Origin of the sequence: Mesorhizobium ventifaucium, assembly GCF_935822925.1 — a bacterium.
Lineage (GTDB): Bacteria > Pseudomonadota > Alphaproteobacteria > Rhizobiales > Rhizobiaceae > Mesorhizobium > Mesorhizobium ventifaucium.
Genome location: NZ_CAKXZS010000037.1, coordinates 1 through 56,865, shown reverse-complemented (window position 1 = coordinate 56,865; position 56,865 = coordinate 1). Strand labels below are relative to the sequence as shown.

The window sequence follows — 56,865 nt, the reverse complement described above, 5'->3', positions numbered from 1 at the left end:
ATCGCCAGGCTGAGATCGTTTTTCAGCGTCAGGAACAGCGGCGTCTCCGGCCGGGGAGCCGGCGTTGCGGTCGAGCCCGGCAGGTCGACATTGACGTCCACCGTCGCCAGCGGCGCCGCGACCATGAAGATGATCAGCAGGACCAGGATCACATCGATGAACGGCGTGACGTTGATCTCGTGATTTTCCTCGAGATCGTCGTCGATGTTCTCTCGAATTCTAGCCGCCATGGCGTCGGTCCGTGTTCATTCCGCGGCCATCTGCTTTGCCGGCGCGACCGTGCGGAAATCCAGATCCCGGCTGACCAGCCGCTCGACCCCTGCCGACGCGTCGGCGAGGATCTGCCTGTAGCCGGCTATTGATCGCGCAAAGACGTTGTAGATGACCACCGCCGGGATCGCCGCGACAAGCCCCATCGCGGTGGCCAGCAAGGCTTCCGCAATGCCCGGGGCAACGACGGCGAGATTGGTGGTCTGCGCCTGCGAGATGCCGATGAAGGCGTTCATGATGCCCCAGACGGTGCCGAAAAGGCCGACGAAGGGCGCGGTCGAGCCGATCGTCGCCAAGACGCCGGTGCCGCGCGACATGCGCCGCGCCGCCGCCGCCTCGATGCGCGACAGGCGCGAGGTGACCCGTTCTTTCAGCCCGTCGCCGGACACATGGTCGAGCGAGCCGGCCGAAAGCGCGGTCTCTTCTTCGGCTGCCCGCACCAGCAGGGCGCCAGGACCGCTATTGTGGCCAAGCGCGCGCCCGGCCTGGTTCAGCGTGGCGGCATTGCCGATCGCTTGTGCCGCGCGGCGGGCGCGCAGCTTGCCGCCGAGGATCTCCAGCGATTTGGCCAGCCATATCGTCCAGGTGACGAAGGACGCAAAAGCAAGCCCGATCATCACCGCTTTCACGACGATGTCGGCCGCCATGAACATGCCCCATGGCGACAGATCATGCGGCAGGGTCAGGGACGTCGCCGTCGAAGGACCGGTCTCGATAGGCGTGGTTTCGGTAGGCGTGATCTCGGCGGGCGTTGTCTCGCCGGGCTGCATCGCAGGTGGCACGACCGCGTCCGGCGCAGCCTCTGCCGGCGCGGGAGCCGGCGCCGCGATCGCCGGAGCCGCGCCCGGTTGCTCCTGGGCGGCAGTGCCGCCGGCCGACAGGACGACGGATGCGAGCAACGCCGCGATCAAACCATGTCTGGACAAGGGCTTCTCCCTAATTCCCACAGCGACCTCATTGCACATAGCCGATGGGCTGGCCGGTGACGGGGTGCGCAAACACGCCAATCTCGACGCCGAAAATTCCTTTGAGCACGTCGCCAACGCCCGGTTGACTATGAAACATGAGTTTACTAGTCAACAATTAAAACGGCTGTTTGAGTCAACAAAAAGTCGTGACGCCGGATTCGCGTCGAAATTCGAGACGAAATGACTGCGCGCCAAACCTGCTGATCGCGGCAATGTCGCTGCCTGTGCTGCTTGGCGGCCACGCGTCGCGCAGGAGGCGATCACCCCTCTCGATCCGATCAACATTCGGGAACGCGTCGGAAGCGCTTTGGGACGGTCGACGGCGATGTCGCCACCCAGGGCTCTACCGCCCGACCGAGGAGAACCTCCGCGACGTCGACCTCAGCGCCGGAAGCTTCAACCGCTATGAGGAAAGTTCGACTTCAGCGGGGCTGTCACGCCGCCAAAGTCGCTGCTGTTCAGCCGGCGCGTGCTTCCCGGATCGCGCGGGACGCAAACGCCCCCGGCTGAAGGACATCGGCCTCGCGGCGCGCCAGAGTGTTGCGCAGCAACGCGATCGTTTCACGGCCCGCCGTTGCGATCTCGCGCGGCCTGTCGATGCCGACGATCATGAATTCCTCGATTCCCAGGGCCGCATAAGGGAGCAGCGACAACGCGACCTGTGCCGGCGGCCCAGCAATTTCGACCGCCTTCTGGCAACAGGCACTGTTCTCCGAACGGATCCGGACGGGAAGCGCGAAGCGCAGCTTGCCGGCCCGGCCGTGTTCGGCGGCGGCATTGCGCACCCGCTCCATCAATTGCCGGATCTCGTCGAGCGAACCCGGCGTCAGCTCGAAGACATCGGCATGCCGCCCGGCGACCTTGAGCGCCGTTCCGGACCGTCCGCCCATGCGGATGCTCACGCCGGCACTACCCGGCGCGTTGCACGGCACATAGCCGCCCCTGACGCTGTAGAAGGCGCCTTCATGATCGAACGGCCTGTCGTTCGACCACAACCGTTTCAGCAGCACCAGATATTCATCGACGCGCTGCCAGACGAGCGTGTGGCCGACCGGACGTGCCTCGGCATCGTCGTCGTTGAGCGGCTCGCTGAGCATCCTGAGCGACAGCCGACAGCCGCTTTTCGCGGCGAGCGCTGCCAATTGCCGTGCCGCCACCGTCGGCTCGATCACACCAGCCCAATGCGTGAGAACGATCTCGAGCGAAGAAGTGCGGTCCAGCGCCCGGGCCGCAATGTCCATATTGGTCAGCAGCCCGGCCGGATCGTCGACGACGATTTTCTGGAAACCGATGTCCTCGATCAGCGACAGCTTTGTCGCGGTTTCCACGAAATCGTAGAAAAACGGCGCGGTTGGGTCGGCCGGGTGAGTTTTACCGGGAACATGCGTGAACTCGATCGGCATTGCCATCTCCTCCATCACGTTGGGGCCAAGGGGCGCGCGAAAGCGCACCGGCATTCGGTTCATTCAACTCCGATATTGCGAAACGGCAGATCGCTACCCCTGTAAGTCAGGACCCGATGACTCGGGCTCCATAGTCAGGGAACAAAACCCAGAACGACTGCCCCGGTGAACACGAACGCAAGGGCAAAGACGAGATAGGCAAAGGCGCCCGCATAAGCCGGCCGCCAAGTCTGCTCAGAACCGAGCCTCTCGTCTTTGCGGGCAGTCCGAGCGTTCTGGAAATAGGACATGTCGACCTCCGTCTCGGCGATTAATCTATAAAATCAGTAGACTTTGTCGAGTGCTATTTTCCAGCGATTATTAGAATGTTTTTCTCCAATCAGACAACAATTTGGTTCGTTTGCTGCTTAGCGCGGCGCTTCCGAGGCCGATCGGCCCGATGGCAAAACGCCGGGTTCATGCAGGCGGAGGGCGGGAATGGGCCGCGGCCGCTTATTTGGCGGGCGGCCTGTAAGCTTCCAGACCCAACAGCATCAGCACGATCGACAGCAGGAAGAAGCCAACCGCCACGCCGAGCGCGATCTGGGCGTAGAGTTTATAAACGTCGCCCATGATGGTGCCGAACACCCGTCGCGCCGAGGCATCGGCTGGGCGCGATTTCTCGTCGAGGTAGAGCCAGACTTCGGTGTGCTTGGGATTCTTGCTGGCTGCGGTCGTGGCTTTCCACATCAGCGCCAGAACCATGGTCAGCGTGAGGAACGCGCCGGAGCGAAATGCAGACACCGGGTTGAAGGAGAAGCCGACCATGACACAGCCGATGGCAAGCGAGCCGAACATGACGGCGCGCCCGATGCACCCCACAGCAACCCGCCTGATCTCATCCATCAGCGCCTCGGCAGCAAACTCGCCGACAATGTGCGAGCGTTGCGACCGTATCAAATCACTTTAAGGCGAATGTGCCGCCAGGACGGATATACCTTCGGGATTCAGCATGGACGTGCAGGCGCGCAACTCCCCGGCGCAACTTTGCAAACGCAACAGCCTGAAATACGGCCATCGACGCGGCCCGCCGGCGCGCTCTATGTTGCAGGCCAAGCAGGATCGAACCTTTCCGGCATCGACAAGCGCTGTCTCAGACCGGCGCTGTCTCAGACCGGCGCTGTCTCGGCAAGACATCCGGCAGAGGAAGGCTATGGGCTATGCCGAAAGAGACGGAATTGAAGCCGGCGAGCGGCGCGACACCGCTGATAGCAATTGCGGCTGCCGCCGTCGACACCGAAACAACCGGACCCGACGCCACCAAGGCGCGCGTGGTTCAGATTGGCGCGATCGGTGTCGCGCATGGCAAGGTCGTCCGGCAATCTCAGCTCGATTTGCTCATCGATCCCGGTGAAGCAATCCCGTCCGAGGCTTCGCTCGTCCACGGCATCACCGATGCCGATGTTGACGGAGCCGGGAGTTTCCCGGATGCATGGGCGCAGTTCCAGGAGTTCGTCGGCGACCGCATCCTCGTCGGCCACTCGATCGGCTTCGACCTGGCGGTACTGGAGCGCGAATGCCGACGCGCCCGTTTGCCCTGGAAAAAGCCTCGGGCGCTGTGCGTCCGGCTTCTTGCAACCATAGCAAATCCCAATCTGGCAGACTATTCGCTGGAAACGATCGCCGCATGGCTTCGCCTGGAGATAGAAGGCCGGCATTCGGCTCTGGGCGATGCGATTGCGGCCGGAGACATCTTTGCCGCGTTGATTCCAGAGTTGCGCAAGCGCAACATCCGAACACTTGGAGAGGCCGAAGTCGCCTGCCTTGCCCTTTCGGACGCTCTCGAAGCCGGCCATCGCGCCGGCTGGGCCGAGCCGGTTTCGCGACCCCAGGCTCCCGCGTTTCAGCCGGTTGATCCCTATGCCTATCGCCATCGCGTCGGCAGCCTCATGAGTAGCCCGCCAGTCGTGGTGAAGTCGAGCAAACCGACAAGGCAGGTCATCGACCTCATGGTGAAGCGCAAGATCAGCTCGGTCCTCGTGTCCGAGCGCGGAACGCCGGATCAAGCGATCGAGGCGTATGGCATCGTTACCGAGCGTGACCTGCTGCGCCGCATATCGTCCGACGCCGAGCGGGCTTTTGACATGCCGGTCGCAAGCTTCGCAACGCGACCGCTGATAAGCATCCGCGCCGCCGCCTTCGCTTATCGGGCGATCGGCCGCATGGATCGGCTGAAAGTCCGCCACCTCGCCGTCCGCGACGACGGCGGCATGCTGGTCGGCGTGCTTTCGGCGCGTGACCTGCTGAGGCTTCGCGCCGCCGCTGCCATCGATCTCGACGACACAATCGAGCATGCCAGGGATGCCGCCGAACTGGCGGCCAGCTGGTCGATGCTGCCGGGCGTGGTACGTTCGCTCCTCGGCGAAGCGATCGACCCGCGCGTGGTGGCGGAAATCATCAGCGACGAACTTTGCTCGCTTACCCGCCGCGCCGCCGTGCTTGCCGAACAGCAGATGCAGATCGAAGGTCACGGCCCGCCGCCCTGCGCCTATGCCGTGCTCGTGCTCGGCTCCGGCGGCCGTGGCGAAAGCCTGATGGCCCCCGACCAGGACAACGCAATCGTCTTTGCAGATGGCGAACCGGCCGGGCCCGAAGACAGCTGGTTCAAAAATCTCGGCACTAAGCTCGCCGACATGCTCGACATATCAGGCGTGCCGTATTGCAAAGGCGGGGTAATGGCCGCGAACGCCGCATTCCGCGGAAGCCTGGACACCTGGAAGGGGCGCGTCGAGGATTGGGTTCGCCGGCTGCGGCCTCAGGACCTGCTCAACGTCGATATCGTCTACGATCTGAGGCCGGTGCATGGCGACACGACGCTGGCCGCGCAGTTCATCGAATATGCGTATGACCGTGCCCACGCCGAGCCTGTGTTCGCGAAGCTTCTCGGCGAGCAGATGACGACCGGTAATCCCTTCACTGTTTTTGGCGGCTTTCAGCTTGAAAATGGCCGGCTGGACATCAAGAAGCATGGCCTTTTTCCGATCGTCGCGACCGCACGCACGCTTGCTATTCGCCACCGCATCCGCGAGCGGAGCACCCGTGCCCGGCTCGAAAAACTGATCGCTCTGGATCTTGGCGGCGAGCGCGACATGAGAGCGATGCTGGCTGGCCATGCCATGCTGATCGGCTTGCTGCTCGGCCAGCAGACGCAGGACATCTACGCCGGTATACCGGTATCCAACCGCGTCGAGATCAATGCCCTGACGCGCGAGCAGCAGGCAGAGCTCAAGGGTCTCATCAAGCGCCTTCAGTCAGCACCCGACCTGGTGCGGGACCTGATGTTCGCATAGCCGGCGACGCTCGGACGGCGCGAGGCCGAAGGGGAAGCCTTGGAAATCGGCGCGGAACAAAACTCAGATGCGCGCCGCGCCCAGTAACTCGTCGACGAGGGCGCGGCGGTCAGCCTGGGCAAGGAAATCCTCATGCGCGCGCAGCAGATTCATTCTCAGGAAGTTGAAGATGTAGTCGTAGTCGTTGGTCAGGAGATTGGGGTGGATCGGGACCATCGCGAAAACCGTTCGCGCCAGCGGCTCGGGGATTTCGCGCACCGGCCGCGGCGGACCGATCTGCGTGGCGGCGAGGCGTTGACGTGTGAGCTCGGCGGCATCCTCCCAGAAAGTGGCGGGCGAGCCCTCCGGAACGGCATATTTGGAGAAGCTTGCCAGGGCCACTTTTTCCAGCGCCGCTGGCAAGCCCCGCTGGCGCATGCCGGCGGGTTCGCGCAGCGCACCCTCCACCATTTCCGCCATGATGGCGAAGCACGCAGGATAGGCGCGCCAGCGTGAATGGTTGAGCGCCGCCTGGAACTCCTTCTCACTGAACAGCTTCTGCCAGTAGACCCCTGCCCGGACGCGGCAGAACTCGACGATGCTTTTCTGGGCCAGGAAGGCGGCGCGCGAATCCATGAAGTCAGCCAGGTCGTCGACGCTGACGATCGGCTGCGGCTTGCGCAGGAACTCGGGCAACAGGTCGTTCAGCAGGCCCATGGCGCTCTCCCTTCGGTTTTGTTTCCAACCGATGTTGACCGTTTAGCCTCCGCGACGCCGCACCGCCAGTCCTCTTGCCGATCCAAGTCCTCTCATCGATACTTCAGTCCTCTCATCGATTCTAAAGTCGTATGAACAGCTGCGACAAAAAGTGATACTCCTACAAAGTTACGGTCGGCTGATTCTATACCTGGCCGCAACATATGCCGGAGGGCTTCCGCGTCAGCGGAAGAGGCAAGCTTTAAACGGCACCTTGTGGTCGAGACGGTTCGCAAGCTGCCACCAAGGGAGGGTTCAACGCTATGGCGACGCCAGACCGCATAAGTTATTGGAACAAGACCAAGGGCCTCATGTTCGTCATGCTAGGCCTGTGGGTGTTCTTCGGTTACGTCATCCACATGTTCGTGGAGCAACTCAACACCATCGTCATTTTTGGTTTTCCGCTCGGCTTCTACATGGCCGCCCAGGGTTCGCTCATCGCCTTCGTCGTCATGCTGTTCTGGTTCGCACGGCGCCAGAACGCGATCGACGAAGAGCATCATGTCAATGAAGATTGATCGGGGGGAACGTCAATGGCTAACACGACATCTACCACCGCAGGCGGAGGCGACTTCACCTCCAATCTCGGCCGCATCTACAGCCTCTACACCGGCGGCTTCATAGCGTTCATCATCCTGATGGCTATCTTGAGCGCCATAGGCGTCGAAAATGTTGTAATCGGCTACCTGTTCATGGGCTTTACCATCGTCATTTACGCGGTGATCGGCGTCCTGAGCCGCACCATGCACGTCGGCGAATATTACGTCGCCGGGCGTCGGGTACCGGCGCTCTACAACGGCATGGCGACCGGCGCCGACTGGATGTCGGCGGCTTCCTTCATCGGCATGGCCGGCTCGCTCTACCTGCTCGGCTATGACGGCCTCGGTTTCGTGCTCGGCTGGACCGGCGGCTACGTGCTCGTGGCCATCCTCGTTGCGCCCTATCTGCGCAAGTTCGGCGCCTACACGGTCCCCGACTTCCTGTCGGCGCGCTATGGCGGCAATCTCGCCCGCTTCATCGGCGTGATCGTTCTGTTCTCCTGCTCGTTCACCTATGTGGTCGCGCAGATTTTCGGCACCGGGCTGATCTCGGCTCGCTTCCTTGGCATCGACTTCAACGTAGCAGTCTATGTCGGCCTCGCCGGCATCCTGGTGTGCTCGATGCTAGGCGGCATGCGCGCCGTCACCTGGACGCAGGTCGCCCAGTACATCGTGCTGATCATCGCCTACCTGATCCCCGCCATCTGGATGTCCACGGTGAAGACAGGCATTCCTATCCCGCAATTGATGCAGGGCCAGGCGCTGGCGAACATCACCGCGCTTGAGACGGCGCAGGGCATCACGGTGCATCATATCACGCCATTCGTGCATGGCGGCTATGACGCCAAGAACTACTTCCTGCTCATTCTCTGCCTGATGGTCGGAACGGCGTCACTGCCGCACGTCCTGATGCGCTACTTCACCACCCCGTCGGTGCGGGAAGCGCGTGTCTCGGTCGCCTGGTCGCTGCTGTTCATCTTCATCCTCTACTTCACCGCGCCTGCCTATGCGGCGTTCGCCAAGTGGACGATGCTCGACCTGGTGGCGTCGGGCCTGACGCCTGAAAACATCGCCGAGAAAGCCGGATGGATGATGCGCTGGGCCGCGGCCGACAATACGCTCGTGCAGATCTGCGGCAAGGCGGCGACGGACACCGCGGCGATCGTCGCGGCCTGCGCCGAAAAGGGCGTAACGGCACTTTCGTTTGCCGACATCAACCTCAACGCCGATATGATCGTGCTGGCCACGCCGGAAATGGCCGGCATGCCTTACGTCATCTCGGGCCTGGTCGCCGCCGGCGGCCTTGCCGCCGCGCTGTCGACGGCGGACGGGCTGCTGCTGGCTATCGCCAACGCGCTCAGCCACGACATCTACTACAAGATGATCGACCAGAATGCGCCTACGTCGCGGCGTCTGATCGTGTCCCGCATCCTGCTGGTTATGGTCGCGGTGCTGGCCGCCTACGTCGCGTCGACCAAGCCGTCGGACATCCTGTCGATGGTGTCGTGGGCGTTCTCGCTTGCCGCCGGCGGGCTGTTCCCGGCGCTAGTGCTCGGCGTCTGGTGGAAGCGCGCCAACTCGACGGGCGCTGTCGCCGGCATGATCGCAGGCTTCGGCATCACCCTCTTCTATCTGGTGATGACCCAGTACGGCGCCGATTTCGACAAGGCGACGCCGAACATGGAATTGTGGTGGGGGGTGAAGAACATCTCGTCGGCGACTTTCGGACTGCCAGTGGGCTTCGCCGTGATGATCATTGTCAGCCTTCTCACCAAGGCACCATCCCGCGATATGCAGGATTTCATCGAGGAAATCCGCGTACCCCGCGGCAAGCAGATGATGGAAGAAAAGATTGCCTGATCGCGCATAGCGATCGGCGCATGAGGCGGGGTCCGGTGACGGACCCCGCTTTCATTTCGGGGACGTCGCTGGCATAACGCGGCGCCGCCGCTGCCTGGAAAATCCCACATGAACGATTCCTGGTCCTACTGGTATTTCCACATACCGAATTTCATCCTCGCCGCGGTGATGTACACGCTGATGGGGCGTCTCCTGCTCGGCCTCTTCGTCCCCGAAAGCTGGGACAACTACATCTGGCGCTTCTTCAAGACCGTCACGGACCCATTCCTGCGCATCGTGCGGACCATTACGCCGTCGATCCTGACCCAGCCGGTGGTGATCGTCTTCAGCGTGCTCTGGCTTATGGCCTTGCGCGTCGGCTATCTGATCTTGCTGATCAATTTCGGCATTGCGCCGATGGCTTCACAGGCGGGTTGAGGCAATGGACAGAGACGCTCTTGTGCCGGTCATGGCGGTCGCCATGGTCAACGGCATCTTTTCGCCGTGGGTGCTGATGGTGTTCCTGTTCTATCCGGTCTGGTATCCGGGCTGGGCGCCTCCCTTGAGCCAGATTGTTTACATGGCAAGTTCGCTTATCCTGTCGACGATGACCATCATGCTCGCCGGCGTGCCGGCCGCGCTCTATGAGCGCTGGTCGGCGCACCCCAGAAGCATCGTCGTCTCGTCCATCTGGCTTGCCGGCACGGTTTTGTTGACGCTGCCGGCGCTGCCGAACGTGATGCGGGCGCTAAGCGGCGGCTGAGCATTCCCTCCGGCTCGACCGCTGGGGCGGGCGACTTCCATCCCGCTATTTGAATGGGAAGCCGGATTCCGGCCGCGGCCATATTGCCGTGGTGTACAGTCCATGACCCTCTTGAAGGCCGTGCTGAAGGCGCTTTCTGACTCGTAGCCGAGCGACAAGGCGATAACGGAAATTGGATCGCTGGAATTTGCCAGCCTGTCGCCCGCCAGCAGCATTCGCCAGTTGGTCAGGTACTCCATCGGTGACGTCCCGACCATTTCTTTGAATTTCAGGGCAAAGGTCGATCGCGACATGCCGGCACGCTCCGCCAGCTCCTGCAATGTCCAGCGACGCGCCGGATCGTCGTGCATGGCATTGATCGCAGCTGCCATCTGTCTATCTGCGAGGGCGAAGAACCATCCAACGCCCTGTCCCAGCCCTTCCGCCAGATGCAGGCGCAGGGCCTGGACCAGCATCATGTGGGCGAGGTGTTGCGCAACCAGAAAACCGCCCGGCTGCGGCTCGTGCAGTTCCTGCATCATCCGCTCCACCGACCAGCGCAGCGCCGCCTGATCCGCTTCTTTGCGGATATGCACGATGGGCGGCAGCATCCCCAACAGGATGCCGGCATGATTGCCGCTGACGGCGAAGCGGCTGCCGACAAGAAAGAAATCACCGCCGCCGTTGTACGTCACGACGCCGCCAGCGCGCGCGGGAGGAAAAATCGTGCCGGCTTCGACAGGCGTCAAAGTCATGTCGCTTGCGAGGCGGAAAGGCCGCCCACTCGGCAGCACGAAGCAGTCCCCCTTCTCCAGGCGCACGGCGTCGGCAACGCCTTCCACGGAGAGCCAGCACCCGCCGGAAACCACAGCGTAGCATTTGATGCGTTCGTGCTGGTCGGAGAACTGGATCGACCAGTTTCCACCCGCATCGAAGCCGGCGGATACATGACTGCGTGGCTTCAGCAGCGACAGCACATCTGAGAGTGGATCCATGGCGTTCCGGACGATCGCGAAGATAATATGGACTTTACAGCATAGATCGCATTTCCTCAACCGGCTATTTAATAACAACGTCTTCCAGCGATGTGGAAATATCTGAAGTAATAATCAAAATTCCTAAATATCAAACATGCTATCTCCGTGGATAGCACAGAAGGTCTATGGAAACGCGGATAAAGTTGCCATCATCACTGAAATAAATCGGATGATTGCGCCAGTTAAGGAACAATAGCCATGACAGCGTTCACGATCAATGGACGGGCGGTGGATCTCGCCGCCGAGCCCGATACGCCGCTTCTATGGGTGATACGGGAGCATCTGAAACTCACCGGCACCAAATTCGGCTGCGGCATCGCGCAATGTGGCGCCTGCACCGTTCACGTTGACGGCGAGCCGACGCGCTCCTGCGTAACCCTGCTTCAGGACGTCGCCGGAATGGAGGTGACGACGATCGAAGGCCTGTCGCCGGACGCCAGCCATCCTCTGCAGCAGGCTTGGATCGCCGAGCAGGTGCCGCAATGCGGCTATTGCCAGTCCGGGCAGATCATGCAGGCGACGGCGCTCCTCAAGAGCAACCCCAACCCCACCCGCGACCAGATCGTCGAACACATGGACGGCAACATCTGCCGTTGCGGGACGTATGTGCGAATCATCAGCGCCATTCAGCGCGCCGCACGGGAGGCCTGAGCCATGACCAAGGGATTGCAGCTTCACACCAGAGCGCTCTCGCGGCGCAGTTTCCTCATCACCGTCGGCGCCACCGGCATCGCGGTTGCGTTCGGCGGCCTGCTCCAGGACGCCTCGGGCGCCAGCATGGCGCCGGCGGTCGAGGGCGGTTACCGGCCGAACGCCTGGCTGACCATCGCGGCCGACGGCACCGTGACCATCATGTCACCGGCGTCCGAGATGGGGCAGGGCATCATGACGACGCTGCCGCTGCTCATCGCCGAAGACATGGATGCCGATTGGCACAAGGTTCGCGTCGTCCAGGCTCCGTCGGACGCGGAGAAGTACGGCAACCCTGGCTTTTACGGCGTACAGCTCACCGGCGGCAGCGAATCCACGCGAGGTTATTACAAGATGCTGCGTCTGGTCGGCGCCCAGACCCGCAAGGTCATCCTGGCGAGTGCTGCCGCCATGCTGAATGTTCCGGTGAACGAACTCACCACCGAGCCCAACCGGGTCGTGCACGCGCGATCGGGCCGCTCGCTCGACTACGGCGAGGTCGCCGCGGCCGGCGCGCTTCCGGATCCGCTGCTGCAGGTGACCGACGCCGATCTGAAGCCGAGCGATCGGTGGCGCTATATCGGAAATCTGACGCTACCGCGTGTCGACATACCCTCGAAGGTCGACGGCACCGCAATCTTCGGCATCGACGTGCAGCTTCCGGACATGCTGTACGGAGCGGTGCTGCGGGCGCCCGTTCAGGGCGAGCAGCCGGAAACCATCGACGGTGCGGAAGCCAGGGCCGTGCCGGGCATCACCCACATCGTGCCGTTGTCCTACGGCGTCGGCATTATCGGCGAAACGGTCGAGGCGACGAAGCGGGCCAAGGATCTGCTCAAAATTGTGTGGACCACGTCATCGCGGATCCGTGGTTACACCAGCGATCGGCTGTTGGAAGAGTACCGCAGCGTTGGCCGCGACCTCGCCCAGGCCGGCGTCAGCGCTGCCACGGAAGGCGACGCACAGACCGCGATCTCGAAGGCCGGAACGGTCATCGAGGTCGATTACATGAGCGACCATGTCCACCATGCGACCATGGAGCCGATGAACGCCACGGCGCTGGTGACCGGCGATACGGTTGAAATCTGGGCGCCGACGCAAGGCCCAACGGGCACCCAGGGCTTTGCCGCCGAGGTGACCGGCACCACCCCTGACAAGGTCAAGGTGAACACCACCCTGCTCGGTGGCGGCTTTGGCCGCAAAGCCGAGGCCGACTTCATCATCGATGCGGTGTCGCTGGCCAAGGCGGTGCGAGGCCGCCCGGTCAAGGTCATCTGGAGCCGCGAAGACGACGTCCAGCATGGCAAGTACCGGCCGCTCGAAGCGCAACATGTGCAGGTGGGGCTCGACGGCGACGGAAACATCGTCGGCTGGCGGCACCGCATCGTGGCGGATTCCATTTTTGCCCGCACGATGCCTCAACTGTTCGAGAGCGAAGGCGGCCACGACAGTGTGGTGACGGAGGGCGCTCATTTCAACTATGCCGTCCCCGCGCATCAAATCGAGTATATCCGTAGGGATAACGGCCTTGATATAGGCTTCTGGTTCGGGGTCGGGGTTGGCTATACCAGGTTCGGCATCGAATGTGTCATCGACGAAATCGCCGCCGCCAAGGGCGTCGATCCTGTGGCGCTTCGGCTGGAGCTCCTGAAAGACCAGCCGCGGGCGCGCAAGGTCATCGAGACCGTCGCCCAGATGGCGGAATGGGACCGCCAACGCGACGGGCGGGCGCTGGGCGTCGCCTATTCCGATGCCTTTGGCTCCCATTGCGCTGAGATCGCCGAGGTCTCGCTTGACCGGGAAACCGGCGAGATCCGCGTGCACGCCGTGTGGTGCGCTGTCGATCCCGGGATAGCGGTACAGCCGCGCAACATCGAAGCGCTGATGATTACCGGGATCACAGGCGGTGCCAGCCATGCGTTGTTCGAGCAGATCAACATCGTCAATGGCGAGGTGCAGGAATCGAACTTCGACACCTATCGGGTGATGCGCATGTCCGAGGCGCCCGATATTAAGGTCACCGTGATTCCAACGCCCGAAGATCCGATCGGGGGCATCGGCCAGGTCGGCCTGCCGCCGATCGGTCCGGCGATCGCCAACGCGGTGGCGCGGCTCACCGGTGGCGTGCGGCTCCGGCACTATCCGTTCCTGCCGGAGCGGGTGCTGGCGGCGCTCAACGCCTGAAGGGCGCGCTGCCTCGTTGTGGCCATGGCGGTCGGCATTTCACTCCAGCCCGTCAGCGTTCCTCCCGGCGGAACGGCTTGAGCAGCGCCGAAGGCGCGACGGCGTTGCGCGACATCACCGCCATGGCGACGATGGTGAAGATGAAGGGCAGCATCAGGAACGCCTCATAGGGAATATGGCCGAGCCCGCTCGCCTGCATGCGCAGTTGCAAGGCATCAACGAAGGCGAACAGCAGGGCGGCCCCTGCCGAACGCCAGGGATCCCAGCGGCCGAAGACGACGAGCGCGATCGCTACCCAGCCACGGCCGGAGACAAGGCCGAAGGTGAAGGCGTTGAACTGCACCATCGATAGGAAAGCGCCGGCCAGCCCCATCAGCGCGCCGCCGAGGATCACCGCCTGGAAACGCGTGGCGATGACGCTGACGCCGGCCGAATCGGCGGCGCGCGGATTTTCGCCGACCATGCGCACCGACAGCCCCCACGGCGTCCGGTAGAGCACGAAGGCGGCCAGGGGGACGGCTGCCATCGCCATGTAAACCAGCGAAAACTGGTTGAACACCGCTGGTCCGAGCACCGGGATGTCGGAGAGAACAGGGATCGGTAGCGTTTCGAAACTCTTGATGCTGGGCGGCACCGATTGCTGGCCGAAGATCAGCCGGTAGAGGAAATAGGCGAGCCCCGACGAGAACAGCGTGACGCCGATGCCGCAGACATGCTGGCTGAGGCCGAGCGCCACCGTAAACAGCGCATGCACGGCACCCATCAGCGCACCGGTCAGCACCGCCGCAAGCACCCCGAGCCACAGGCTGCCGCTGAGGCTGGTCGCGGTGAAGCCGGTCATCGCCGACAACAGCATGATGCCTTCGATGCCGAGATTGAGCACGCCGGCCCGCTCGGAGAACATCTCGCCCAGTGTCGCGAAAGCCAAAGGGGTGGCGATGCGGATGATCGCGGCCAGGAAGCCGACCTGAAAAATCTGTTCGAGCACGACGCTCATGGTGCGGCTCCGACGCGGCGGATGCGATAGGCCGTGAACAGCAGCGCCACCAGCATGGCGAGCAGCGCGGTGCCCTGGATGACCTCGCTGAGAAAGGCCGGAACGCCGGTGGCCCGCGACATCGCCTCGGCGCCGGTCATGACGGCGGCGAGGAAGAGCGCCGCCGGCACCACGCCGAGCGGGTTGAGCCTCGCTAGCATGGCGACGACGATGCCGGAATAGCCATAGCCCGGCGAGATGTCGCTCATCACCTGGAAATGCACGCCGCCGACCTCGCCGACACCGGCAAGCCCGGCGAGCGCGCCGGACAGCAGCGCCGTCGAGATCAGCACCCGCTCGACATGGATGCCGCCATAGCGCGCGGCCTCGGGATTCTCGCCTATGACCCTGATCCTGAAGCCGAGCGTCGTGCGCGCGATCAGGAACCAGATGACCGGCGCGGCCACGAAAGCCGCCACGACGCCGAGATGCAGCCGCGTGCCTTCGAGCAGCACCGGGAAATTGGCTGAATCCTCGATTGGCGGCGAGATCGGGTAGCCGCTGAAACTGTCTTTCCACGGGCCTTCGATCAGCGCCATCAGCGCGTAGAAGATGACCGAGTTGAGCAGCAGTGAACTGACGACATCGTCGACTTTGAATTTCACCCGCAGCGTCGCCGGGAGCAGGGCGACCGCAGCACCGGCGGCGGCGCCGGCGAGCGCCATCAGCAGCATGGCGAGCGGCCCCGGCATCGCAATGGCGCCGACGGCGCAGCTCGCCACCGCACCGGCAAGCAACTGCCCCTCGGCGCCGATGTTCCAGAATTTGGCGCGGAAGGCGACCGCCACGGCAAGGCCGGTGAAGATCATCGGTGTTGCGCGCACCAGCGTTTCGGTGATCGCGTAGCTGTCGCCCAGGGACGCCGCGAACATCACGCCATAGGCCTCGATCACGCCGGCGCCGGCCAGCGCGATGAGGCCGCTGCACAGCACCAATGTCGCGCCGATCGCCAGCAACGGCAGAGCCAGGTTGAACCAGGCGGGCGTTGAGGTGCGGGCTTCGAGGCGGAACATCAGCCATGGCCCTCCGCCCCGGTCATCATCAGGCCGAGCCGCGCAACCGTGGCGGCGGCGCTGTCCAGCGTGCCGACAATGCGCCCCTCATACATCACCGCGATGCGGTCGCAGAGCATGAGCAACTCTTCGAGGTCCTCGCCGATGACGATGATGCCGCAGCCCCTGGCACGCATGTCGAGGAACTTTTCGTGGATGAAGCGCGCCGCACCGATATCGAGGCCGCGCGTCGGCTGCGACACGATCAGCACCTTTGGGTCGAAGGCGAGCTCGCGCGCCAGCAGCGCCTTTTGCAGATTGCCGCCGGACAGCGCCCCGGCCCGCGTCATCGGCCCGGGGCAGCGTATGTCATAGGCCTTGATCTGCGCTTCGGCGAAAGCGCGGATCGCATCTGGCCTGAGCAGGCCGTTGCGGCTGAACGCCGCTGTGCCGATGCGCGGCAGCACCATCGAATCCGCCAGCGGCAGATTGGTGACCACCCCGGTCGTCATGCGGTCTTCCGGGATGCGCCCGAGGCCGAGCGCCTGCACCCCGCGCGGCGAGAACCGCGAGACCATTTTGCCGGCTATCGTCATCCGCCCGGCATCGGGCGCGAGCACGCCGGAGATCACCTCGGCAAGCGCCCGCTGGCCATTGCCCGAGACACCGGCAATGCCGAGGATCTCGCCCGCACGCACGGAGAGCGACACGTCGCGCAGCGCCATGCCGGAATGGCGCGACGTCGAGATGCCGTCGAGGATCAGCACCGGGGCACCCGGCGTCGATGGTCCCCTGGCCGGCGGAACGATCTCGTGGCCGCACATCAGCCGCGCCATGTCAGAGGATGTCGTGCTTGCGGGGGTATCGACGCGTCCGGTCACGCGGCCATGCCGCAGCACGACGCAGCGATGGGTCAGCGCCCTGACCTCGTTGAGCTTGTGCGAGATGAAGATGATGCCGAGACCTTGGGCCGCCATCGATCGCAGCGCCGAAAACAGCCCGTCGACCTCGGTCGGCGCCAGCACCGCCGTCGGCTCGTCGAGGATCAGCAGCCTTGCACCGCGAAACAGCGCCTTGACGATTTCGAGCCGCTGCTGCTCGCCGATCGATAATGCCGAGACGGGAAGGTCCGGATCGAGCGTGAGCCCATGCTGGCGGCCGATCTCTCTCAGTCGCGCCAGCCCGCCGGCGCGGTCGATCCGGCCCGACTTTCCGGGAATGCCTATCAGCAGGTTTTCCAGCACAGAAAGCCGCGGTGCGAGATGAAAGTGCTGGTGCACCATGCCGATGCCGGCGGCGAGCGCATCGGCCGAGCTGTTGATCGTCACCGGCCTACCCTGGACCAGGATCTCGCCGGCGTCCGGCGCATAGGCGCCGAACAGCACGTTCATCAGCGTCGTCTTGCCGGCGCCGTTTTCACCGAGCAACCCGAGAATTTCGCCCGGCGCAACGCTGAGATCGACGGCTTCGTTCGCCACGACGGCGCCGAAGCTCTTGGAGATGCCGCGCATTTCGATGAGAGGGGCGGGCATTGACAAGGGTGCTCCTGGTGGGAGATGGCTTACGATCCCGGGGATGCGCTGCACCCCCCCTCTGGCCTGCCGGCCATCTCCCCCTCAAGGGGGGAGATCGGATGTCACTTCGGCTTTCGCAAATCGTCAACGCTGAAGAAGAGGCGCTGTCGGCGAAGCTGCCAATCTCCCCCCTTGAGGGGGAGATGGCCGGCAGGCCAGAGGGGGTGCAGCGCCAACCCCAAAAGACAGCATTCAATCCGAAACCGGTGTGTCCTCGTCGACGTTGACGCGGAAATTGCCGTCGAGGATCTCGGCCTTTTTCTTCTCGACCAGCTCCTTGACGTCGGCGGGCAGCGTCTTGTCGAACTTGTGATAGGGCGCCAGGAAGGAGCCGCCCTTGGCCATGCGCGAAAAATCGCCGTAATCCTGCGCGGTGAAGACGCCGGCCTTGACCAGCTTGATCGCGTGCTCGACCGTCGGATACATGTCCCACACCGGGCCGGTGATCACCGTGTCCGGCCCGAGGTTGGACTGGTCGGACATGTTGGAGATGGCGAGGATCTTCCTCTCGACCGCCGCTTCGATGACACCGAAACGTTCGGCATAGATCACGTCGACGCCAGCGTCGATCTGGGCGATAGCCGCTTCCTTGGCCTTCGGCGGGTCGAAGAAAGAGCCGATGAAAGCAACCTTCCTCTTGATGTTAGGATTGACCTCCCGGGCGCCGGCAAAGAAGGCATTGACCAGCCGGTTCACTTCCGGAATGCCCATCGCCGCAACGGCGCCGATCGTGCCTGATTTCGACATCTTTCCGGCGATCAGGCCGGAGAGATAAGCCGGCTCGTGGATCCAATTGTCGAAGACTGCGAAATTCGGCTCGGCCGGCCCGGCGCCCGAGCCGAACAGGAAGGCGACCTTCGGAAACTGCTTGGCGGTGCGGCGGGATTCCCGTTCGGCCGCGAAAGCATCGCCGAGAACCAGCTCATAACCGCCTTGCGCGTATTCGCGCATGACACGGCTGAAATCGGCCGTCTGCACCTTTTCCGACCATTTGTACTCGATGCCGAGTTCCTTCTCGGCCCTCTGCAGGGCGACATGGATCTGGTGGACCCATGGCTCCTCGGTCGGCGTGGCGAAGATCGCCGCCACCTTCAGCTTCTTGTCCTGCGCCAAGGCACTGCCCGGCAGCATGGCTGCAGCCAGGCCAAGCGCGCCCAGTTCCAGCAAACTGCGGCGCGAAAGTCCTTCGCGTTTCGATTGGATTTTGCTCTTCCCGTTTTCCATTGCATGCCCCTCTGATTCGCGCCGTGTCGAGCCGGCTGGTTCTTTGAACTATCAGCGAGGGAACTATGGATCGGCGTCCGACCTTTGTCCACATGGTCAAATTTGTCGGGAAGCTGCAGCCGGCCGCCCTCCGTCGCAAAACCACGGCGGCAGGGGATCGCTTTCGATCAATGCTTGATGCGGTCGCGCATGGCGTACCAGAGCATGCCGAGCACATAGAGCGGGCCGCGCAGGGCGGTACCGCCGGGAAACGGCATTGGCCTCAGCGTCGAAAACAGATCGAGCCGCGACGCATCGCCGGTAATCGCCTCGGCAAGCAGCTTTCCCGACAGCGTCGACAGGATCACGCCCTTGCCGGAATAGCCATGCGCAAAATAGACCTCGCCATAGTGGCCGACATCCGGCAGGCGCGATGTCGTCACTGAGACCAGCCCGCCCCAGGCATGCTCGATGCGGCGGCCGCGCAATTGCGGAAAGGTCTTTTCCATGTGCGGCCGCACGAAGCCGGCAATGTCCGCGGGCGGCGACGGCGTGTAGCGCTCGCCACCGCCAAACAGCAGGCGGCCGTCCGCCGACAGCCGGTAATAGTTGACCACGAAGCGTGTGTCGGAAACGGCGACATTGCTTGGGATGACGTCGCTGGTGTCGTCCAGCGGCTCGGTCGCGACGATGTAGTTGCCGACCGGCATGATGCGGCTGTTGACGCGCGGTTCGAGCCCCTGAAGCAGGGCGTCGCCGGCCAGCACGACATGCCTGGCCTGGACCGAGCCCTTGGCCGTGGAAACCCGGATGGAAGGTTCCCGCTCCAGCCGCAGCGCCACCGAATTCTCGTGGATGGTGACGCCTGCCGCTGCCGCGGCGCGAGCAAGACCCAGCGTGTAGTTCAGCGGATGCATATGGCCGCCAAGCTTCTCGTACATCGCCCCGTGATAGGGTGTGTTCACCATTTCACGCGCCTGCGCTGCCGACAGCATCTCGACGTCATGAAAGTTCATCACGCTGGCAAGGCACTCGACCTCGTCCTCCAGGTCGCGCAGGTCGGAGCCGTTGACCGCACCGGCCAGATGGCCGGTGAGCCTGAGGTCGCAATCGATGGCATGGCGCCCGATCAGGTAGAGCACCAGCCCGCGTGCCTCGAGGGCGAGATCGAAAAGCGCCCGCGCCCGTTCGGGCCCATAAAGCGTGACCAGGCCCTTGGCGCCCTTGCGCAGGCCGGGAATGATCTGTCCGCCATTGCGCCCCGACGCCCCCCAGCCGATCTTGCCGCCTTCGAGGAGAACCACCTTCAGCCCGCGCTCGGCGGCATGAAGGGCTGCGGACAGGCCGGTACAGCCGCCGCCGACCACCACCAGATCGGCGTCGACATCGCCCGGCAGCGCCGGATGATCAGGGGCCGGATTGGCTGTTGCGACATAATAGGATTTGCCGATATCGAGGCCGGAGTTGAACCCGCCGGAATTGAAGCCCATCATCAGACCTTGAGCAGCAGGTGGTCGCGTTCCCAGCTGGTGACGACGCTCTGGAACAGGTCGAGCTCGACGCTCTTGACGCGCAGATAGGTCTGGACGAAATCCTCGCCGAGCAAGTCCCGAACAGGACTGCAGGCGGCGAAACGGTCGAGCGCCTCCTCCATGGTTTTCGGCAGCGTGCTCTTGCTACGATAGGCGTTGCCCGATGCCTCGGGCGAACGCGAGAGTTTTTCCTCGATGCCGAGATAGCCGCAGAGCAGCGAGCCGGCCATCGCCAGATACGGGTTGGCGTCGGCGCCGGGCAGCCGGTTTTCCACCCGCCGCGCGGCCCGCCCGCCGGCCGGCACGCGCAGCCCGCAGGAGCGGTTGTCGTGCGACCACTCGATGTTGGCGGGCGCGCTGTGGTTGGGCCGGATGCGGCGGAACGAATTCACGTTCGGCGCAAACAGCGGCATCACCTCGGGAATGTATTTCTGCAGGCCGCCGATGAAATGCCCGAACATTTCGGTGTCGGCATCGTCGCGCCCGGCAAACAGCGTATCCCCCGCCTCGTCGACGACCGACATGTGGAGATGCATCGAACTGCCGGCTTGAGCAGCGACCGGCTTGGCCATGAAGGTCGCATGCATGCCATATTGCTGCGCGGCCTGGCGCGTCATCCGCTTGAACAGCAGCACCTTGTCGGCCAGCGGCAGCGCGTCGCTATGCAGGAAATTGATCTCCAGCTGCGCCGTGCCCGATTCATGGATCAAGGTGTCGAGCGGCAGCCCGGCCGTGGCTGCGTAATCATAAAGGCGCCGGATCACCGGCTCGAATTCCTCCAGCGCCGCCATGTCATAGGGGTGCTGCACGGTTTCTGAGCGGCCATTGCGGCCGACCGGCGCAATCAGCGGCCGATCGGGATCGGGATTGGGCGCGGTCAGATAGAATTCGAGCTCCGGCGCCACCACTGCCCGCCAGCCGCGCTGACGATAGAGATCGAGCACGGCGCTCAACACATGGCGCGGCGAGGCCATCCACGGCCGGTCATCCATATGAAACGCATCGGCGAAGACATAGGCTTTCCCCGCTCCGGCACCCGGCGCAAGGCACAGCGTCGCAACATCCGGCACCATCCGCATGTCGGGGTCCTGATAGACGAAGCCCTCGTCGTTGGAACCGGAATAGCGGCCGTCTATGCAGACCAGGAAGGCGCTGCTCGGCAGATAAAGCGCGCGGTCTTCGAGCGACTTCAGCAACTTGGCCGTCGGCAAGGCCTTGCCGCGCAACACGCCGTTCACATCCGGCACCAGGCACTCGACTTCCGTGATCCCCTGCTGCTCCAGCCATCGCTTCGCATCGTCCCTCGGGGTCATTTGCGGTGCATCCGTTGTCGTGGTGTTGAGCATCAGGTCACGTCCTTACGAGGGCGAGGATGGCTTCGGCGGCGGCGTCCGTTCCCGGCGCCCGTGCCATGGTGGCCGCATTCTCCTTGAGGCGAAAGCGCATTTCGCCATCGGCCATTAGGCCAAGGATAGCCAGTTCCAGTTCGTCGTCGCTCCAGCCATCGCGGCTGAGGTGGCGGCCGACGCCGGTTTCCTCGGCGCGTTGCGCATTGTCGTGCCCATCCCAGCAATAGGGCATGATCAGCGACGGCACACCGAAACGCAGCGCTTCGCAAAAGCTGTTGTTGCCGCCGTGATGGATGAAGAGATCGGATTTCGCGACAACCGACGGCTGCGGAAACCAGGCGTCGAGATAGACATTGTCAGGAACCGCGCGATAGCTGTCGCGCAGACCGCCGACATTGACGATGAAGCGGGCCGGAAGCCGGTCGAACACGGCGAGCATGCGCTCGATCAGGCCGACATCCATCGCGCCCAGGCTGCCGAAGCTGAGATAGACCAGCGGCCCGTCATTGCGTGGAAAGATCGGCACGTCGAACGGCCCTTCCGACCGGACGCAGCCTTCGAGATAAACGAAGCGGGCCGGGTCGAGCGGCTCGGCGCGCTGCCTGCGCACGATGGTTGGGGTCAGCAGCAGATTGAGATCGGGCGAAGCTTCGAGAAAAAGCCCCTTCGGCAAGGGCGCAAGACCGGCGTCGGTCCGAAGCCGGTTGAACCGGTCGTGGGCCGGAGCGACGGCTGCCAGGTAGCGCGCCTCGAAAGCCGCACGGCTCGGGTCGTCGGCGGCGAGCCCGGACAGATAGGGCGGTACATCGGCGTCGGGCAGCTCGGTCTCGGCGCAGGAGACGACGCGCGCCCAGGGGCAACCGGCGGCAGCAAGTGCTGGAAACATGATGACATTGTCGAGCACCACGGCATCTGGCTTCAGCCTGGCCAGCAACTGGCGCAGCGGCGCCTCGGCATTGACCGCGGTATCGACGATCGCTTCCCAGGTCGGGGCGACGTAGGTTTCGAGCTGGTCGATCGGGCTCAGCCTGAAATGCGGCAGATGCCGGCGCACGAAAGCCTGCCAATAGCTCTGGCGTTCGCTGTCGGTCAGCGGCTCGTCGGTCGGCAACTGGTATTCCTGAAACCCATAGTCGGCGAACACGCCGGAAAAGCCGGCGTGACAGATGAACACAGGCCGTGCGCCCCTTGCGCGCAAGGCCTGCGCGATGCCGACGCAATTGAGCGCGGCGCCGAAGCTCGCTTCGGGAAACAACGCGATGGTCGGGCTGGCTTTGCGCGTCACTGTTCTCGTGGTCCTCGTCAATCCGGCCGGCTGATCATGCCGAACAATGCGGGGGCGCCGCGACTGGCCGCCTGCGGTCGCTGGCTGCGGGACAATCGCAGATGGACGCGAAGCAGATCGGCTGCAACCTCGAACTGCCGGCTTTCCAGTTGGTCGAGTATGGTCAGGTGCTCGCGCAGCGATTGCTTCAGCCGGAAGACGTTGACGCCTGCATAGGTCCCCGGCAGCCGGCGCAGCCTGAGATGATCGGACAGCGCGTCGGTGACGAAGCGGTTGGCGGCGCCGTCGGCGACTAGGCCGTGAAAGTCGATGTCCAGCCGCTGGAACTCTCTGATATCGAACGCGGCGTCGGGCAGCGCCAGCAGCGCCTCCATGCCCTGGCGCAAGGCTGCCGCGCGGGTCCCGTCCAGCCGAAAGCCGGGCGCCAGAATGGCGGCGGGTTCCAGCATCAGGCGGAACTCATAGCTTTCCCCTTGTGCCTCTGGATCGTCAGGCGCGCGCCTGAACAGCCAGGCCTGTCCCGGTGCGCGGTCCAGAAGATTTTCATCTGTCAGTTTCTTTAGCGCTTTTAGTACCGTCTTTCGCTCAGCACCATAGCGCCGCACCAGCGCGCCGATGGTCACCGTCTGATCCAGCCGGCGCGCCGACCGATCGCGCAGGATCATCTCCGCGAGTTCGTCCTCCTCGGCGCTTGGCAGATCAGTGGCAGCGGACGCCTGGTTGGTGAGGTCAACGGCCAGCCGATAGCCGGATTCAGCTTCCCAGCGCACGACGCCTTTTTCGGTGAGCAGGCGTAGCGCGGCCCGCACCGGAGTCCGCGAAACGTTGCAGAGCGAGGCGATCTGCTGTTCGGGAAGATGGGCGCCGGCCCCGAAGCCGCGCTGCCGGGCCACATCGAGAATGCGCTGCGCGAGATCAAGATGATTGGTGCGCGGGCGTCTGGCAACGGCTTGCATGGCGTTTCTCGTGAACGGGCTCGACCGCTGCGGTTTGAACCGATTGCCCTTGCGGGCGCGATCGGCTGGATTTCGCGGCGATTTTCCAAATTATGGATTGACGTACTTTTTTCTGCAATAGTACTGTGTGTTCAATCGGCAATAAAAAGACCGGGGAACAGGATCGAAGCGCGTCGCAAGCGCTGGTCCGATGATTGAATTCGACGATCAACCAGAATGGGAGTCTGTCATGACCGCCACCACCCTGCGGCACCGTTCGTTAAAAACTTCCGCGATCGCTCTTGGCCTCGCCATCGCGCTGTCGGCGCCGGCGGCCGCCGCCGACCTCGTCATTTCCAACTGGGACGGCTACATGGCGCCGGATGCCATGGCCGCCTTCAAAGCAGCGACCGGCGTTTCCGGCGAGGTTGTCGTTCACGCCACCAACGAGGAGATCATGGGCAAGCTCGTCGCTTCGGGCGGCAAAGGCTATGACGTGGTCTTTGTCTCCTCGCCCTTCGCCGAAGTGCTGAACAAGCTCGGCCTGATCGAGACGATCGACCACGCCAAGGTCCCCAACCTCGCCAATCTTTATCCCGAGGCGGCCAAGCTGCCCCACGACGTCGGCAACAATTTTTCCGTGCCTTACACCTGGGGCACGACCGGCCTCTGCTACCGCTCGGACCTGGTCAAGACCGAGCCGGCCAGCTGGAACGATCTTCTCGCCCCGTCCGATGCGCTCAAGGGCAAGACCACAATGCTGGCAACCGACCGCTGGCTGCTTGCCGCCGGGCAGCTCGCCAAGGGCTATTCGGTCAACGAGACCGATCCGGCCAAGCTCGCCGAGGTCAAGGACCTGCTGATCTCGGCCAAGAAGACCTTGCTCGCCTATGACGACACCACCTTCTATTCGAAGCTTATCTCGGGCGAGGCGTTGATGGTGCAGGCATGGGATGGCTGGTGCAACTATGGCATCGCCGAGAATCCGCAGATTAAGTACACCATACCCAAGGAAGGCTCGGACCTGTGGGTCGACACGATGGTGGTGATGAAGGCATCGGCCAACAAGGACGCCGCCTTCCAGTTCATCAACTTCATGCTGGACGCCAAGAACCACGCCTGGGCGGCCCAGAACATCGACTACAAGGTGCCGAACAAGCCGGCTATGGAAAGCCTGCCTGCGGATTTCCTCGCCAAGTTCCCAAATATGAGCATGCCGGTGGCCGAACTGGTCAAGTTCGAGCAGTTGCGCGACGTCGGCGATGCCCAGCGCGACTATTCGAAGATCGTCAGCGAGATCAAGGCGGCGCAGTAACTGCGTGGCGTTTCGGTTCCGGGAAGCAAGCTTGCGTTCCTTCGCGCCCCCCTCTGGCCTGCCGGCCATCTCCCCCTCAAGGGGGGAGATTGGCTGGTTTTCAGCCTTTCGCCAATCGGCAACGTCTTGGGTTGACGTACAGCCAGCGAAGCTGCCGATCTCCCCCCTTGAGGGGGAGATGGCCGGCAAGCCAGAGGGGGGTACTCCTCAATGAGATCGTTCGTCCCCTCCCGCTCCTCCTTGCTGATGGCGCCGGCGCTGGCCTGGCTCACTGCCTTGATGGTGGTGCCATGCGCGCTGGTGCTGGCGCTCGCCTTCTTCCGGCGCGGCATTTATGGCGGCATCGAATACAGCTTTACGCTGGAGAATTTCGGGCTGGTGCTCGACCCGCTCTATGCCAGCATCTTCCTCAATTCGGCGCGCATCGCCGGCGCGGCAACGCTGATCGCGGTGGTGATCGGCTATGCCGCCGCCTATGCGATCGCGGCAGCACCCCGCCGGTGGCAGCCGGTGTTCCTGTTCTTCTCCGTCTTGCCTTTCTGGTCCAATTACCTGATCCGCACCTATGCATGGATCGTGCTGCTCAACCGCGAAGGCCTGATCACCCAGCTCTTGCGTTGGTTCGGCTACACCGGCGAGCCGCCATCGATGCTTTATACCGAAGGCGCCGTCATCGCCGGTCTGGTCTACAATTACCTGCCTTTCGTCATCCTCGCCTGCTACGCGCCGCTGTCGCGGCTCAATCCGGAGCTCGCCGAGGCCTCGCGCGATCTCGGCGCTTCGGCCATGACCACATTTCGCCGGGTTATTCTGCCGCTGACGGTGCCGGGCATCGCCGCCGGGGCAGTGTTCGTCTTCGTGCTGTCGATCGGCAATTTCGTCACGCCGGCACTGCTCGGCGGCGGCCGCTTCCAGATGATCGGCAATCTTGTCTACGACCAGTTCCTGACCGCCAATGACTGGCCCTTCGGCGCAGCACTTGCGATGGCGCTGATCGCCATCATGCTGCTCGTGCTGACGGCGCAGGCCTTGGCCGCCGATCGCGCCGCGGGCCGTGTCGCCGAAGCGAAAGGAGGCGCCGATGACTGAGCGCTCCCCTTTCTTTCCCTTCTCCCCGTTCACGGGGAGAAGGTGCCCCAAAGGGGCGGATGAGGGGCGGCGCAAGCGCCGGCAATGTTGGGCGCTGCCCCTCATCTGCCTGCCGGCATCTTCTCCCCGTGAACGGGGAGAAGGACGCTCGCCGCCCGCTTGCCTCCAGGCCATCGGACGTCAGCCATGACTTCATCTCCAGCCCGCATCTTCGGCCTGCGAACGACACTCGTCCTCGTCTTCGCCTTCCTCTACATTCCGATCGCCGTGGTGGTGGCGCTGTCCTTCAACCAAGGCGGGCTGCCGACCGTGTGGTCGGGCTTTTCGCTGAAATGGTATGCCTCGCTTGCCGGAAACGCCGCGATCCTTTCCGCCGCCCTCAACACGCTGATCGTGGCGCTGGTCTCGACAGCCATCGCCACGCTGCTTGGCACCTTGCTGGCGATCGGCGTCGAAATGCGCCGGCAGTATGGAAGCGGCCTTGAGGCTCTGATCTTTGCGCCGATGATCATTCCCGACATCGTGCTGGCGGTTGCGCTGCTCAGCTTCTTTTCCATGCTCGATTTCACCCTGGGCCTGCACACCATCATCCTCGCCCATGTCGTGTTCAACCTCGCCTTCGTCTGCTCGGTGGTGCGCGCGCGGCTGAAAAGCTTCGACTGGTCGATCGTCGAGGCCTCCGCCGATCTCGGCGCCTCGGCTGTGACCACATTCAGGCGGGTGACATTGCCGGTCATCCTGCCGGCGGTCGTCGCCGGCGCGCTGCTCGCCTTCACCCTTTCGGTCGACGAGTTCATCATCGCGTTCTTCACCGCCGGCGCCGGCCGCGCCTCGACCACGCTGCCGATGCAGATCTATTCGATGATCCGCTTCGGCATCACGCCGGAGATCAATGCATTGTCGACCATGGTCATGGCGGTCTCAATCACCGCGCTGACCCTGTCGCAGCGGCTCAACCGCGGAGTGATCGGCCAATGAGCGCACCCCGCACGCTGCTGGCGATCGACAAGGTGTCGAAGAATTTTGGCCGGGTGACCGCCGTCGACGGCATCTCGCTCGATATCGGAGAGAACGAGTTCTTCGCTTTGCTCGGACCTTCGGGCTGCGGCAAGACCACGCTGCTGCGCATGCTGGCCGGCTTCGAGACGCCCGATGACGGGCGCATCCTGCTCGACGGCCGCGACATCGCCAAAACCCCGCCCAACAGGCGGCCGGTCAACCTGATGTTCCAGTCCTACGCGCTGTTTCCGCATATGAGCGTCCGGGCCAATGTTTCCTACGGCCTCGAAATGGAGCGCTTGCCGGCGAACGAAATCCGCTCCCGCGTCGACGCCATCCTGGCGACGACCGAGCTCGTCGCCTTCGCCGACCGCAAGCCGGACCAATTGTCGGGCGGCCAGAAGCAGCGCGTCGCGCTTGCCCGGGCGCTGGTCAAGCGGCCGCGGCTGCTGCTGCTCGACGAGCCGCTCGGTGCGCTCGACAAGAAATTGCGCGGCGCCATGCAACTGGAGCTGAAGCGCCTGCAGCACGAAGTCGGCATCACCTTCGTCATCGTCACCCATGACCAGGAAGAATCGCTCGTCATGGCCGACCGCATGGCGGTGCTGAGGGACGGCAAGCTGCTGCAATGCGACACGCCGCATGCGGTCTATGAGCGTCCGGCCGACCGTTTCGTCGCCGACTTCATCGGCGTCATGAATTTCGTGCCGGGCAAAGCCGCCGCCGACGGCGTGCTGGCAGCCAATGGTGCGCGGATATCAGGCGCGGTTCCCGCAATACTTTCGCCCGGCGCTGCGGCGGTCGCTTCAGTGCGGCCCGAGCGCATCCGGCTGTTCCCGCCGCCAGAGACGGCCAACCGTGTTGCCGGCATCGTCGAGGCGCTCGCCTATCACGGGCTCGACCTGCAGCTGCATGTCCGCACCGCTCTGTCACAAAAACCCTTCCTGGTGCGCGTCACCGCCGACGCCGCCGACCGCCGCCCGGTCGCGTCGGGCGATGCGGTCGAGCTCGGCTGGGATGCCGCCGACGTCAGAATTTTCGCAAATTGATCGAAGGAGAACCTTTCATGGCGCAGAAGACCATCGCGTTTTTTCCGGAAGCAGCCTACGGCCCGGCGCTCAACTCCGTCGGTATCGCCCAGGCGGTCGAGGCGCGCGGCCACAGAGCGGTGTTCCTGTCGGACCCCGGCTTCGTCGACGTCTACAAGGGGTACGGCTTCGAAGCGCATCCGGTGAACCTGTCCGAGCCGATGCCGCCCGAGCAGATGGCCAAGTTCTGGGAGGACTTCATCAACGGCCATATCCCGAATTTTCGCAAATCGCCCTACGACCAGGTCGACAACTACGTGAAGGACTGCTGGACGGCGATCGTCGACAGCGCCAAATGGGCTGAGAAGGACCTGCCCGGCGTGCTTGCGACGATCAAGCCCGATGTCATCTGCGTCGACAATGTCATCCTGTTCCCGGCGATCAAGCAGTATGGCAAGCCGTGGGTGCGCGTCATCTCCTGCTCGGAAAACGAGATCGAGGACGAGGACATCCCGCCGCATCTGTCCGGCTGCGGCGAGAACGACCACGCCTGCCATCAGCGCTACCGCGACCATTTCAATGCGGTCATCAAGCCGATTCATGACGACTTCAATGCGTTTTTGAAAGCGAACAACGAAGCGCCGTATCCGACCGGCCAGTTCTTCGAGGCCTCGCCCTACCTCAACCTGCTGCTTTATCCCGAGGCGGCAAAGTTCAAGCGCCGCCATCCGCTTGACCCGGCAAAGTTCCAGTATCTGGAAGGCTGCGTGCGGCAGGAGAAGCCTTACACCGTGCCGACCTTCGCGAAAAACAATGACGGGCCGCTGCTCTATGTTTCCTTCGGCAGCCTTGGCGCCGGCGATGTTGACCTGCTGAAGCGCATCATCGCGACGCTGGGCAAGACGCGCTACCGGGCGCTGGTCAATGTCGGCGGCTACAAGGACCAGTACGCGCAGGTGCCCGAAAACGTCATCGTCGAGAGCTGGTTCCCGCAACCTTCGGTCATCCCGCAAGTCGACGCGGTAATCCACCATGGCGGCAACAACTCGTTCACCGAGTGTCTCTACTTCGGCAAGCCAGCGATCATCATGCCCTATGTTTGGGATGGCCACGACAACGCGACCCGGGTCGAGGAAACCGGCCACGGCTTCGGCATGCCGCGCTACGACTGGAACGACGCCGAGCTGATCGCGAAAATTGAAGCTTGCCTCACCGACCCGGCAATCAAGGCCCAGCTGGCGAAGACGTCGGCGCAGATGCAGGCGCAGAACGGCCCGGAGAAGGCGGCGGGGCTGCTGGAGACGTTGCTGTGAGCGCGATGTTCGTTATGCCGAGCCAAGGCACCCCCCTCTGGCCTGCCGGCCATCTCCCCCTCAAGGGGGGAGATCGGCAGTTTCGCCGACGGCTTCTCCCAGTACCCGTTGGTAATTGGCGAAGGCCTAGCGGCAGTCCGATCTCCCCTCTGGAGGGGGAGATGTCCGGCAGGACAGAGGGGGGCGCCGTAGAGCGAAGGCCTCTGGAAAATGAGCGTCGCACCAGCGGAGCCTCCACATGACCTCCTCCGCGCCGCATCTCCGCCAAGCCTCCACCCGCACCGACCTTATCGACTGGGGCGCACAGCCGAATGCGTTGGAAGGCACCTCGCACTCCACCGGCAGGCTGGTCCACAAGGGGCCGAACAACCAGCCGGAATCCGGCATCTGGGTCTGCACGCCCGGCCGCTGGCGGTTGGCGATCCCGCGCGACGAATTGTGCCATTTCGTTGCCGGCCGCGCGACCTACCGATCGGACGACGGCGAGGTGATAGAAGCCTCCGCCGCCACGGTGGTCATGTTCCCGGCCGGCTGGGCGGGCGAATGCACCGTCCACGAGACCATTCGCAACATCTATATGCTGGCCTGAAGCCGGCCATTGGAGCTTCACGACATGCCAACGCCAATCATGAAATCGCCGCTCGCCCTCACAGACCTGGTCGACTGGGGCGTCATCCCCACCATGATCGAGGGAGAATCCCACACCTCCGGCAAATTGCTGCACAAGGGGCCGGAGGGCGGCTCCGAATGCGGGCTGTGGGTCTGCACGCCGGGCAAATGGCACTGCCACGTCACCCGCGACGAATTCTGCCATTTCCTCGAGGGCCGCTGCACCTACGTCCACGAATCCGGCGAGGTGATCGAGATCGAACCGGATACGGCGGCGTTCTTTCCGCAGGACTGGAAGGGCGTCTGCACCGTCCACGAGACCATCAAGAAGGTCTACATGATCCGCTGAGCGGCTTGAAAGGACGACCATGGACTTTTCACCTGACCGGCCGGCCTTCTTCGTCAATCCGGATTATCGGCCGATGACCGGTGCGGCAAAACCGGTGATCGATCCGGCGACGCTGGAAACCGTCGGCGCGATTACCGCAGCCAGCGATGGCGAGGTCGACGCCGTGCTCACCGCTGCGGCCAAGGCGCAACCTGCCTGGAAAAAGCTCGACGCCAAGAGCCGCGCCAGGCATCTGCATGCTGTCGCCAATGCCATCGAGGCGGCCGACTTCACGCGCTGCGCCGAGCTGATGGTGCGCGAGATGGGCAAGCCCTATCCGGAAGCAATCGGCGAGATCGCCAACTGTGCACCGATCTTCCGCTACTACGCCGAAATGGCGCGTGACGACGCCGGCAAGATTGCCGGCACGACGCAGACCGGTTCCTTCCAGTATGCGCGCTATGAGCCTTACGGCACGTCGGTGCACATCATGCCCTACAACTTTCCGATCCTGTTGATGTGCTGGACCGTCGCCGCCTCGCTCGCCGCCGGCAATGCCTGCGTCATCAAGCCGGCCGAGGCGACGACACTGTCGACGCTGGATTACATGACCGTGTTCCGCTCACTGCCGGAGGGCCTGGTTTCCTGCCTGCCGGGTGGTGCGGCTACCGCGCAGACGCTGATCGCTTCGGACCGCACGCATGCGGTCGCCTTCACCGGCTCGGTCGCCGCCGGCAAGGCTGTAGCCGTCGCTTGCGCCGAACGCATGAAGCCTTGCGTTATCGAGGCCGGCGGCAGCGATCCGCTGATCATCAGCCAACACGCCCCGCTGGAGGTGGCGGCGGCCGGCAGCGTCACCGCCGCGTTCCATCTTACGGGCCAGGTCTGCACTTCGGCCGAACGGTTCTTTGTCGTCGATGCCGTTCACGACCGTTTTGTCGAGCTGTTTGCCGAGAAGACACGGGCGCTGCGCATCGGTAAGGGGCTGGACAAGACTGAGATCGGACCGCTGGTCAGCGAGGCGGCGCGGGCGAAAGTCATGCGGCTGGTCGATGATGCGATCCGCAGCGGCGCCAAGGCGGTCACCGGCGGGCGCATTCCACCGGCGCATAATGTCGGCTGGTTCTACGAGCCGACGATCCTGGCCGGCGTCACGCCTGATATGGCGATCGTGCGCGAAGAATGTTTCGGACCGGTCGCCGCGATCTGCCGGGTCAAGGATTTCGATGAGGCGATAGAACTTGCCAACGACAGCCCGTTCGGGCTCGGCGCCTCGGTCTTCACCACCGATCTCGCCGAGGCGCATGAGGCTGCGGAGCGGCTTGAAGCCGGCATGGTCTGGGTCAACAATCCGCTGATCGACAATGACGCGCTGCCGTTCGGCGGCTGGAAGGCATCGGGCCTCGGCCGCGAGCTTGGACGCCAGGGGCTGGATGCCTTCCGCCGCTCCAAGATGGTGATCATCGATCACAAGCCGGCGATTCAGGACTGGTGGTATCCCTATCCCGACAGCTGGTTCCGCGAAGCCGGCGGCCGCAAGCATGTATGAGGTGACACAGGGTCAGCGCTGCCAAGGGCCGCCACTTCAGCGCAGCGCTTTCTGCCCGCCCGCGGCGGTGATGACGCCGACGATGATCAGCCCGGTCAGCAACAGACGGACGCCGGCGCTGACGCCGAACGTGTTGAGCATGGTCAAAAGCAGCACCAGGAACAGGGCCGCGCCCCAGACACCCGGCACGTTGGCCTTGCCGCCTGCCACCGACGTGCCGCCGATGACGACCACGGCGATACAGGCCAGCAGGTACTCATTGCCGATATCGACATTGGCGCCACGGAAATAGCCGGCGAGCAGCGCCCCGTCGAGGCCGCCGAGCGCGCCCGACAGCGTATAGGTGAGGAAACGGATGCGGCCGACATTGACGCCGGCCAGCCACGCTGCGCGGATGTTCTGGCCGATCGCCAGCACCGAACGGCCATAAATCATGCGCTGCAGCGCGATAGCAGCACCGATGGAGAACAGCACGGTGAGGATCGCCAGCACCGGAATACCAAGAATCTGCCAGTTGGTGAAACTGGCGAAGCCCGGCGGCGGCTTGATCTGCAGGCCGCGGCCATAGCTGATGTCGATCGACTGGATGATGAAGCTCGCCGACAGCGTGGCGATGATCGGTGGAATACGCAGCGCCCAGATCAAGAGATAATTGGCGGCGCCGATCGCCATGCCGCAGGCCAGCGCCGCCAGCAGCCCGACGACGATCATTGAATCATTGCCGTCCATCACCTTCATGGCGACGGCGCTGGCGAGGCCGATATTGGCCGGCAGCGACAGGTCGACATTGCCGGGCCCGAGCGTGATGACGAACATCTGGCCGACACCGACGATGACGGTGAAGACGGCGAGCGAAAGTGCTGCCGTGATCATGCCGCCACCGCCATAACCGCCGGTGAAGGCGATCGTTGCAAGCCACACCAGCAGCGCGCCGATGAAGGACCAGATCCAGGGTTTGGCGAGCAGCAATCGCAACGAGGCCATCGCTCACCTCTCCCTGCGGCTGATCAGCACCCGGGCCGCCAGCACGATGATGAGGATGGCGCCATTGGCGGCAACCTGCCAATCGGGCGGGATGTGCATGAAGGTCAGCAGCGGCGAGGCGGCGAGCGCCAATGTCAGTGCGCCGATCACCGCGCCGATCGGCGATATCCGGCCGCCGACGAATTCGCCGCCTCCGAGGATGACGCCGGCGATCGCAAGCAGCGTATAGCCATTGCCGATATTGGCATCGGCCGAGGTGGTGATGCCGATCAGGGCCATGCCGGACAAAACGCCGAACAGGCCAGCCAGTGCGAAAAGCATGACCTTGGTCTTGAGCAGCGACCAGCCGGCACGGCTGAGAGCCGCGGCATTGCCGCCCGAGCCGCGCAGGATCACGCCATAGGAGGTGCGCATCAGCCCGAAATGAACGACCGCCGCGATCAGCAGTGCGGCAATGATCGGGAACGGAATGAAAGGCGGCTTGAAGGCCATGAGCGACAGCAGCCAGTCCGGCGCTTTGCCGCCGGGCTTCGGCAGGATGAGGATGGCCAGACCCTGCCAGACGAAGCTCATGCCGAGCGTCACGACGATCGAAGGCAAATTGCGCAGATAGATCAGCGCGCCGAGCAATGCATAGACGCAAATCGATCCGAGCAGGATCAAGACGCCGACCAGCGGCGCGTCCTTCAGCCAAGTCGCCGTGACGCAGCCGACGAACCCGACGAAGGTGCCGATCGACAGGTCCAGCTCGTTGCCGGCAATGACGAACATCTGCGCGATCGTCGCCAAGGCGATCGGGATCGCCAAATTGAGCATCAGGCTGAAGCCGAAATAGCTGATGGCGCGCGGATTGAGCCAGGCGATCGCCAGCAGCACCAGCACCAGCGACAATGCCGGCAGCAGCCCGCGCAACAGGCGCGCCCGCGCCAGCCTGCCGCGCTCGGAGGAAGCTTTGAGGCCGGTCTCGGCGGGTACTGCCGTCATCTCAGGCCGCGTCGCCGAACGAGGACTGGATGATCTTTTCCTCCGTCAGCTCATCGCGCGTAAGATTAGCGACGATCCGGCCGTTCTTGAAGACATAGACGTTGTGGCAATTGTCGAGCTCTTCGGTTTCCGTGGTGTACCAGAGGAAGGTGCGGCCGCGGCCAGCCTCTTCGCGCAGAAGGTCGTAGACTTCGAGCTTGGTACCGATATCGACGCCGCGCATCGGGTCGTCCATCAGCACGATCTCCGCGTCGGAACCGAGCGCCCGGGCAAACAGGGCCTTCTGCTGGTTGCCGCCGGACAACGAGAAGATGTTGTTGTTCATGTCGGGTGTGCGGATGCCGATTTTCCTTTGCCAAAAGGTTGCGAGTTCGGCTTCGCGTTGCGGCGAGATCAGCAGACGATTGCGCAATCGCTTCAGCGAGCGGATGCCGATGTTTTGCGCAATCGACCATTGCGGAAAAATCCCGTCAGACTGGCGGTCGCCGGCCACCAGTGCTACCGGCGCGGTGACCTCGATGCCGGTTTTGGTGCGCGCGGCGGCGGCGAAGATCGCCAGCAGCAGATCGGTCTGGCCATGGCCGGCAAGCCCGGCAAGGCCGATGATCTCGCCCGCATGAGCGACAAGTTCGTTGCCGTCCTCTTGCCGCGCCGGGCGGGCTCGGACCCGCAACGGGCCGGTCTCCGGCTTCTGAGTCGCGATTTTGGCCGCGATCTTCTCACGCGCTTCCGCTCCTCCCATGGTCGTCACCAGCCGGTCGCGATCGAAAGCCTTCGCCGCATCTGAAGCAACGACGTTGCCGTCGCGCATTACCACGATGCGATCGGCATTCCCGAGCACCTCGCCCAGAACATGCGAGATCAGGATGCAGCTCTTACCCCCGGCGACAAAGCGCCGGACGAAGGCCAGCAACTGGCCGGCCGTATGCGCGTCGAGCGAGGACGTCGGCTCGTCGAGGATCACCAGCTCGAGCGGATCCTGCGTCACCGTGAAGGCACGCGCCACCTCGATCATCTGCCGCCTGCCGATGGAAAGGTCGCTGGCGATGTCGGAGGCGGAGATGCTGTGGCCCGGGAAAATCTCATCGAGCTTGGCCGCGATGAGATCGGCCGCCTTGCGCCGCCAACCGAAGCCGCGCAGCGTCGTGTGGTTGATGCGCGTGTTCTCGGCGACGCTGAGATTCGGGCACAGCGACAGCTCCTGGAACACGCAGCGTATGCCGAGCTGCTGCGCGCGCGGCACCGAATAATTGTCCTCGACATGGCCGCGCACCGCGATCCGCCCGCTGTCGGGCATAAGCGTGCCGGCCACCATATGCATGAGCGTCGACTTTCCAGCGCCATTATGGCCGACGAGGCCGACGCACTCGCCGGCGCCAACGTGGAAATCGACGCCCGCGAGCGCACGGACGGCGCCGAAATGTTTTTCCGCGCCGTCCAGTCTGATGATGTCGATATTGGCGGCGCCGAAATGTTTTTCGGCGCCGTCCAGCCTGATGATCTCTGTACCGGCCTCGGGCATCCCTAGCGACATCCGGTCGGCGACGCATGCGACATTGGGTGTGCCACGCTCACTTGATGTTGGCTTTGATCGCCGCGATGGCGTCTTCCTGCGTGTATTCGTGACTGGCGACACCACCCTTGGGAATGTTCGGCAGCTCGGCCTCGAAGGTATCCTGGGTGAAGGCGAGGTATGGCACCAAGAGATCGTGTGGCACATCCGTGCGGCCGTCGAGCACCTGCTGCGCCACCCAGAAGGCCAGCGACGATACGCCTGGCGCAATGGATGCCGACCAGGTCTGGTAGCCGTCCTTGTCCTTCTGTTCCTTCCACCATTGCAGCTCATCCTGGCGATTGCCCATGATAATGGTCGGGCGCGGTTTGCCGGCGGCGGCAAAGGCTTGTGCCGCGCCATAGCCGTCGCCGCCCTGATCGACGACGCCGACGATTTCCGGTAGCGACGGCAGGATTGTCGCGACCGCCTTCTGTGCTGTGGTCTGATCCCAGTCGCCGGTCACCGAACCGACGATCTTGAACTTGGGATGAGCGGCGACGCCTTCGAGAATCCCGGCATGGATGGTGCCGTCGATCGACGTGCCGGCAAGGCCGCGGATTTCCAGCAGATTGCCGCCCTCGGGATGGAACTTGGCCATCTGCTCGACTTCCTGCCTGCCCATGTCCTTGAAGTCGACGACCACGCGATAAGCGCAGGGCTCGGTGACGATGCCGTCGAAGGAGACGACGACGATGCCGGCATCGCAGGCCTGCTTAATGGCGCCGTTGAGCGCGTCCGGCGAGGCGGCGTTGATGACGATGGCGTCATAGCCTTGCAGGATCAGGTTCTGCACCTGGGCCGCCTGGGTCGGCACTTCCTTGTCGGCCGTCGTGAAGATGTCCGCGGCTGCCACCACCCCGTCGGCGACCGCCTTCTTGGTGACGATGGCATAGCTGTTGAGCATCGCCTGTCGCCACGAATTGCCGGCATAATTGTTGGAAAAGGCGATCTTCTTGTCGCTGGTGTCGGCAAGCGCGTCGCCTGACGCGAGCATCGCCGCAAGGGCACTCAAGACGAGTATCTTCTTCATGTGTTATCCTCCCATGGATTGTCGTTGTTGGCTGCTGGTTGCTGTTATGACGGCCCTCGTTTCAATATTGTCAGACAAATTTAGATGGGCGCACTTGTCAACAGCGATCGGTGACGGTTTGACGACCAACTTGCGGTGCAATGATTGAAAAGGCGTCGGCTCCTGGTCTAGGGGTGGGGCAGGAGACCGAAATCGAGATGGCAGCGATGCTGACTGACGCGCTGGGCGCACCCGGAATTCCGGCGCGCTGGACGTCAAGCGCCAAGAGCGGCGTCGGAACCGCGCTTTCGCCGGCCTGCCCTATCTGGTTCACGATCAGCCATGGTATCCTCAACGAGGTCTATTATCCCAGCCTCGACAGCGCCTGCACCCGCGACATGGGGCTGGTCGTCACCGGCCCTGGCGGCTATTTCTCGGAAGAGAAGCGCGATGCCGTGCACAGCACTGAGCCGTTCGAGGATGGAGTGCCCGCCTACAGGCTGGTCAACACCGCCGATGGCACCTACCAGATCGAAAAGCGTATCATCACGGATCCGGAACGTACCGTTTTGCTGCAGGAAATCAGCTTCACGCTGCTGAGGGGCCCGGTTGCCGACCACCGCGTCTACGCACTGCTGGCACCGCACCTCGTCAACGCCGGCATGGGCAACACCGCCTGGGTCGGCGACTACGAGGGAAAGCCTGTCCTGTTTGCGTCCGGGCGTCGCGCCTGCCTGGCGCTCGCCTCGTCGCTGCCTTGGGGAGCATGCTCGGCCGGCTATGTCGGTGTCTCCGATGGCTGGCAGCAACTCCGTCGTGACGGCCGGCTCGACCCGGCCTGCCGCAGGGCCGAGGACGGCAATGTCGCGCTGACCGGCGAGATCGGCTTTTCGGCTGCGAACCCGAAGGCGTTGCTGGCGCTGGGTTTCGGAACGACGCCGCAAGAGGCGGCGGAAAATGCCTCGGCCAGCCTGAAGCGCGGTTTTGAGCCCGCAGCCAAATTCTATGTCGAGAAATGGCGGAATTGGCAGGCTGGCTTGCTGCCGCTGGACCGGCATGGTGCAGGGATCAACACCTATCGCGTCAGCACAGCGGTTCTGGCGACGCACCGGTCATCCGACGGAGCAGCCGTTGCCAGCCTGTCGATCCCGTGGGGCTTCAGCATGGGCGACGACGATCTCGGCGGCTATCATCTGGTCTGGCCGCGCGACCTGGTCGAAACCGCGGGCGGCTTCCTGGCCGCCGGCGATCCGGCGCAAGCGCTTGAGATCCTCGCCTATCTCCGCTCGATCCAGCAGCCGGATGGGCATTGGCCGCAGAACGCCTGGCTCGACGGATCAGCCTATTGGCCGGGCATCCAGATGGACGAATGCGCCTTCCCATTGCTGCTCGCCGACGCGCTCCGCCGCGCAGGGCACCTGGCAGACGCCGCGTTGCTCTCCTTCATGCCGATGATCGAGCGCGCCGCTTGCTATGTCGTGCGCAACGGTCCCGTCACCGGCGAAGACCGCTGGGAAGAGGATGCCGGCTACAGTCCGTTCACGCTCGCTGTCGAGATCGCAGCACTGCTCGCCGCAGCCGACATGTTCGACGTTTACGGCAAAGCAGAGCCGGCAAACTATCTGCGGGAAACCGCCGACGTCTGGAACCACCAGATCGAGCGCTGGACCTACGTCACCGGCACTCCACTCGGCGAAGAGGTCGGCGTCGCGGGCTATTACGTCCGCATCGCGCCGCCGGACACCGCCGGCTCGGCGTCGCCGAAGGACGGCTATGTCCCGATCAAGAACCGGCCGCCCGGCGATAGCGACCGGCGGGCCGAGGCGATCGTCAGCCCGGATGCGCTGGCGCTCGTACGCTTCGGCCTCAGGGCCGCCGACGATCCGCGCATCGTCGACACGGTCAAGGTCATCGATGCGCGGCTGCGCTGCGACCTGCCGCAGGGGCCTGTCTGGTATCGCTATACCAGCGACGGCTATGGCGAGCACGCCGACGGCGCGCCCTTCGACGGGACCGGCCAGGGCCGGCCCTGGCCGCTGCTGGTCGGCGAGCGCGCCCATTACGAACTGGCGGCGGGACGCAGGGACAAAGCAGCGAGCCTGTTAAAGACCCTGGAGGATTCTGCCGGGTCTGGCGGCCTGCTGCCGGAGCAGGTCTGGGATGGTCCCGATATGGCCGAACGCGAACTGCGGCACGGCGGACCGTCGGGCAGCGCCATGCCGCTGGTCTGGGCGCATTCGGAGCATATCAAGCTGCTGCGCTCGCTCAGCGACGGCGCCGTCTTCGACATGCCGCCGCAAGGCGTGAAACGCTACATCGAGGACAGGACCGTGGCGCCGCGCCGGACATGGCGCTTCAACCACAAGCTCCGCACCATGCACGCCGGCAAGCTGCTGCGCCTCGAACTGCTGGCCCGGGCGGTGGTCCATTGGAGCAGCGACGATTGGGCGACCGTCCATGACGCGGAGACGACCGAGAATGCCTTCGGAATCCATCTCACGGACCTGCCCGTTGCCGATGTTCCGCCGGGCAACACGATCGTCTTTACTTTTTTCTGGCCCGATGCCGGCTGTTGGGAGAATGTCGACTTTTCCATCGGTATCGACAAGCCGGATAACCAGTAGATCTTCTATCCCTCAAGAAACCAGGATGAAAAAAATGCAGATCGGAATGATGGGACTGGGCAGGATGGGCGCCAACATGGTGCGGCGTCTGCTGCGCGATGGCCACGAATGCGTGGTCTACGACATCAACCCGGCCAGCGTTGCAGCCCTTGTGACGGCTGGCGCGATCGGAGCCGCTTCGATGGAGGAGTTCGTCGGCAAGCTGACCAAGCCGCGCAGCGCCTGGTTGATGCTGCCGGCGGCGATCACCAGCCGGATCGTCGATCAGGTGGGCGACCTGATGGAGCCGGGCGACATCATCGTCGACGGCGGCAATTCCTATTATCACGAGGCTGTCGACCACGCAGCGCGCCTGGCATTGAAAGGCTTGAACTATGTCGATGTCGGCACCAGCGGCGGCGTCTGGGGCCTCGAGCGCGGCTATTGCCTGATGATCGGCGGCCCCGACAGCGCGGTCCAGCATCTCGATCCGGTCTTCGCCACCCTGGCGCCGGGCGCCGACGCCGGGGCGCCCGCCCCTGGCAAGGATGCAGGAACCGCCCCCTTCGGCTATCTCCACTGCGGACCGAGCGGCGCCGGCCATTTCGTCAAGATGGTCCACAACGGCATCGAGTACGGCGTCATGGCCGCCTATGCCGAGGGCATGAACATCCTGAAGTCGGCGAATGCCGGCAAGAGACAGCGAACGGCCGACGCCGAAACCAGTCCATTGGAAAATCCGCAATATTACCAGTTCGACATCGATATCGCCCAGGTTGCCGAGGTCTGGCGGCATGGCAGCGTCATCGGCTCCTGGCTGCTCGACCTCACAGCGGGCGTATTGAAGGCCGATTCGGGGCTGACGCAGTTCGGCGGACGGGTTTCGGATTCTGGCGAAGGCCGCTGGACGCTGAAGGCGGCGATCGACACCGGCGTGCCGGCGCCGGTTCTGTCCTCGGCCTTGTTCGACCGGTTCTCCTCGCAAGGCGAATCCGAATTCGCCGACAAGCTGCTGTCCGCCATGCGCTATGCCTTTGGCGGCCATGTCGAAAAGCCGAAGACCGGCTCGTGACAGGGAACGCACGCTCATGAACCAGGAACGGTCCGACACGCTGGTGCTTTTCGGGGCGACCGGCGATCTCGCCCACAAGAAGATCTTCCCGGCACTTTACGCCATGGTGGCCAAGGGAACGCTGATCGAGCCGGTGATCGGCGTCGCTTTCGACGCCTGGGACCTGAAGCAGTTGCAGGCGCGGGCCCTCGACGGCATCGTTAGGGACATCGGTAAGGTCGACGAGAAAATCTTCGCGAAACTTGCCTCGCTGCTTCGCTATGTCAGCGGCGACTACCGCAGCGCCGCGACATTCGAGAAGCTGAAAAGCGCGCTTGGAACCGCACAGCACCCGCTGCACTATCTGGCGGTGCCGCCAACTATGTTCGAGACAGTCATCCAGGGGCTGGAACAGTCGGGCGCAGCCCAGGGCGCGCGTCTGATGGTGGAAAAGCCTTTCGGTCACGATCTGCAATCGGCGCGCTGGCTGAACCGGGTCCTGCACCTGGTGTTCGACGAGCAGTCGATCTTTCGCATCGACCATTATCTCGGCAAGGAGGCGATCCAGAACCTGCTCTATTTCCGCTTCGCCAATTCCTTTCTCGAGCCGATCTGGAACCGCAATTTCGTCGAGAGCGTGCAGATCACCATGGCCGAGGATTTCGGCGTCGAAGGTCGCGGCCGCTTCTACGACGAGGTTGGCTGCATCCGCGACGTCATCGAGAACCATCTGCTTAATATCCTGCTGCTGCTGGCCATGGAGCCGCCCGTTGGCCGCTCGGCCGACGATCTGATCGACGAGAAGGTGCAGGTGCTGCGGGCGATCCGGACGCTGACCAGGGACGATGTCGTGCGCGGCCAGTTCAAAGGCTATATCAGCGAGCCGGGCGTCGCGCCGAATTCGCCGGTCGAGACCTTCGCCGCGGTGCGTTTCTTCGTCGACACCTGGCGCTGGCGGGACGTGCCCTTCTTCATCCGCGCCGGCAAATGCATGCCGGTGCACGCGACCGAGGTCATCGTGCGTTTGAAGCGGCCGCCGCTCGACGTCTTCGACCCGATCAAACCCGGAGATGCGAATTACGTCCGTTTCCGCATCGACCCGCAGGTGGCGATCTCGATCGGCGCCCAGCGCAAGGCCGCTGGTGACGACATGATCGGCGAGCAGGTCGAACTCACCGCGCTGGACGACAGCAAGGGCGACATGCCGCCCTATGAGCGGCTAATCGGCGATGCCATGAACGGCAACGGCCAGTTGTTCACCCGCCAGGACGCCAGCGAGCTCGCCTGGCGGATCGTCGGCCCGGTGCTCGGCGACACGACCCCGCCGCACCTCTATGAGCCGGGGACTTGGGGCCCGGCCGATGCGATGGCCGGGTTCGGACCGCCGAACGGCTGGATCAACCCGGCGAAATGAACTCGGAGGCGACGCAGTGGCCAAAGCGGCGAAAAAGCCGGCATCGGACAGCGAAAAGATTGTGCTTGCGATCGATATTGGCGGCTCCCATGTCAAGATCCTCACCAGCGCCGGCGGCGAGGAGCGCAGAACCGATTCCGGACCCGGCCTGACGCCGCAGCAGATGATCGCTTCTGTGCAGACGCTCGCCGATGGCTTGCCCTACGACGTCGTCTCGATCGGTTATCCCGGCCCGGTGCACCACAACACGCCACTGGCCGACCCCGCCAACCTCGGCAAGGGCTGGGTCGGATGTGACTTCGCAACGCAGTTCGGCAAGCCGGTGAAGCTGGTCAATGACGCGCTGATGCAGGCCGTCGGCAGCTATGAAGGCGGACGCATGCTGTTCCTGGGTCTGGGAACGGGCCTCGGTGCTGCAATGATCGTCCACAATGTCGCCCAGCCGATGGAGCTCGCGCATCTGCCCTACAAGAAGGGCGGCAGCTTCGAGGACTATGTCGGCGAACGCGGCCTTGAAAAGCGCGGCAAGAAGAAATGGCGCAAACACGTCTTCGACGTCGTCGAGCGGCTGCGCGCCGCCCTGCAGCCTGATTATGTGGTCATCGGCGGCGGCAATGTCGACAAACTCGACGAATTGCCTGCCGGTTGCAGGCGTGGCGACAACACACGCGCCTTCGAAGGGGGATTTCGACTGTGGCGCGACAAATCCCTGGTTGTCTGATATTATACCATTCGGGTCAGACCTGTTGATCTGGCCCGGCCGTTAGTATTGTTATTCAAAATAATGTGTGGCGTGGTGCGGCGTCATTGCGTTACGCAGATTTGCCGACTAGGAATTCTGCGACCCCACTAACGGAGAAAATAGATTGACCGACGACAGCAACAAAGCCCGCAAGGACATCGACCTTCTCGAGCTGACCGCTCACATCGTGTCCGCTTACGTCGAGAAGAACCGCTTGCCCGCTTCCGGCCTCGGCGATCTCATCGCCAGCGTCAGCGCGTCGATAGGTGGGCTCGGCCAGCCCGCCGTTCCGGTCGCAGCACCGCTGATCCCCGCGGTCAATCCCAAGAAATCGGTGACGCCGGATTACATCATCTGCCTCGAAGACGGCAAAAAGTTCAAATCCCTGAAGCGCCATATCGGCGTTCATTTCGGACTGACGCCGGATGCCTACCGCGCCAAATGGGGCTTGCCGGCCGACTATCCCATGGTCGCCCCCAATTATGCGGCCTCGCGCTCGCAACTGGCCAAGGCGATCGGCCTTGGCCGCAAGGCCGCCCCGCCGGCGCCGGTCAAGAAGACCAGGAAGCCCAAGGCCACGGTCTGACGCGTTCGAAGTCGCCTTTGACGCTGGAGGTTGGCGAAAGCCGTCGCGACGTCCAATCTCCCCCTTGAGACGTCGCAGGGGGAGCGGGGCGCTAAAACTGCTAATCTCCCCCGTGTGGGGAGATGCCAAGTGCAAAGAGGGCAGGACAGAGGGGGCGCCAAGGAACTCGACCTGCGCGCCCAAATAACCTCTCCACCCCCGCCGAGCTGTGCAATTAGCATGGTAGCCGGAAATCCTTGATCCAGAGCCGATTTTTGCGCGCGCCTCGCACCGAACTGCGTTAAAAGCGCTGTGGTCGGACCAGCGCCCTCGTGGAAGTGCCCCGCCGGCCGACTTCCTTGCCACGGGGCCTGATTCATGACACCCGAACCTAACGCACCGCCCGACCGGCGCTATGCCGCCTTCCGGCACAAACCCTTCCTGAGCTATTGGGCGGCACGCTTCCTCGCCACATTCGCCACCCAGATCGTATCCGTCGCCGTCGGCTGGCAGGTGTACGACCTGACCCGCGATCCGTTCGATCTCGGCCTTGTCGGGATTGTCCAGTTCCTGCCTTCGCTGCTGCTGGTGCTGATCACCGGGGTGGTCGCCGACCGTTTCGGCCGCCGTCTGATCATGGCGCTGATGGTGCTGCTGGAGGCGATCTGCGCGCTGGCCCTGCTGCTGCTGACGCTGCGTGGCCTTGGCGGACCGGGATTGATCTTCGGCGTGCTCGCCATGTTCGGCATCGCGCGCGCCTTCTTCGGACCGGCCGCGGCGTCGCTGTTCGCCAACCTTGTGCCGCCAGAGGATTTCGGCAACGCGATCGCCTGGAATTCGTCAGCCTGGCAGACGGCGACCATCGTCGGACCGGTCGCCGGCGGCTTGCTCTACGGGCTTTCGGCGGAAGCGGCATACGGCACCGCTGCCGTTCTGATGTTTGTCGCCGCGGTGCTGGTCTTCACCATCCCAAAGCCTGCCCAACGCAGCGAGACCGACAGGCCGACGATGCAGACCCTGTTTGCCGGCTTCGGCTATATCTGGAGCGAGAAGATCGTGCTCGGCGCCATTTCGCTCGATTTGTTCGCCGTGCTTTTGTCCGGCGCCACGGCGCTGCTGCCGGTCTATGCCCGCGACATCCTCGAACTCGGCCCATGGGGCCTGGGACTGTTGCGTTCGGCGCCGGGGATCGGCGCCATCTGCGTCGCCATCTGGCTGGCCGGGCATCCGATCCGCAACCATGCCGGCGTGGTCATGCTCGGCTTCGTCGCGCTGTTCGGCGCCTTTACCGTGCTGTTCGGCCTTTCCACCATCACCTGGCTGTCGATCGCAGCGCTCGCCTTGCTCGGCGCCACCGACATGTTCAGCGTCTACATCAGAGAGACGCTGATCCAGCTGTGGACGCCGGACAAGGTTCGCGGCCGCGTCAACGCCGTCAATCAAGTTTTCGTCGGCGCCTCCAACGAGCTTGGCGAATTCCGCGCCGGCACCATGGCGGCGTTGATCGGCACTGTACCCGCGGTGGTGATCGGCGGCGTCGGGGCAGTCGTCGTCGCCGGGCTGTGGGCGGTGCTGTTCCCGCAGCTGCGCAAGGTCCGCCACCTCAACGGGCGCAACTGATCCGGGGCCCGGCGCCTGCGAACTCGGATGACCCCGCTTGCCACGTCTCGGCTCTCATCGACGCAGACGAATGCTATTCAGGTGTTGCAACGCGAATCGGGCGGGTGCCGATCTTTGCCCCTGTGACAGCATCCACGGCCACCGGCTCGATTTCTTCTCCTGTCTCTGCATCGATGTATCGCGCCAGCCTGCCTTCGCCGCGGTACTTGCGTCCCCACGCACCGTCAAGGGAAGGGGAGGATCGACAATTTGAGTTCGGTGTTGGGTTTAATCCCAGCCCCCTATTCCGCGCTCTATGCTTCGACCAAGCATGCCATCGAAGGTTATTCCGAATCGCTCGACCACGAACTGCGCCCTTTCGGAATTCGCGTCGTGCTGGTCGAGCCTGCCTATACCCGAACGTCATTTGAAGAAAATCTCGCCAGGCCGGACCGGTTGCTTGAAATCTATGATTCTGCGCGGGCTGGCATGGATGTGATCCTGCGCAAAGCGATAGAAGCAGGCGATGCTCCCGAAATCGTCGCGAGCACAGTGTTGAAAGCGGCGACCGAATCCGTTCCGAGAAGGCGCTATCCGGCGGGAAAAATGGCGCGTCAGGTCAGTTTCCTGCGCCGTTTCGTCCCGGCATCCGCATTCGACAAGAGCCTGCGAAAGCAGAACGGGCTGCCGGTCTGACCTCGACATCGACGACATCTGATTCGGTCCAACCGGCAGGCCACAGCGGACTGCTGTCGCTCGGTTCACCGCTCGGCAGGCAGACCTTGCCGATCCGGTGGCCTTGACGCAACCCTTGGCCCATTGTCGGGCTCCAGCGGTGGCGGCGATTCACAAAATTGGATCAACAGTTTGCGTTTTAGGCGAAAACTAGATCAGGGCAGCGCCGGCTTGCCGAAGATCGTCGGCAGGAATTCGCCAAGCCAGCGCTTCAGATGCATGTCCCAGATCAGCCGGCCGCCGAGATGATCGCGACCCGGTTGCGCGCCGGGCAGCTCGAAGCGATGCGCGCCGCGAACGACCCAGCGCTGCATCATCGCCCTGGTCAATTCGCCATGGAACTGGATGCCCCAGGCGTTGTCGCCATAACGAAAGGCCTGGTTGGGATAGGTTTCGGCCGTCGCCAGCAGCGTCGCGTCCTTCGGCAGCGAAAAGCCCTCGCGGTGAAACTGATAGACCATCTCAGGCCAGTGCATCAGCTTCCGGCCCGCCTCGGTCGCCGTCAGCGGGTACCAGCCGATCTCGACCAGCCCCTCGCCATGGCCCTCGACCTTGCCGCCCAGATGATTGACCAGCATCTGCGCGCCGAGGCAGATGCCGAGCAACGGCCGGTTCTCCCTGAGCGGAATTTTTAGCCAGTCGGTCTCGCGGCGGACGAACTCGTCCTCGTCATTGGCGCTCATCGGTCCGCCGAACACCACGGTTCCGGCATGACCGTCCAGTGTTTCCGGCAAGGCGTCGCCGAGCGGCGGGCAGCGGAGGTCGAGGTCGAAGCCTCCTTCGATAAGCATGTGGCCGACGCGCCCGGGGCTCGAACTCTCCTGATGCAGCACGATCAGGATCTTTGGTCTCGGTCTCGGCGTGGATGGCATGGGATCCCGTCTATTCGTCGCTCGACGTTCCAGCCGCGCCCGGCGCTTCGGCGGCCGCCTTGCGGCGGGCCTCGACGCGGTCGTGGCGTTCGACATCCATCAGTTCGGCGACCCGCCAGACGATATTGTCCTCGAGCTCGTGCAATTCGCCATCGGCATAGACGATTTCCCACATCAGGCCGATGAAGGCTTTTCGCGCGCCCGGATCGAGCTGACGCTTCAAAACGCTGGTGAAGGCATAGAGGTCGATCGCCTCATTGTCGGCCCGCTCGCCGGCAGCCGCCAAAGCGTCGAGCTCGTCGCCGCTGATCGAATAGCTTTCCGCCAGCACCACCTTGAACCGTTCCCATTCGGCATCCTGACGCACGCCGTCGGCACTCATCACATGGTAGAGAAGGGCGGATGCGGCAACGCGCGGATCATCGGCGTTGTTGCGGGCGCCGCCGGCTGCCGGCAGGTCTTTCAGAAACGACAGAACGCGTTCGAACATGTGATTCCTACTTCCCATCCGCCAAAACTAGCAAGCTTAGCCAAATCAGAACAATCGAAACTTGCGTGGTGATTTTTGGTCTTCGTCGTCCGGATCGACGCCGGGATCGTCGGGCAGCCGGGCCATTTCCTCCACCGGTTCGACAGCGTCGCCATCCGGCGGCGCCACGGCAGACGCTGTCGCGGTGGTCGGCGCAGCGTCGTCCTCGCCAGTTTCCGACGCCGCTGCGGCGGGCGGCCTTTCGGCCGAACCAGCAGGATTCAGCTCGATTACATTTTCCTTTGCCGGCTTCGTTGGCGCCGCGATTGTCGGCACCGCGGCGTCCGGCGCTTCCTCGTCACTGTCGATGAGCTGGCCGAGCCGCTCCATCGGCGCTCGCCACTCGAAGGCGTCGAGCTTGCCGGTGATCGGCGACACCGGCGCCCAGCGTTCGGAGACGACGCCATCGGCGACCCAGGCCGGATCGCCCGGTGCACGCACTGCCTTGGACAAAAGCTGCCGCACCTTGCCCTGATCGCCGGTCTCGGCCTCCTCGATGTCGGCCAGAAGCAGATAGGCGCCTTCGCGGCGATCCATGCGGATAGCCGCCTCGGCCTCTTTGCGGGCGGTTGAAAAGTCCTGCGCGTCGAGCGCGGCGCGCGCCACCGCCAGCGACGATTCGGCGTGGTTCTTCTTCATCTCCTGCAGCTTCTTCGCCCGGTTCAGCCGGTCGAGCACGGCATCCCCTGGCCGGGCGTGGCTGTAAAGCTCGGCGATCTCTGGATGCGGCTCGGCTTTCCACGCCGTTTCGAGGATCTTCGCGCCCTTGCGCACATCATTCTGCCTGAACAGCAGTTTGGCAGCGATCACCGCCGCCGGCGCGAAATCCGGCCGCAGCCGGTTGGCCTCCAGAGCAGCGGTTTTGGCGGCATTGGGATCGCTGTCGATCAGCGCCTGCGCCTTGGCGGTGAGCAGCACGGCGCGACGCCGGTTGGCGGCATCGCGCTCGATCTGCCGCGTCGATTTCTGCGCCTCGACCAGTTTCAGCGCGCCGTCCCAGTCGCCGCGCCCGGTCAGGTCTTCCAGCGTCGATTCGGCGGCCCAGGCCAGCTGCGGCGCCATCGCCGCGGCGCGCCCGGCGTAGTGCCGCGCCGCGTTGCGGTCGCCGAGGCGTTCGGCCTCGAGATAAAGCCCGCGCAGGCCGAGCAGCCGCATTTCGGGATCGTCGAGCATGGTCTCGAATTTTTCGCGGGCACCCTCATGGTCACCTTCGAGCAGCGAGGCTTGCGCCTCCAGCAATTGGATCAGCGGCTCCTGGTCGGAGCGGATCAGCTTTGTCGCTTCCCTGGTCTTCTTGCGGGCGAGCGCTCCGTCACCGGCGCCGGCGGCAATCATGCCGGTCGACAGCGCCTGATAGCCGCGATCGCGACGGCGCACGCGGAAATAGCGCGAGATGGTGTAGGGGCTGTTCCACAGCGCCTTGAGCAGCCACCAGACGATCATCACCGCGGCAACCACGGCAACGACCGCCACCGCCGCCACCATCAGGCTGACCTGGTATTGATAGCCGCTGAAGGTGACGACCATCTCGCCCGGCCGGTCGGCCAGCCAGGCGAAACCCAGCCCGAGCGCGAAAACAACGGCGAGGAAAAGCAGAATGCGAATCATCGGGTTGCCCTCACGCCTTCATCGCACTGGCGATCAGCGCATCGACCTGCTTCTCGACCTCGATTCGCGCCTTCAGTTTGCCGGCAAAATCGGCGCCGGCGGCCTTCACCGCCTCGGGCAGCGTATCGTATTCGTTGAGCGCCTTGGCGTAATCGCCCTGAGTGACCGCCACCTCCATGCGGGCGACGGTTTCCGGTGCCCCGACGCCTTCGACTGCACCGATCGGCCTGACCTTGACCAGCGATTGCGCGCTCGACAGCAGGTTTTGCAGGAAGCCGGCATTCTGGTCGACGGGCTCGGAGGCAGCGACCATGGCACTGGCGGCGGCAGGCATTTCGGTTGCGATATCAGCCCGGGTCGGAACGCCCGTTTCGGCGTAGGGACGCAAGGCTGCGATCTCTGGAGCATCCGGCGAGATCGCCGCAAAGGTTTCGAGTTCGGCGGCGAATGGCGCACCACGGTCGAGTGCTGCCTTCAGCGCCGATGCGGCGATGGCGAGCGCAACCTTCGGCTGCCCGGCCTGTGCCTCGACCTTGCTGGAAAGCTGCGACACCGACTGTTCCAGCGCCGCAACCCTGCCGTCCTGTGCCTTCGCCGTCTCACCGGCGGATTTCACCGCCGCGTCGAGCCCGGCCAGCTTTCCATTGAGCGGTCCGAGATCGACCGGCGCCGTGTTGCCGGTCTGGCCAAGCGCCGCAACCGCCGTCTCGATCTGCCTGACTTTGTCGCTGAGGGCTGCAAGCCCGGCAGTGTCGCCTGCTCCGCCCTGCTCGATCGCCGATTTCAGCGCAGCGACATCCGTCTTGACCTGATCCAGCGCCGACGACAGCCCGTCCACCTTGGCCGAGGCGTCATTGTTGCGGGCTGTATCCTTGAGCCCGGCAATCTCGCTCTTCAGCGCAGCGATTTCGCTATTGACGCCATCGAGCGAAACGCCGCCCGAGGATAAATCGCCAGCCCCTGGCGCGCCGAGCAGCCCGGCAAACTGCAGCCCTCCGGCGGCAGCCAGCGCGATGACGCCGCCGATAATGCCGGCAGCGATGCCGTTGATGCCGCCACGCCTCGGCTGTGCTGCCATATCTTCATTCCCTGTCGGGTCCTTCGGCACGTCTGCGGCGCCCGCCTTGGCCGAAGCGTCCTCGGCCGATGCGTCGTCGAAACTGTAGTCGAAGGCCCGCTTCGCCGATGCCTCCGAGCTGGCCGGATAAGTCGGCTTGGGCCCTTCAGGACTTTTGGCGCCGCCCTCTGCCGGCTGTTCCGAGCCGGCCGGCGGGGCCGCTTCGGCATGTTCCCACGGCTCGATGTCGGTCTGGTCGGCATGGACGGGTTCTTCAGGCGCTTCCGGCTGCGACGCGTTTGCCGCTTCCTCAGCCTTCGCCTCGTCGGTCCGCCCATTGGCGGCATCCTCCTCGGCAACGCGCGAGACGGCGCCTGGCTCGAGCTCGATGGTCACTGGCTCGCGACGGCTTTTCGAATGCCGCATCTTCGGCGTCTTGACCATGCTTGGCTCCGCAAATTTCGCTTCGGGATGGTTCAGAAAGGGTCTAGCACATCACCAAGCGGTGAAAAGGGGCGGCGTGATGACACGGGGTCAAGGCGACGTCCGCAAAAGCTCCAGCAGCGCCTCCTCGCTGGGCTCCGGCGCAACGCGAAGCTGTTCTGAGGCAACAGTCTCCAAGGCTGCGGCGATACGTCCGGACAGGGCAAAAAAACATGTCTTATTAAAAAGCTCACTCAGCGCCGGCCGACCGGCCAGTGCCTGCACCGCTGTGGCCGCCTTGGCCGAAAAGAGCAGCACCGCCTCGACCGGCCGGCCGGACAAGCGCGCAAGAACCGCCTCGTCGGAATAATCCAGCGCGACTGTGTCATAGGTCTCGACGGCCCGAACCCGAACGCCTGCCGGCTGCAGCCGCTGCTCGAAACCCGAAAACCGCACCCGCCCGCAGAGATAGACAATGGTCTGTCCGGCGTAATCGCCGGCAAGCGCATCCGCCAGCGCCTCGGCATCGCCCGGCCCTTCGCCGACGGACACAAACCCGGCTGCACGGGCGGCCTCCGCTGTCCGTCTGCCGACGGCATGGCAAGGCAAACCGGCAAGCGCTGCGATGATTTCCTTCGGCGCATGGCGCACGGCATTGGCGCTAGTGACGGCAACGGCCACGGCATTGATTGCCATCCCGTCCGCATCGGCCGGCAGCGCCACCGTTTCGGACAGCGGCAGCAGGATCGGCTCAAAACCCTGGTCCTCAAGCCGCTGTGCCGTGCGCGAGGCGCCCGGCTCCGGCCTCGTCACCAGGACGCGACGCATGTCAGGCCCAGCCGTCGAAGAATTTTTCGCCGGCCTTTGCCCGCACGGTCCTGGCGGCGTCATCGCCGATGCGCGCGGCATTCTGCGCCGGGCCTTCCGCCTTGACCTCATGGGATTGCGCGCCGTCGGGCGAGATGATCAGCCCGCCGAAGAAGACCGTTTCGCCCGATATCGTCGCATGGCCGGCAATCGGCGTGCGGCAGGAACCGTCGAGCGCCGCCAGGAAAGCGCGTTCGCAGGCCAGCGCCTGCCCGGTCGGCACGTCATGGATTGCCGTCAGCATCCTTTCCACATCGAGGTCGCCGACGCGGCTTTCGATGCAGATCGCGCCTTGCCCCGGCGCCGGCGGAAAGCTGTCGAGCGGCATCAGATCGGTGACGACATCTTCGAGCCCGAGCCGCTTCAGCCCGGCATAGGCAAGGATGGTGCCGTCGGCGACGCCCTCGTCGAGCTTGCGCAGCCGCGTCTGCACATTGCCGCGAAACATCACCACGTCGAGGTCCGGCCGCATCCGCCGGATCAGCGCCTGGCGCCTGAGCGAGGACGAGCCGACCTTCGCGCCGTGCGGCAATCCGGCGATTGTTTTTGCCGCCTTGCCGACGAAAGCGTCGCGGGCATCCTCGCGCGGCAGGAAGGCCGACAGTTCCAGCCCGTCGGGCAACACCGTCGGCATGTCCTTCGACGAATGCACGGCGATGTCGATGCGGCGCGCCAGCAGCGCTTCCTCGATTTCCTTGGTGAACAGCCCCTTGCCGCCGGCTTCCGACAGCGGCCGGTCCTGGATGCGATCGCCGCTTGTCGAGATGACGACCACCTCGAATGCCTCAACCGGCATGCCGTGCGCGGCCATCAGCCGCGCCTGCGTTTCATGCGCCTGCGCCAGCGCCAGCGGGCTGCCGCGTGTTCCGATTCTCAAGATTGTTTGCATGGCGCGCCGTCCGTGATAACCCCCGGCAGATCGAGGCCGTTTTCCCGGCTTTCTCCTAACGGGGAAAGCCTGGTTGCACAATCTCTAGGGATGGCAACGAATTGATCCGCGTTCTGGGCATTGAGACGAGTTGCGACGAGACCGCCGCCAGCGTGGTAGCGCTGGACGGCGGCGGCGCGCCGAAAATCCTGTCCGATATCGTGCTCAGCCAGATCGAAGAGCATGCCGCCTTCGGCGGCGTCGTCCCGGAAATCGCCGCGCGCGCCCATGTCGAGGCGCTGGACGGCATCATCGAGGCCGCGCTTGCCGATTCGGGAGTCGATCTCGCCGATATCGACGCGATCGCTGCGACCGCCGGCCCCGGCCTCGTCGGCGGGCTGATCGTCGGGCTGATGACGGCGAAAGCCATTGCCGCGGCCGCAAACAAGCCGCTGATCGCCATCAACCACCTCGAAGGCCATGCGCTGACCGCGCGGCTGACCGACGGGCTCGACTTTCCCTACCTGTTGCTGCTGGTGTCCGGCGGTCACACGCAGATCGTCGCGGTGCGCGGCGTTGGCGACTACCAGCGTTGGGCGACAACCATCGACGATGCGCTCGGCGAAGCTTTTGACAAGACGGCCAAGATGCTCGGCCTGCCCTATCCAGGCGGACCGAATGTCGAGAAGGCGGCGGCGACCGGCGACGCCGCGCGCTTCGCTTTCCCGCGGCCAATGAAGGGCTCGGCGCAGCCCGATTTTTCCTTTTCCGGGCTGAAGACCGCCGTGCGCCAGGCAGCGACGGCCATTGCCCCTTTGAGCGACCAGGACGTCGCCGACATCTGCGCCTCGTTCCAGGCGGCGGTGGCGGATGCGCTGGATGACCGTGTTTCGAGGGCGCTGAACCGTTTCCGCCAGGAGTTTCCGAGCGAGCTGAAGCCTGCGCTCGTCGTTGCCGGCGGTGTCGCCGCCAACCGGACGATCAAGACGACACTCGAAGCCATTTGCCAGAAGGCCGGCTTTGTCTTCGTCGCGCCGCCGCTCAAACTCTGCACCGACAATGCGGCGATGATCGCCTGGGCCGGCATCGAGCGGTTGCGCGCCGGCATATCGGGTGAAAACACCGCCGACTTCGTGCCGCGTTCGCGCTGGCCGCTGGACAGCATCTCCGCTCCGATGGTCGGCTCGGGCCGGCGTGGGGCCAAGGCATGAGCGGTAGCGGGCACAAGGCGCCAACCGGCTGGCGCATTGCCGTGCTCGGCGGCGGTGCCTGGGGCACGGCGCTGGCGCTGGCCATGTTGCGCGCCGGTCATTTCGTCCGCCTCTATGCGCGCGACCCGGAGATCGTCGCCGCGATCGACCGTGGCGAAAATCCGCGCTATCTGCCGGGAATCGCACTCCAGGCCGGCATCGTGGCAACGAGCGACATCGGGGCCGCGCTCGACGGCGCCGATTGCGTGCTGGCGGTGGCGCCGGCGCAGTCGCTGCGCGCCATGCTGGCCACCGCGAAAGCCCATTTTCCGAAAGACGTCCCGCTGGTCCTCTGCGCCAAGGGCATCGAGCGCGACACCGGCGCGCTGTTGTCGGCGATCGCTGGAGAGATCCTGCCTGAAAATCCGGTCGCTGCCCTGTCCGGCCCGAGCTTCGCCACTGACGTCGCCAGGGGGCTGCCGACGGCCGTGGTGGTCGCCGCCGGCAATGAGGGTCTGGCGGCCGACCTGGCCGCGCGCTTTTCGGCTCAGAATCTGCGCTGCTATTCGAGCGACGACCTTATCGGCGTCGAGATCGGCGGCGCGCTGAAGAACGTCTTCGCCATTGCCGCCGGCGCCGTCACCGGCGCTGGGCTCGGCGCCAGCGCCCAGGCCGCCATGGTGACGCGCGGCTTTGTCGAATTGCGCCGCATCGGCGCTGCTTTCGGCGCTAGGCCGGAGACGCTGATGGGGCTTTCCGGCCTCGGCGACCTGTTGCTCACCTGCTCGTCCGCCCAGTCGCGCAATTTCGCCTACGGGCTGGCGCTGGGGCAAGGCAAGCCACTTGCCGGGTTGCCCTTGGCCGAAGGGGTGCCGACGGCGGCGATCGCCGCCCGCATCGCCATCGAGCGCAACATCGACGCGCCGATCATCACAGCCGTCGCCGCCATACTGGACGGCACGATCACCATCCGCCAGGCTGTGTCGGCGCTGATGACAAGGCCGCTGAAGACCGAAACCGACGTGTAATGTTGAACAATCCGGAGATGGAAAGATGCTGTTTGCGCTGATTTGCAAGGACAAGCCTGGAAAGCTGCAGGTGCGGCTCGACACGCGGCCCGAGCATGTTGCCTTTTTGGAGGGACTGAACGGCGAGAACAAGCTGGCCTTCGCCGGTCCGTTCCTCGACACCGACGGCAAGCCGAACGGCAGCCTCGTCGTGGTCGAGGCGCCCGATCTGGCCGCGGCAGAAGCGCTGTCGGCAGCAGACCCCTACGCCAAGGCAGGGCTGTTCGAAAGCGTCGAAATCCGGCAATGGAACTGGACTTTCAACAAGCCTGCGGCGACCTGATTTCCAGCCCAGGAGGAGCAAAAAAGATGAACTACTGGCTGTTCAAATCCGAACCCTCGGTGTTTTCCTTCGAGGACCTCAAGGCGAAGGGCAAGGGCGGCACGCAATGGGACGGCGTGCGCAACTATGCGGCGCGCAACAACATGAAGGCGATGCAGATCGGCGATCTCGGCTTCTTCTACCATTCCAACGATGGGCTCGACGTGGTCGGCATCGTCGAGGTCTGCGCGCTGGCCCACCAGGACAGCACGTCAGACGACCCGCGCTGGGAATGCGTCGATATCCGCGCCGTCAAGGATGTGCCGAAGCCGGTGACGCTGGAACAGGTCAAGGCCAATCCCAAGCTTGCCGAGATGGCGCTGGTCCGGCTTGGACGGCTTTCCGTGCAGCCGGCGACGCCGGCCGAATGGAAAGAGGTCTGCCGCATGGGCGACCTGACGCCGGCGCCGTGACGGCGCTGACGCCAAACAGCGCGCGAAACTTCATCCTCGACAACACGGCGCTGATGGCGCCGCCGCATGTGCCGGAGATCCTGCTGCATCTGGCTGACGAGGCGCATGAATTGTGGCAGCGGACCGAGGACGAACTGGCCGAAATCGGTCTGCCGCCGCCCTTCTGGGCCTTTGCCTGGGCCGGCGGCCAGGGCCTTGCCCGCTACATCCTCGACAATCCGTCTGATGTGCACGGCAAGCGCGTGCTCGACTTCGCCTCCGGTTCCGGCCTTGTCGCCATTGCGGCAGTGAAGGCCGGCGCGGCAGAGGTGATCGCCGCTGACATCGACCCGTTCTGTGCGACCGCGACCCGCCTCAACGCCGAGGCCAATGGCGTCGGAATAAAGTTCCTCGGCACCGACTGCATCGGAACCGATGCGGGCTGGGACGTGGTCCTGGCCGGTGACGTCTTCTACGACCAATTCCTCGCCGACAGGCTGAAGCCATGGTTCGCTACGCTGAAGGCGCGTGGCGCCGACATCATCGTTGGCGATCCCGGCCGCTCCTATCTGCCGAAGACCGGGCTGGAACCGCTTGCCGTCTATGAAGTGGCGGTAACCCGGGCGCTGGAAGACGCCCTGGTCAAGCGCACGACCGTCTGGCGGTTTGCTTGACGGCACCGCCGAACAGGCGTTCCATCACGCATCGATTTTGAGAATACGCATGTCGTCCCAGAACCGCTGGGCACCCCGGTTCGGGCCCGGGCATGCTTTTGGGCGACATGCTTGCGGGGAGGGAAATCATGGATTTTCAGCAGTGAACTGGCTGGCGGTGATCGTCGCCGCCGTGGTGGCGTGGTTGTTCGGCGCTGCCTGGTACATGGGCCTGAGCAAGCCCTGGCTCAAGGCCGCCAAGCTTGATCCGGCGACCATGAGTAAATCGCCGCTGCCTTTCGTCATCAGCTTCGTCGCGGAAATTGTCATGGCGCTCGTCATGTCCCTGATCATCGGAGCGATGACCGGTGGCGAACCGAGCCTCGTTGCCGGACTCGTCTTCGGCTTCGTTCTCTGGCTGGGATTCGTCGCCACGACGCTATCCGTCAATCATCGCTACCAAGGGTTCGGCTGGGACCTGACCATCATAGACTGCGGCCACTGGCTCGGCGTGCTGCTTATCATCGGCGCGGTGATCGGCTGGTTCGGCGCGGCGGCCGTCGCCGGCTGACCTGCCGCCATAGGTCCACGACCGTCGGCTGGCCACTCACAGCGACCTGAAGCTCAGTCAAGCGTCGGGTCCGGCTGCGGGTTGTGAACTTCGTTCAGGAGCCACTCCCTGAACGCCACGATCCTGGGGTCGTTGGCCGATCCGATGGGATAGACCAGATGATAGGCGAAGTCGGGCGGAACCTTGATGCCAAGTTCGAAGGGCCGGATCAGCCGGCCCTCGGAAAGGTCGTTTGCCACCATGGCAAAATCGGCGAGTGCGACGGCATTGCCGTCGAGTGCGGCCTGGACGGCGTCGGTCGAGGTGCCGAACACGATCGTCCGGCTGTCGTCGAAATCGTCGATGCCGGCCGCTGCCATCCACATCCGCCAGTTCGGCCACGTCACGCCTTGTCGCGCCCACTCGATATGGGCGAGCGTGTGATGGAAGAGATCGCGTGGCTCGCGCAGCGGCGGGCCGGAGGCCAGCAGGCTGGGGCTGCACACAGGAATGATGATGTTGTCGAACAGCCGGTGGGTGCAAAGGCCCGGATATTTTCCCGCGCCGAAACGGATGCCGACATCGACATCGTCCAGGTCGAAATCGCGTAATTCGGAGGCAATGTCGAAGCGGAGCTCGATGCCCGGTCGCTGCTTGCGAAAATCGTCGACGCGTCGCATCAGCCATTTTGTCGCGAACTGGGCGTCGAGGGTCACTTTCAGCAGCGCCGTTCCACGCGCCAGTTTGTGCGCCCGTGAGGCGGCCCGGCCAAGCAGGTCGAGCGCGTCGGTCGAGGCCTCGAACAGCACCGCGCCCGCCTCGGTCAGCCGGATGGTGCGGCTGGTGCGCGTGAACAACACGATGCCGAGCTGATCCTCGATTTCCTTGATCTGGTGGCTGACCGCGGCCGGGGTCAGGCCGAGCTCGTCTGCGGCGCGGGTGAAATTGAGGTGCCGGGCCGCCGCTTCCAGCGTCCTCAGCGCACGGGTTCCCGGAAGCAGGCGCGCCATCACTGCAGGACGAAGAGAGGCCGGTCGAGCATTTCAATCCTCAAATTAAACTTGAAGATAGAGAGAAAACTACTCGTTTCTCGTTTTGATTTCAATCCGTCATGATGCGGTCATCGAACAAACCGGATTTGATGTCCGGAGAAGCGGATTGCACCATGTCTCACATCGTCTTGAGCTCCGTAACCGTCCGCCCGGCCTGGTTGCGCGCGGTGTCTGATTGGTTCCGTGACGCAAAAATCGCGGTCAACCTGCCGCAGGAGAACGTCGAGGATCTTCCGGATCGCCAACTGCGCGACATCGGCGCCGAACGCAAGGATGTCGCGCGCGCGATGGACCGGGAACTC

General features: G+C 64.1%; 53 protein-coding genes and 2 pseudogenes (1 of these 55 only partly in view). 28 read left to right on the top strand and 27 right to left on the bottom strand.

What is annotated here, in order from left to right; all coding sequences use genetic code 11:
* The 5 genes from exbD to NMG70_RS27610 all read right to left on the bottom strand — a co-directional run.
* Positions 1-230, bottom strand: partial view of a TonB system transport protein ExbD gene (gene exbD / locus NMG70_RS27630; RefSeq protein WP_254027446.1) — the 5' portion only. Its footprint begins 229 nt before the window's first position; 230 of the gene's 459 nt are visible here — the first part of the coding sequence; the start codon lies at positions 228-230; the stop codon falls past the left edge of the window.
* Between the two features lie 15 nt (positions 231-245).
* Entirely contained in the window at positions 246-1,196 is a 951-nt protein-coding gene (exbB, locus tag NMG70_RS27625; protein ID WP_254027445.1) for a tonB-system energizer ExbB, read from the bottom strand.
* A gap of 500 nt (positions 1,197-1,696) precedes the next feature.
* Positions 1,697-2,641 carry an LLM class flavin-dependent oxidoreductase gene (locus tag NMG70_RS27620; RefSeq protein ID WP_254027444.1) on the bottom strand — a complete coding sequence of 315 codons (945 nt, stop codon included), beginning with the start codon at positions 2,639-2,641 and terminating at the stop codon, positions 1,697-1,699.
* Positions 2,642-2,775: 134 nt separating this feature from the next.
* Positions 2,776-2,931: a hypothetical protein gene (locus NMG70_RS27615; protein WP_254027443.1), complete on the bottom strand. Its 156-nt coding sequence runs from the start codon at positions 2,929-2,931 to the stop codon at positions 2,776-2,778.
* A 202-nt stretch (positions 2,932-3,133) separates the two neighbouring features.
* The gene (locus tag NMG70_RS27610; protein WP_254027442.1) at positions 3,134-3,526 is read right to left on the bottom strand and encodes a hypothetical protein; all 393 of its coding nucleotides are present in this window, start codon (positions 3,524-3,526) and stop codon (positions 3,134-3,136) included.
* Between the two features lie 314 nt (positions 3,527-3,840).
* Here NMG70_RS27610 and NMG70_RS27605 point away from each other — a divergent pair, with 314 nt between their 5' ends.
* On the top strand, positions 3,841-5,970 hold the full coding sequence (locus NMG70_RS27605; protein ID WP_254027441.1) for a DUF294 nucleotidyltransferase-like domain-containing protein: 2,130 nt from the start codon (positions 3,841-3,843) through the stop codon (positions 5,968-5,970).
* A gap of 63 nt (positions 5,971-6,033) precedes the next feature.
* On the opposite strand, the gene NMG70_RS27600 is transcribed toward NMG70_RS27605, so the two are convergent.
* Complete coding sequence (locus NMG70_RS27600) at positions 6,034-6,666, bottom strand: hypothetical protein (protein WP_254027440.1); 633 nt, start codon at positions 6,664-6,666, stop codon at positions 6,034-6,036.
* Between the two features lie 302 nt (positions 6,667-6,968).
* On the opposite strand from NMG70_RS27600, the gene NMG70_RS27595 reads away from it, so the two are divergent.
* The 3 genes from NMG70_RS27595 (at position 6,969) to NMG70_RS27585 (ending at position 9,521) form a co-directional block, all read left to right on the top strand.
* The gene (locus NMG70_RS27595; protein WP_254027439.1) at positions 6,969-7,223 is read left to right on the top strand and encodes a DUF4212 domain-containing protein; all 255 of its coding nucleotides are present in this window, start codon (positions 6,969-6,971) and stop codon (positions 7,221-7,223) included.
* Between the two features lie 15 nt (positions 7,224-7,238).
* Positions 7,239-9,104, top strand: a complete 1,866-nt coding sequence (locus NMG70_RS27590) for a sodium:solute symporter family protein (protein ID WP_254027438.1) — start codon at positions 7,239-7,241, stop codon at positions 9,102-9,104.
* Positions 9,105-9,212: 108 nt separating this feature from the next.
* Positions 9,213-9,521 carry a YggT family protein gene (locus tag NMG70_RS27585; RefSeq protein WP_254027437.1) on the top strand — a complete coding sequence of 103 codons (309 nt, stop codon included), beginning with the start codon at positions 9,213-9,215 and terminating at the stop codon, positions 9,519-9,521.
* A 204-nt stretch (positions 9,522-9,725) separates the two neighbouring features.
* Here the strand turns inward: NMG70_RS27585 and NMG70_RS27580 are convergent, their stop codons facing one another.
* The gene (locus tag NMG70_RS27580; RefSeq protein ID WP_254027451.1) at positions 9,726-10,820 is read right to left on the bottom strand and encodes an AraC family transcriptional regulator; all 1,095 of its coding nucleotides are present in this window, start codon (positions 10,818-10,820) and stop codon (positions 9,726-9,728) included.
* A 240-nt stretch (positions 10,821-11,060) separates the two neighbouring features.
* Between NMG70_RS27580 and NMG70_RS27575 the strand changes: the two genes are divergently transcribed.
* Complete coding sequence (locus NMG70_RS27575) at positions 11,061-11,513, top strand: (2Fe-2S)-binding protein (protein WP_254027436.1); 453 nt, start codon at positions 11,061-11,063, stop codon at positions 11,511-11,513.
* A 3-nt stretch (positions 11,514-11,516) separates the two neighbouring features.
* The gene (locus NMG70_RS27570; protein ID WP_254027435.1) at positions 11,517-13,736 is read left to right on the top strand and encodes a xanthine dehydrogenase family protein molybdopterin-binding subunit; all 2,220 of its coding nucleotides are present in this window, start codon (positions 11,517-11,519) and stop codon (positions 13,734-13,736) included.
* Positions 13,737-13,788: 52 nt separating this feature from the next.
* On the opposite strand, the gene NMG70_RS27565 is transcribed toward NMG70_RS27570, so the two are convergent.
* From NMG70_RS27565 to NMG70_RS27530, 8 genes are all read right to left on the bottom strand, one after another.
* Complete coding sequence (locus NMG70_RS27565; RefSeq protein WP_236372798.1) at positions 13,789-14,733, bottom strand: ABC transporter permease; 945 nt, start codon at positions 14,731-14,733, stop codon at positions 13,789-13,791.
* Positions 14,730-15,785, bottom strand: coding sequence for an ABC transporter permease (locus NMG70_RS27560; RefSeq protein WP_254027434.1), 1,056 nt, complete (start codon positions 15,783-15,785; stop codon positions 14,730-14,732). Before NMG70_RS27560 ends, NMG70_RS27565 begins: the two co-directional genes overlap by 4 nt.
* Positions 15,785-17,296, bottom strand: a complete 1,512-nt coding sequence (locus NMG70_RS27555; RefSeq protein ID WP_254027433.1) for an ABC transporter ATP-binding protein — start codon at positions 17,294-17,296, stop codon at positions 15,785-15,787. Before NMG70_RS27555 ends, NMG70_RS27560 begins: the two co-directional genes overlap by 1 nt.
* Before the next feature lie 234 nt (positions 17,297-17,530).
* Positions 17,531-18,562, bottom strand: a complete 1,032-nt coding sequence (locus tag NMG70_RS27550; RefSeq protein WP_254027432.1) for a BMP family protein — start codon at positions 18,560-18,562, stop codon at positions 17,531-17,533.
* Between the two features lie 167 nt (positions 18,563-18,729).
* The gene (locus tag NMG70_RS27545; protein WP_254027431.1) at positions 18,730-20,034 is read right to left on the bottom strand and encodes an NAD(P)/FAD-dependent oxidoreductase; all 1,305 of its coding nucleotides are present in this window, start codon (positions 20,032-20,034) and stop codon (positions 18,730-18,732) included.
* Positions 20,034-21,386, bottom strand: a complete 1,353-nt coding sequence (locus tag NMG70_RS27540; protein WP_254027430.1) for a glutamine synthetase family protein — start codon at positions 21,384-21,386, stop codon at positions 20,034-20,036. The genes NMG70_RS27545 and NMG70_RS27540 overlap by 1 nt, the downstream gene beginning before the upstream one ends.
* Positions 21,387-21,423: 37 nt before the next feature.
* Positions 21,424-22,707, bottom strand: a complete 1,284-nt coding sequence (locus NMG70_RS27535) for a glycosyltransferase (RefSeq protein ID WP_254027429.1) — start codon at positions 22,705-22,707, stop codon at positions 21,424-21,426.
* A 17-nt stretch (positions 22,708-22,724) separates the two neighbouring features.
* On the bottom strand, positions 22,725-23,663 hold the full coding sequence (locus NMG70_RS27530) for a GntR family transcriptional regulator (RefSeq protein WP_254027428.1): 939 nt from the start codon (positions 23,661-23,663) through the stop codon (positions 22,725-22,727).
* Between the two features lie 229 nt (positions 23,664-23,892).
* Between NMG70_RS27530 and NMG70_RS27525 the strand changes: the two genes are divergently transcribed.
* The 8 genes from NMG70_RS27525 to NMG70_RS27490 all read left to right on the top strand — a co-directional run bounded on the left by NMG70_RS27525 (position 23,893) and on the right by NMG70_RS27490 (position 31,872).
* The gene (locus tag NMG70_RS27525; RefSeq protein ID WP_254027427.1) at positions 23,893-24,957 is read left to right on the top strand and encodes a polyamine ABC transporter substrate-binding protein; all 1,065 of its coding nucleotides are present in this window, start codon (positions 23,893-23,895) and stop codon (positions 24,955-24,957) included.
* Positions 24,958-25,203: 246 nt separating this feature from the next.
* Complete coding sequence (locus NMG70_RS27520; protein ID WP_254027450.1) at positions 25,204-26,046, top strand: ABC transporter permease; 843 nt, start codon at positions 25,204-25,206, stop codon at positions 26,044-26,046.
* 186 nt (positions 26,047-26,232) lie between these two features.
* The gene (locus NMG70_RS27515) at positions 26,233-27,024 is read left to right on the top strand and encodes an ABC transporter permease (protein WP_254027426.1); all 792 of its coding nucleotides are present in this window, start codon (positions 26,233-26,235) and stop codon (positions 27,022-27,024) included.
* Entirely contained in the window at positions 27,021-28,094 is a 1,074-nt protein-coding gene (locus NMG70_RS27510; protein WP_254027425.1) for an ABC transporter ATP-binding protein, read from the top strand. The genes NMG70_RS27515 and NMG70_RS27510 overlap by 4 nt, the downstream gene beginning before the upstream one ends.
* A 17-nt stretch (positions 28,095-28,111) precedes the next feature.
* Positions 28,112-29,386 carry a glycosyltransferase gene (locus tag NMG70_RS27505; protein WP_254027424.1) on the top strand — a complete coding sequence of 425 codons (1,275 nt, stop codon included), beginning with the start codon at positions 28,112-28,114 and terminating at the stop codon, positions 29,384-29,386.
* 238 nt (positions 29,387-29,624) lie between these two features.
* On the top strand, positions 29,625-29,975 hold the full coding sequence (locus tag NMG70_RS27500; protein ID WP_254027423.1) for a cupin domain-containing protein: 351 nt from the start codon (positions 29,625-29,627) through the stop codon (positions 29,973-29,975).
* Between the two features lie 24 nt (positions 29,976-29,999).
* Positions 30,000-30,344 (top strand): cupin domain-containing protein, encoded by a 345-nt coding sequence (locus NMG70_RS27495; protein ID WP_254027422.1) that lies wholly within the window; start codon positions 30,000-30,002, stop codon positions 30,342-30,344.
* A gap of 19 nt (positions 30,345-30,363) precedes the next feature.
* Positions 30,364-31,872, top strand: coding sequence for an aldehyde dehydrogenase family protein (locus tag NMG70_RS27490; protein ID WP_254027421.1), 1,509 nt, complete (start codon positions 30,364-30,366; stop codon positions 31,870-31,872).
* 36 nt (positions 31,873-31,908) lie between these two features.
* On the opposite strand, the gene NMG70_RS27485 is transcribed toward NMG70_RS27490, so the two are convergent.
* The 4 genes from NMG70_RS27485 to NMG70_RS27470 are packed head-to-tail and all read right to left on the bottom strand — an operon-like array spanning position 31,909 to position 36,425.
* Positions 31,909-32,856, bottom strand: a complete 948-nt coding sequence (locus NMG70_RS27485) for an ABC transporter permease (RefSeq protein WP_254027420.1) — start codon at positions 32,854-32,856, stop codon at positions 31,909-31,911.
* Between the two features lie 3 nt (positions 32,857-32,859).
* Entirely contained in the window at positions 32,860-33,840 is a 981-nt protein-coding gene (locus NMG70_RS27480; protein ID WP_254027419.1) for an ABC transporter permease, read from the bottom strand.
* Position 33,841: 1 nt separating this feature from the next.
* Positions 33,842-35,362, bottom strand: a complete 1,521-nt coding sequence (locus NMG70_RS27475; RefSeq protein ID WP_254027418.1) for an ATP-binding cassette domain-containing protein — start codon at positions 35,360-35,362, stop codon at positions 33,842-33,844.
* Between the two features lie 49 nt (positions 35,363-35,411).
* Positions 35,412-36,425, bottom strand: coding sequence for a substrate-binding domain-containing protein (locus NMG70_RS27470; RefSeq protein WP_254027417.1), 1,014 nt, complete (start codon positions 36,423-36,425; stop codon positions 35,412-35,414).
* A 197-nt stretch (positions 36,426-36,622) separates the two neighbouring features.
* On the opposite strand from NMG70_RS27470, the gene NMG70_RS27465 reads away from it, so the two are divergent.
* The 6 genes from NMG70_RS27465 to NMG70_RS27440 all read left to right on the top strand — a co-directional run bounded on the left by NMG70_RS27465 (position 36,623) and on the right by NMG70_RS27440 (position 44,399).
* Positions 36,623-39,028: a glucan 1,4-alpha-glucosidase gene (locus tag NMG70_RS27465; protein ID WP_254027416.1), complete on the top strand. Its 2,406-nt coding sequence runs from the start codon at positions 36,623-36,625 to the stop codon at positions 39,026-39,028.
* Positions 39,029-39,062: 34 nt separating this feature from the next.
* Positions 39,063-40,079, top strand: coding sequence for a phosphogluconate dehydrogenase (NAD(+)-dependent, decarboxylating) (gene gnd / locus NMG70_RS27460; protein WP_254027415.1), 1,017 nt, complete (start codon positions 39,063-39,065; stop codon positions 40,077-40,079).
* A 16-nt stretch (positions 40,080-40,095) separates the two neighbouring features.
* Positions 40,096-41,472, top strand: coding sequence for a glucose-6-phosphate dehydrogenase (gene zwf, locus NMG70_RS27455; protein ID WP_254027414.1), 1,377 nt, complete (start codon positions 40,096-40,098; stop codon positions 41,470-41,472).
* Positions 41,473-41,488: 16 nt separating this feature from the next.
* Complete coding sequence (locus NMG70_RS27450) at positions 41,489-42,193, top strand: ROK family protein (protein ID WP_254027413.1); 705 nt, start codon at positions 41,489-41,491, stop codon at positions 42,191-42,193.
* A gap of 145 nt (positions 42,194-42,338) precedes the next feature.
* Positions 42,339-42,800 (top strand): Ros/MucR family transcriptional regulator, encoded by a 462-nt coding sequence (locus NMG70_RS27445; RefSeq protein WP_202365399.1) that lies wholly within the window; start codon positions 42,339-42,341, stop codon positions 42,798-42,800.
* 357 nt (positions 42,801-43,157) lie between these two features.
* A complete protein-coding gene (locus tag NMG70_RS27440; protein WP_254027412.1) occupies positions 43,158-44,399 on the top strand; it encodes an MFS transporter in 1,242 nt (413 codons plus the stop codon).
* Between the two features lie 73 nt (positions 44,400-44,472).
* Here NMG70_RS27440 and NMG70_RS27435 read toward each other — a convergent pair.
* Positions 44,473-44,622 (bottom strand): annotated as a pseudogene (locus NMG70_RS27435) (winged helix-turn-helix transcriptional regulator); the annotation flags it as partial.
* Here NMG70_RS27435 and NMG70_RS27430 point away from each other — a divergent pair.
* Positions 44,622-45,074: pseudogene (locus tag NMG70_RS27430) on the top strand (SDR family NAD(P)-dependent oxidoreductase); the annotation flags it as partial. The pseudogenes NMG70_RS27435 and NMG70_RS27430 overlap by 1 nt on opposite strands.
* 194 nt (positions 45,075-45,268) lie before the next feature.
* Here NMG70_RS27430 and NMG70_RS27425 read toward each other — a convergent pair.
* The 6 genes from NMG70_RS27425 to hemC form a co-directional block, all read right to left on the bottom strand.
* Positions 45,269-45,985, bottom strand: a complete 717-nt coding sequence (locus NMG70_RS27425) for a glutamine amidotransferase (RefSeq protein ID WP_254027411.1) — start codon at positions 45,983-45,985, stop codon at positions 45,269-45,271.
* Between the two features lie 10 nt (positions 45,986-45,995).
* Entirely contained in the window at positions 45,996-46,475 is a 480-nt protein-coding gene (locus NMG70_RS27420; RefSeq protein ID WP_254027410.1) for a tellurite resistance TerB family protein, read from the bottom strand.
* Between the two features lie 45 nt (positions 46,476-46,520).
* Positions 46,521-48,122, bottom strand: a complete 1,602-nt coding sequence (locus NMG70_RS27415; RefSeq protein ID WP_254027409.1) for a heme biosynthesis protein HemY — start codon at positions 48,120-48,122, stop codon at positions 46,521-46,523.
* A 10-nt stretch (positions 48,123-48,132) separates the two neighbouring features.
* Positions 48,133-49,623, bottom strand: coding sequence for a COG4223 family protein (locus NMG70_RS27410; protein ID WP_254027408.1), 1,491 nt, complete (start codon positions 49,621-49,623; stop codon positions 48,133-48,135).
* 90 nt (positions 49,624-49,713) lie between these two features.
* Positions 49,714-50,430 carry a uroporphyrinogen-III synthase gene (locus NMG70_RS27405; protein ID WP_254027407.1) on the bottom strand — a complete coding sequence of 239 codons (717 nt, stop codon included), beginning with the start codon at positions 50,428-50,430 and terminating at the stop codon, positions 49,714-49,716.
* Position 50,431: 1 nt separating this feature from the next.
* Positions 50,432-51,358: a hydroxymethylbilane synthase gene (hemC, locus tag NMG70_RS27400; protein WP_254027406.1), complete on the bottom strand. Its 927-nt coding sequence runs from the start codon at positions 51,356-51,358 to the stop codon at positions 50,432-50,434.
* Positions 51,359-51,462: 104 nt separating this feature from the next.
* Between hemC and tsaD the strand changes: the two genes are divergently transcribed.
* The 6 genes from tsaD to NMG70_RS27370 all read left to right on the top strand — a co-directional run bounded on the left by tsaD (position 51,463) and on the right by NMG70_RS27370 (position 55,532).
* Complete coding sequence (gene tsaD, locus NMG70_RS27395; RefSeq protein ID WP_254027449.1) at positions 51,463-52,548, top strand: tRNA (adenosine(37)-N6)-threonylcarbamoyltransferase complex transferase subunit TsaD; 1,086 nt, start codon at positions 51,463-51,465, stop codon at positions 52,546-52,548.
* Positions 52,545-53,555 (top strand): NAD(P)H-dependent glycerol-3-phosphate dehydrogenase, encoded by a 1,011-nt coding sequence (locus NMG70_RS27390; protein ID WP_254027405.1) that lies wholly within the window; start codon positions 52,545-52,547, stop codon positions 53,553-53,555. Before tsaD ends, NMG70_RS27390 begins: the two co-directional genes overlap by 4 nt.
* Positions 53,556-53,580: 25 nt before the next feature.
* The gene (locus NMG70_RS27385) at positions 53,581-53,877 is read left to right on the top strand and encodes a YciI-like protein (protein WP_254027404.1); all 297 of its coding nucleotides are present in this window, start codon (positions 53,581-53,583) and stop codon (positions 53,875-53,877) included.
* A gap of 26 nt (positions 53,878-53,903) precedes the next feature.
* Positions 53,904-54,329 (top strand): EVE domain-containing protein, encoded by a 426-nt coding sequence (locus NMG70_RS27380; protein ID WP_254027403.1) that lies wholly within the window; start codon positions 53,904-53,906, stop codon positions 54,327-54,329.
* 53 nt (positions 54,330-54,382) lie between these two features.
* Positions 54,383-54,982, top strand: a complete 600-nt coding sequence (locus NMG70_RS27375; protein WP_254027448.1) for a class I SAM-dependent methyltransferase — start codon at positions 54,383-54,385, stop codon at positions 54,980-54,982.
* A gap of 142 nt (positions 54,983-55,124) precedes the next feature.
* The gene (locus tag NMG70_RS27370; protein ID WP_254027402.1) at positions 55,125-55,532 is read left to right on the top strand and encodes a DUF1761 domain-containing protein; all 408 of its coding nucleotides are present in this window, start codon (positions 55,125-55,127) and stop codon (positions 55,530-55,532) included.
* Between the two features lie 53 nt (positions 55,533-55,585).
* Here the strand turns inward: NMG70_RS27370 and gcvA are convergent, their stop codons facing one another.
* On the bottom strand, positions 55,586-56,521 hold the full coding sequence (gene gcvA / locus NMG70_RS27365) for a transcriptional regulator GcvA (RefSeq protein WP_254027401.1): 936 nt from the start codon (positions 56,519-56,521) through the stop codon (positions 55,586-55,588).
* Between the two features lie 155 nt (positions 56,522-56,676).
* Here gcvA and NMG70_RS27360 point away from each other — a divergent pair.
* The coding region (locus NMG70_RS27360; RefSeq protein ID WP_254027400.1) for a hypothetical protein at positions 56,677-56,865 on the top strand (189 nt) is incomplete at its 3' end.

Coding starts and splice junctions, on each gene's coding strand:
- NMG70_RS27620 (WP_254027444.1), bottom strand. CDS start 2,641: ATGCCGATCGAGTTCACGCATGTTCCCGGTAAAACTCACCCGGCCGAC.
- NMG70_RS27615 (WP_254027443.1), bottom strand. CDS start 2,931: ATGTCCTATTTCCAGAACGCTCGGACTGCCCGCAAAGACGAGAGGCTC.
- NMG70_RS27610 (WP_254027442.1), bottom strand. CDS start 3,526: ATGGATGAGATCAGGCGGGTTGCTGTGGGGTGCATCGGGCGCGCCGTC.
- NMG70_RS27605 (WP_254027441.1), top strand. CDS start 3,841: ATGCCGAAAGAGACGGAATTGAAGCCGGCGAGCGGCGCGACACCGCTG.
- NMG70_RS27600 (WP_254027440.1), bottom strand. CDS start 6,666: ATGGGCCTGCTGAACGACCTGTTGCCCGAGTTCCTGCGCAAGCCGCAG.
- NMG70_RS27595 (WP_254027439.1), top strand. CDS start 6,969: ATGGCGACGCCAGACCGCATAAGTTATTGGAACAAGACCAAGGGCCTC.
- NMG70_RS27590 (WP_254027438.1), top strand. CDS start 7,239: ATGGCTAACACGACATCTACCACCGCAGGCGGAGGCGACTTCACCTCC.
- NMG70_RS27585 (WP_254027437.1), top strand. CDS start 9,213: ATGAACGATTCCTGGTCCTACTGGTATTTCCACATACCGAATTTCATC.
- NMG70_RS27580 (WP_254027451.1), bottom strand. CDS start 10,820: ATGGATCCACTCTCAGATGTGCTGTCGCTGCTGAAGCCACGCAGTCAT.
- NMG70_RS27575 (WP_254027436.1), top strand. CDS start 11,061: ATGACAGCGTTCACGATCAATGGACGGGCGGTGGATCTCGCCGCCGAG.
- NMG70_RS27570 (WP_254027435.1), top strand. CDS start 11,517: ATGACCAAGGGATTGCAGCTTCACACCAGAGCGCTCTCGCGGCGCAGT.
- NMG70_RS27565 (WP_236372798.1), bottom strand. CDS start 14,733: ATGAGCGTCGTGCTCGAACAGATTTTTCAGGTCGGCTTCCTGGCCGCG.
- NMG70_RS27560 (WP_254027434.1), bottom strand. CDS start 15,785: ATGTTCCGCCTCGAAGCCCGCACCTCAACGCCCGCCTGGTTCAACCTG.
- NMG70_RS27555 (WP_254027433.1), bottom strand. CDS start 17,296: ATGCCCGCCCCTCTCATCGAAATGCGCGGCATCTCCAAGAGCTTCGGC.
- NMG70_RS27550 (WP_254027432.1), bottom strand. CDS start 18,562: ATGGAAAACGGGAAGAGCAAAATCCAATCGAAACGCGAAGGACTTTCG.
- NMG70_RS27545 (WP_254027431.1), bottom strand. CDS start 20,034: ATGATGGGCTTCAATTCCGGCGGGTTCAACTCCGGCCTCGATATCGGC.
- NMG70_RS27540 (WP_254027430.1), bottom strand. CDS start 21,386: ATGACCCCGAGGGACGATGCGAAGCGATGGCTGGAGCAGCAGGGGATC.
- NMG70_RS27530 (WP_254027428.1), bottom strand. CDS start 23,663: ATGCAAGCCGTTGCCAGACGCCCGCGCACCAATCATCTTGATCTCGCG.
- NMG70_RS27525 (WP_254027427.1), top strand. CDS start 23,893: ATGACCGCCACCACCCTGCGGCACCGTTCGTTAAAAACTTCCGCGATC.
- NMG70_RS27520 (WP_254027450.1), top strand. CDS start 25,204: ATGGCGCCGGCGCTGGCCTGGCTCACTGCCTTGATGGTGGTGCCATGC.
- NMG70_RS27515 (WP_254027426.1), top strand. CDS start 26,233: ATGACTTCATCTCCAGCCCGCATCTTCGGCCTGCGAACGACACTCGTC.
- NMG70_RS27510 (WP_254027425.1), top strand. CDS start 27,021: ATGAGCGCACCCCGCACGCTGCTGGCGATCGACAAGGTGTCGAAGAAT.
- NMG70_RS27505 (WP_254027424.1), top strand. CDS start 28,112: ATGGCGCAGAAGACCATCGCGTTTTTTCCGGAAGCAGCCTACGGCCCG.
- NMG70_RS27500 (WP_254027423.1), top strand. CDS start 29,625: ATGACCTCCTCCGCGCCGCATCTCCGCCAAGCCTCCACCCGCACCGAC.
- NMG70_RS27495 (WP_254027422.1), top strand. CDS start 30,000: ATGCCAACGCCAATCATGAAATCGCCGCTCGCCCTCACAGACCTGGTC.
- NMG70_RS27490 (WP_254027421.1), top strand. CDS start 30,364: ATGGACTTTTCACCTGACCGGCCGGCCTTCTTCGTCAATCCGGATTAT.
- NMG70_RS27485 (WP_254027420.1), bottom strand. CDS start 32,856: ATGGCCTCGTTGCGATTGCTGCTCGCCAAACCCTGGATCTGGTCCTTC.
- NMG70_RS27480 (WP_254027419.1), bottom strand. CDS start 33,840: ATGACGGCAGTACCCGCCGAGACCGGCCTCAAAGCTTCCTCCGAGCGC.
- NMG70_RS27475 (WP_254027418.1), bottom strand. CDS start 35,362: ATGCCCGAGGCCGGTACAGAGATCATCAGGCTGGACGGCGCCGAAAAA.
- NMG70_RS27470 (WP_254027417.1), bottom strand. CDS start 36,425: ATGAAGAAGATACTCGTCTTGAGTGCCCTTGCGGCGATGCTCGCGTCA.
- NMG70_RS27465 (WP_254027416.1), top strand. CDS start 36,623: ATGGCAGCGATGCTGACTGACGCGCTGGGCGCACCCGGAATTCCGGCG.
- gnd (WP_254027415.1), top strand. CDS start 39,063: ATGCAGATCGGAATGATGGGACTGGGCAGGATGGGCGCCAACATGGTG.
- zwf (WP_254027414.1), top strand. CDS start 40,096: ATGAACCAGGAACGGTCCGACACGCTGGTGCTTTTCGGGGCGACCGGC.
- NMG70_RS27440 (WP_254027412.1), top strand. CDS start 43,158: ATGACACCCGAACCTAACGCACCGCCCGACCGGCGCTATGCCGCCTTC.
- NMG70_RS27425 (WP_254027411.1), bottom strand. CDS start 45,985: ATGCCATCCACGCCGAGACCGAGACCAAAGATCCTGATCGTGCTGCAT.
- NMG70_RS27420 (WP_254027410.1), bottom strand. CDS start 46,475: ATGTTCGAACGCGTTCTGTCGTTTCTGAAAGACCTGCCGGCAGCCGGC.
- NMG70_RS27415 (WP_254027409.1), bottom strand. CDS start 48,122: ATGATTCGCATTCTGCTTTTCCTCGCCGTTGTTTTCGCGCTCGGGCTG.
- NMG70_RS27410 (WP_254027408.1), bottom strand. CDS start 49,623: ATGGTCAAGACGCCGAAGATGCGGCATTCGAAAAGCCGTCGCGAGCCA.
- NMG70_RS27405 (WP_254027407.1), bottom strand. CDS start 50,430: ATGCGTCGCGTCCTGGTGACGAGGCCGGAGCCGGGCGCCTCGCGCACG.
- hemC (WP_254027406.1), bottom strand. CDS start 51,358: ATGCAAACAATCTTGAGAATCGGAACACGCGGCAGCCCGCTGGCGCTG.
- NMG70_RS27390 (WP_254027405.1), top strand. CDS start 52,545: ATGAGCGGTAGCGGGCACAAGGCGCCAACCGGCTGGCGCATTGCCGTG.
- NMG70_RS27385 (WP_254027404.1), top strand. CDS start 53,581: ATGCTGTTTGCGCTGATTTGCAAGGACAAGCCTGGAAAGCTGCAGGTG.
- NMG70_RS27380 (WP_254027403.1), top strand. CDS start 53,904: ATGAACTACTGGCTGTTCAAATCCGAACCCTCGGTGTTTTCCTTCGAG.
- NMG70_RS27375 (WP_254027448.1), top strand. CDS start 54,383: ATGGCGCCGCCGCATGTGCCGGAGATCCTGCTGCATCTGGCTGACGAG.
- gcvA (WP_254027401.1), bottom strand. CDS start 56,521: ATGGCGCGCCTGCTTCCGGGAACCCGTGCGCTGAGGACGCTGGAAGCG.